Below are 40,974 nucleotides of genomic sequence, written 5' to 3' on the forward strand. Positions count from 1 at the left end.
GCTTGCCTTGCGATAGCCGGGTTCAAGCCGATCAGCCAAGCAAGATCCTGTGTCTAGAATTTTGTATACACTTATAGAAAACGCACCAAATAATTTCATAAAAACGACATTGCGCCCTGTTCCAGTGCGATTGGTTCTTGGTACATTCGGGAAAAAACCAAAAACAATCCCTCTTGGTGAGATGTCTACCATGATCGAATCTGTCGACGATTTCCTGGCCCGCCTGCAACAGCGCGACCCGGCTCAGCCCGAGTTCCACCAGGCCGTGGAAGAAGTGTTACGCAGCCTGTGGCCGTTCCTCGAACAAAACCCTCACTACCTCAAGGCCGGCATCCTCGAGCGCATGGTCGAGCCCGAGCGCGCGGTGCTGTTCCGCGTGTCATGGGTCGATGACCAAGGCAAGGTGCAGGTCAACCGCGGCTACCGCATCCAGATGAGCAGCGCCATCGGCCCGTACAAGGGCGGCCTGCGCTTCCACCCGTCGGTGAACCTGGGCGTGCTCAAGTTCCTGGCCTTCGAGCAGGTGTTCAAGAACTCGCTGACCTCGCTGCCCATGGGCGGTGGCAAGGGCGGTTCGGACTTCGACCCCAAGGGCAAGAGCGACGCCGAGGTGATGCGTTTCTGCCAGGCGTTCATGAGCGAGCTGTACCGTCATATCGGTGCCGACCTTGATGTACCGGCCGGTGATATCGGCGTCGGCGCCCGTGAGATCGGCTTCCTGTTCGGCCAGTACAAGCGCCTGGCCAACCAGTTCACCTCGGTGCTGACCGGTAAGGGCATGACCTACGGCGGCAGCCTGATTCGCCCGGAGGCCACCGGCTACGGTTGCGTGTACTTCGCCGAAGAGATGCTCAAGCGTCAGGACAAACGCATCGACGGTCGCCGCGTGGCGATCTCAGGCTCCGGCAACGTCGCCCAGTACGCTGCGCGCAAGGTCATGGACCTGGGCGGCAAGGTGATCTCGCTGTCCGACTCCGAAGGCACCCTGTTCTGCGAAGCCGGCCTGAACGACGCGCAATGGGATGCGCTGATGGAACTGAAGAACGTCAAGCGCGGCCGCCTCAGCGAGCTGGCCGGTTCGTTCGGCCTGGAGTTCCGCAAGGGCCAGACGCCGTGGTCCCTGCCGTGCGACATCGCCCTGCCGTGCGCCACCCAGAACGAACTGAACGCCGAGGACGCCCGTACCCTGCTGCGCAACGGCTGTATCTGTGTGGCCGAGGGCGCCAACATGCCGACCACCCTGGAGGCTGTGGATATCTTCATCGAGGCCGGCATCCTCTATGCGCCGGGCAAGGCTTCCAATGCCGGTGGCGTGGCCGTGTCGGGCCTGGAGATGTCGCAGAATGCCATGCGCCTGTTGTGGACCGCGGGCGAGGTGGACAGCAAGCTGCACCACATCATGCAGTCGATCCACCATGCGTGCGTGCACTATGGCGAAGAGGCCAATGGCAGCATCAACTACGTCAAGGGCGCCAACATTGCTGGCTTCGTCAAGGTCGCTGATGCGATGTTGGCGCAGGGCGTGGTTTGATTCGAGGTCATGGGGGCTGAAGTCTTGGCAAGACCGCTCCGCAGTCGCTTGTGCTAATGACTTAGTACTAATACTTGCGTCACCAGGCTTCGTCTACAGGATGAAATCAGCTTGATTTCATAGGTTTGCGCAGCGCCCGCCGTCCTCTACCACAGGTACTAACACCAAGTTGTGAACTACCTGTTTCGCTCTCCTCGGCTTTCACTGCTGGTTGTGAGTACAACAACCAGCAGCGGGAGTCTTCCCATGAACACTCAAGCGTGGATCAGGGCCGCAACGGCGCTGACGATGGTCATGTCCCTGGGCCTCACCGGTTGCAGCAGTGGCGGAGGTGGGCATCACAGTGAGGTCGATGGTTCCTCGGCCGACGGCGGTACGGGCGCAGGCACCGGTGCGGGTGCTGGAGACTCGGGCGGCGGGGCCGGTGGCGGTGGCACGGGCACCGGTGGTGGCAGCACCCCGGGCGATGGCAGCGCAGGCACGGGTGGGGGCAGCGGCGGCTCCGGCGGCGGCACCACGCCCGGCGGCGGCGATGGCGGCACGGGCGGTGGCACGACCCCTACCGCCCTGGTCACCGGCCAGGTGGTCGATCAACTGGGCAACACCGTCTCCGGTGTCGGTGACGGCGTGAGCAACCTGGGCCAGGTGATCGGCTCGCTGCCCATCGCCGGCGATACCTCGCTGACCGGCGGTGTGGGCGCGCTGGTCTCGTCCGCCGGCAACGCGGTGGACAGTGTCGGCAGCGGCTTGAGCGACGGCCTGGGGCAACTGGGCACTGGCAACAATGCCGTGGGTACCACGGTCGGCGTGGTCGGCGCGGCAACCGCCGACCTGGGCACGGGGGTCTCTGGCCTTGGCCAGGGCGTGACCGGACTGGCCAGCAACGGGCCGGTCGAGCAAGTGCCGGTGGTCAACCAGCTGGTCGCCGGGGCCGGGCAGGGTGTCGACCGGGTCGGCCAGGCGGTGACCATGCTTGGCAACACGCTCTCGCCGGTCGGCACCAGCGGTCCGCTGGCCGGTGCGACCCAAGGCGCGAGTGATGCCCTGGTGCCGGTGGTCTCGCTGGTGGAAAACACCACGGCCAACGTCACCCGGCAGACCGGGCTCGCCGGCCCGCTCAACCAGGCGTTGAATCAAACCGGCACGGTCCTGAACCAGGCCGGCCAGCAACTGGCGGGTTCGGGCAATCCACTGGGCACCACGCTTGGGCAGGCAGTCGCCAATACCGGCACCACCGTGAGCACCGCCAGCGGGCTGGCGCCGGTCACCGGCGGCGCGCGTACCGGGCTGCTGGAAACCGCTGGTGGGGTGGTGGCAGGTGCCGGTAGTGGCTTGGCCGCGAGTATTGGCAGCCCGACGGTTGGCGGTATCGGCGGCAACGTGGTGCAGGCGGGCAACAGCGTTGCCAGCCTGGGCCCGGTGCTCGGCGGCAACGGCGTGACCAACACGGCGGCAGGTGCTCCTGCCGCGGCACTCACCCAGCAGGTGGGCAGCGGACTCAGTCCGGTGGTCGCCGGTGTGTCCAGCGTGACCCAGCAGATCGGTGCCAGCACGGGCGCGGGAGCGCCGGTGGCCGGGTTGCTGAACCAGGTGGGTGGCGCGGTGGGTACCGTCGGCACGCAATTGACCGGCGCCACGGCCAACCCGACGGTCAGCCAGCTGGGCGCGACAGTGACGGCGGTGGGCGCAACGGTCGGCCAGGCCGGCACCCTGGTCAACGCCAATGGCGCACAGGGCAGCGGTCTCGGCGGCGCCCTGGGTGGCTTGACCGGCGCCCTGGCAGGCGGGCAGCGCTGACGCGACGGGCTACGCTAAAGGTGAGTGAGGCCGACCGGTGCGCCGTGCGTCGGTCGATCACCCTGTCACCCTTGGATCATGGAGTGTCCGAATGCGCCGATTGCTGGTGACGATGCTGGCGCTGTCCGTGGCCAGCCTGGCCCGGGCCGAACCCCTGCCGAGTTTTCTCAACAGCAACGAGACCGAGCGCCGCCTGCCCACGCCGAATTTGCCGGTGGATGCCTATCGCCCCGGCCCCGCCGGCCTGCACGTGCCCACCGTGGACAGCGCGCGCCAATCGCCGCTGTTGATGAGCACGCAGGTGGCGGTGCGCAAGGTGCGCTTCGAAGGCGGCACCGTCTATCCATTGAGCGACCTGCGCGAGCATTTCCAGCCGTTGATTGGCCGTGAGGTGACACTCGCCGAGCTGATCGAGGTCACCCGTCGCCTGACCCAACGCTACCAGCAAGACGGGTACTTGCTTTCGTACGCCTACCTGCCGCCCCAGGACTTCGCCGATGGTCGGGTGCGGGTGGTTTTGGTGGAAGGCTACATCCGCGACTATCAGGTACAGGGCGATATCGGCGCGGCGCGCGCCTACCTGGACCAGTTGATGGACCGCCTCAAGGCCGAGCGTCCGCTGACCCGTGAGAGCTTCGAGCGCTACACCAGCCTGGCCGGGCGCATCCCCGGGGTGACCTTCCAGGCCCAGGTACCGCCCCCGGCCACCACCGATGGCGCGACCCGGCTCCTGGCCCAGGTCTCGCGCAAACCGATCACGACCACCCTGAGCCTCAACGACGGCAGCCGCGACGACCTGCAGGCGCTGATCGGCGCCAGCAGCAACGCGCAAACGCGTTTCGCCGAGCAACTGAGCGCCAGCGTGCTGGTGCCGCCCGGCGAAGACAAGGAGCATTACTACCGCCTCGACTACAGCCAGTTCCTCGATGCCGAGGGCTCGAAGCTGCTGTTGTCGGCCTCGCGCTACCGCAGCGATCCCAAGGCGCGCATCCGCCTGGACAACGGCATCGACCTGACCCAGCACCGCGAGAACGATCGCTACTCGATGGGCATCAGCCAGACATTGATCGCCTCGCCCAGCGAATGGTTGGAGGTGGTCGGGCGCTTCTACGTGGTCAACGACCGCATCGACTACCAGGTGGTGGGCTTTCCGTTGCGCCTGGACAGCCAGACCGATATTCGTGCGCTGTCCTTCGAAGGGGACTGGCGCAAGGCCGAGGCACGGCGCCTGCGCATCCTCAGTGCCGGTGTCTACCAGGGCCTTGACCGCCTGGGGGCCAGCACCAATGCCGACTACGACCTGGACTTCCTGCGCCTGCGGGTATCGGGGGTGCAGAGCGACAACTTCACCGACAACTGGCAGGGTGTGGCCTCGGCGGCAGCCTACTGGAGCAACGACAGCCTGCCCGACAGCGAACGGGCGGTGTTCGGCGGGCAGAACTTCGGGCGGGGTTATCCCAGCGACCAGGGCTCGGGCGACAAGGGCTGGGGGTTGGCCTACGAGCTCAACTACAGCTTCCGGCGTGACGGCGCCTGGCTCAAGGTCGTGCAGCCGTATGTGGCACTCGACACGGCGCGGGCCTGGTTCAACGCGCTGGACGTGAAGGACACGAAGATGTCATCGGCGGCGCTGGGGCTGCGGTTCGGCGATATGCGCTACTACAACATCGCGGTCGAGGTGGCCAAGCCGATGTCGGACATCGCCCTGGACAGCTTCAACCGGCGGCCACGGCTGAACCTCAGTTTCAGTTATCAGCTGTAGGAGCGCGCAAGCTATTTGACGGCCTGCATCAATGGCTTGGGAAACAGGTTCTCCAGCGTCTCGAGTAGCCGTGCGTGGTAGATCGGCTTGCGGAACAGGTCGAGCACCTGCAGCCGCAGCAGGTCGCTGACATCGTCCATGTCGGCATGCCCGGACATCACGATCACCGGCAGGTGCTGGCGCGCGGTGTGCTCACGCAGGCGCTGCACCAGGCCCAGGCCGCTTTCCTCGGGCATGCGCAGGTCGGTGATTACCAGGGCGACATCGGGGTGGCGGGTCAATTGCTGCAGGGCGCAGCGCACCGAGGTGGCGGTGTGGCAACAGAAGCCCTCGTTCTCCAGCAGCTCGGCCAGTTCCAGAAGGGCCTCTTCCTCGTCGTCCACCAGCAGGATCTGTTGACGCAAGGAAGAGGTCGGCATGGTCGGCTCCAGGCAGTGGGACTACACGTCATGCAGGTGCTGCGGTCACTGGGTGATCGCGGTCTTGATGGTGGTCATGATGGCCGATACCTCGGTCGAGATCGGCGTGACGAAGCCGGCCAGCACCACCGCCACCATGGCCGCGATCACGGCGTATTCGATACCGGAGGCGCCGTCCTTGCGCTGGAGGAAAGCCCTTACATGGATGAGGATCTGTTGCAGCAGCATGGCACTACTCCTTGCGCTCGATGGGCGCCGGTCGGCGGGGCTTGATAAGTGATACCCCTTTGCCATCAGAGCATTGCCAAGCTGTGGCGACCTGCAAATGTAAGAAGGCATTAATCCAAAAGTATTGGTTGTAATTGGCGATGCTAAGTTTTTGTTTTGCCGACGCGTCAATTTCATGGCTCTAAAAATGCGGTGCAGGTAATGGCGAAAGATTGCGGCTCAGCTACCGTCCAATAGCGAAATAGTTACCTTTTGCCATCATTGGTCCCAGGCGTGGGGGGAGAGCGCAGATGAGCAGTCGCCTGACCATGATCCTCGCCGGCCTGTTCCTGATCGCGGCCTTGCTCGCCGGGTACTGGGGCCTGCGTTTGAGCCGCCCGGCCGAGCCCGCGCCAGCGCCATTGGCGCCTCCGAGCGAAGCGGCGATCCCCGCCGCGCCCGTCCCCGTCGCCCCTCCCGAGCCGCCGCGCTCGCCCATCGTGGTGTTGCGCAGGGCGGTGCCGGCCAATACCCCCTTGAGCGAGGACGATGTGCTGGTCGAACGCCTGCAGGTGGTGCCGGCCGGCGCCTTCCAGCAACTCGACCAGGTGCTTGGGCGCCGCAGCACCCGGCCCCTGGCGGCAGGCAGTTGGCTGGAGGAGTCGAGCTTCCAGGCCGGCGGACCGCTGGCGCGGATGATCCGCCCCCACGAGCGCGCCGTGGCGGTGGCCGTCGACGATGTGATCGGCGCCGCCGGGCAGTTGCGCCCGGGTGACTTCGTCGACGTGCTGCTGTTTCTGCGCGAGGAGAACAACAACCCGCAGTCCTCCGCCCAGGTGGTGCTGCCGGCCCTGCGCGTGCTCAGCGTCGACCAGCAGACCGGCCTGGCCAACGACGGGCGTCCGGCGCAGACGGCCGAAGAGCAGAAGGCCCGTCGCGACCAGCAATCGCTGAACAGCAACACCACCCGCACCGTGGGCCTGGCCGTGCCAGAAGCCCTGGCCAGCCGGCTGATGCTGGCGGCCCAGGCCGGGACCTTGCGCCTGGCGGTGCGCAGCGCCGAGGAGCCACTGCTGGCGGCCTACTGGTCCGGCCAGGACGCCAGCCCGCAGTTGCAGAGTGCCAACCGCGACCTCTATCGCTTCAGCCAGCTGTCCCAGGTGCCCCTGGCCAGCCAGACGGCCGCTGCCGCGGCCGGCGCCCCAGCGATGCAGATCATTCGCGGCGCCCAGAACGGCGATAACAACAAGACTCCCTGAACCGGCAAGGATGCGATCCATGCGTAGTTCTTTGCGTGTTACTCCACGAGGCGGATGGCTGGTCCCGGCGCTGCTGGTCCTGGCCCTCCTGGCGCCGACTGCGCAGGCGGCGGCCAAGGGTTGCGCCGCGTTCGGCCAGTTGCCGTCGGTGATCGAGATGGACCAGGGCCTGCAGCAGGAACTGCGCCTGCCGGTGGCCATCACCCGGGCGGCGGTGGGCGAGCCCAAGGTGGCCGATGTGCAGCCCAGCGGCGAGCGCGCCGTGCTGCTGACGGCGGTGGGGCAGGGCACCACCAGCCTGATGCTGTGGACCGACTGCACCGCGCAGCCGCACCGGGCCATGTTGTTTGTCAAGGGCCGGGCCAGCGCCGACATGACGGAAACCGCGCAACTGCCCTCCGCCCAGGAGGACCTGCCGGTGCAGGTGCAGGCTGATATCCGCTTCGTCGAAGTGCGCCGCCTCAAGTACAAGGAGGCCGGGGCGCGGTTGTTCTTCAAGGGCTCGAACAACAGCCTGATCGGCTCGCCCGGCACCGTGCCCGACACGGTGGTGCGCCCGGGCTACGTGCCGAGTACCACCACTGCTCCGGGCTCGACCAACTACGCCGACGCGCGCCCCGGCATTCCCCTCGACAACAGCGTCTTCAACATCGTCTGGGGCGGTGGCAGCAGCCGCTTCCTGGCAATGATCAACGCCCTGGAGAACAGTGGCTTCGCCTACACCCTGGCGCGTCCCAGCCTCACCGTGCTGAGCGGCCTGACCGCAAGTTTCCTGGCCGGTGGCGAGATCCCCATCCCGGTGCCCAGCAGCGGCAGCGACAACGTGTCGATCGAGTACAAGGAGTTCGGCGTGCGCCTGGCGCTGACCCCCACGGTGGTCAGCCGCAACCGCATCACCCTGAAGGTCGCCCCCGAGGTCAGCGAGCTGGACTTCAACAATTCGGTGGTCATCGCCGGCACCCGGGTGCCGGGGCTCAGCGTGCGGCGTACCGATACCAGCATTTCCCTGGCCGATGGCGAGAGCTTCATCATCAGTGGCCTGATCAGCAGCAACGTGCGTTCGAACGTGGACAAGATGCCGGGCCTGGGCAACCTGCCGATCATCGGTGCGTTCTTCCGCCAGTCGGCGCTCAATCGCGAGGAGACCGAGCTGTTGATGATCGTCACCCCGCACCTGGTCCAGCCGCTGGCCGCCAATGCGCGCCTGCCGGAACTGCCGGGCGAGGCGTTGCGCACCTACGACCCCAGCTGGGGCCGCCTGTTCTTCATGGAAAACGGCAACTTCGAAGGCCGTGGCGGGTTGTCCCAATGAACGAAAGCCTGAACCAGACCTACCTGGCCCTGACCCGCACCGACGAGGACCTGCACTGGCTGCAGGGCGCGCTGGCGCCGCTGGGGCAGGTGATCGGCGCCAGCAGCCCGAACCTCGACGAGCTGCTGGCGCTGGTCGACATGACCTTCAGCAACCTGGTGTTCATCGGCCTGGACCGCGAGCAGTTGATCGGCCAGTGCGCGCTGATCGAGGGCATGCTCGAAGCCAAGCCGATGCTGGCCATCGTCGCCCTCGGCGACGGCATGGACAACCAGCTGGTGCTGCACGCCATGCGCGCCGGCGCCCGCGACTTCGTCGCCTATGGTTCGCGGGCCAGCGAGGTGGCGGGGTTGGTGCGGCGCCTGGGCAAGCGCCTGCCGACGGCCACCAGCAACCCCAGCCTGGGCGGCCTGACCGTGCTCTTCGGCACCCAGCGCGGCGCCGACGGCGCGCTGCTCACCACGCACCTGGCGCGGGTGGTGCAGGAGAGCGGCCAGCAGACCCTGTTGCTCGACCTCGGCCTGCCTCGGGGCGACAGCCTGGCCCTGTTGGGCCTGGAGGCCTCGTTTCATTTCGGCGACGCCCTGCGTCACCTGCGTCGGCTCGACGCGACCCTGATCGACAGCGCCTTCACCCGCGACAAGGGCGGCTTGCGCATCCTGGCCTATGCCGACAACGACGAAGCCCTGGCACAGTCCAGCGCCGCCGAGCTGTACATGCTGCTCAGCGCCTTGCGCCAGCACTTCCAGCACATCGTCGTGAACCTCACCGGCCAGGCCGACAGCGAGGCCCTGCGCACCATCGTCAGCCACTGCGACAAGCTGATCGTCTACACCGACCAGAACATCATCGACTGCCGGCGCAACCTGGACGTGCTCGAACAGTGGCGCGACCGCGGCATCAAGCTCGAACACGCCAGCCTGCTGGTTGACCGCTACCTGCGCCATGTGGCGCCGGATGCCGACGCCCTGGCCAAACGCTACGGGCTGGCCTTGCTCAAGGTCATGCCCTACAGCCCGGAGGTGCGCCTGAACGCTAAGAACCAGGGCTTGAGCCTGTTCGAGCTGGCTCCGCGCGAAGGCCTGACCCAGGCCCTGCGCGGCCTGGGCGAGCGCCTGGCGCAGCGCTCGGAAAACCTGGCGCCGGCAGGCCAGGGCTGGCTCAACCGGCTGTGGGGCAACCGATGAGCAATGAAGAACCCTTTGGCGGGCCGCGCCATGCGGCCAGCGATCCGCAGGTGCTCAAGCGCGCCCTGCACCGGCACGTCATTGACGCCATCGAGGACAGCGGTCGCAACCTGCTCGAAGGGGCGCGCCCGGTGCTGGCGCAGTTCGTCCTGGAACAGGTGGGCGACTATGTGGCGCGCCTGCGCCTGGCCCTGTCGCGCTACGAGATGGAGCGCCTGGCCGAGGAGATCGTCGACGAGCTGACCGGCTACGGCCCGCTGGAGGTGCTGCTGCGCGATCCGAGCGTCACCGAGATCCTGGTCAACGGCCCGTACCGGGTGTTTGTCGAGCGGGCGGGGCTGTTGCAACAAACCGACTTGCGCTTCATCGACGCGCATCATGTCGAGCGGGTGATGCAGCGCATCCTTGCGCCCCTCGGGCGGCGCCTGGACGAGTCGTCGCCGATGGTCGACGCGCGCATGCCCGACGGCAGCCGGGTCAACGCGATCATCCCGCCGGTGGCCCTGGACGGGCCATGCCTGTCGATCCGCAAGTTCCGCCAGGACATGCTCAAGAGCGCCGACCTGCTGGCCACCCGGGCCATCGACCAGCCGATCTACGACTTCCTCGAACGCGCCGTGGGCCGACGTTGCAACATCCTGGTCAGCGGCGGCACCGGCACCGGCAAGACCACCTTGCTCAACATCCTCAGCCAGATGATCGCGCCCCAGGAACGTCTGGTGACCATTGAGGATGTGGCCGAGCTGCAACTGCATCACCCGCATGTGGTACGCCTGGAGACCCGCCCGCCAAATGCCGAGGGCCATGGCGAGATCAAGGCCAGCGAGCTGATCCGCAACGCCCTGCGCATGCGCCCCGACCGCATCATCCTCGGCGAGATCCGCGGCGCCGAGGTGCTCGATGTGATGACCGCGATGAACACCGGCCACGACGGTTCGATGAGCACGGTGCACGCCAACACTGCCCAGGACGCGCTGCTGCGCCTGGAGACCCTGGTCGGCCTGACCGGCCGGCAGGTGGCCGAGAAAACCCTGCGGCAGATGATCTGCGCGGCGCTGGACGTGGTGATCCAGCTGACCCGACTGGCCGATGGCCGGCGCTGTGTCAGCGAGGTGCTGGAAGTGGTCGGCGTGCGCGATGATGTGTATGTGACGAACACCCTGTTCCGCCTCGACCGGCGCAGCGGCGACGGTTTCTTGCGCGAGGCGCCGAACCCCGCGGGAAACAAGCTGCGCCACGAGGGCGTGCTGTGATGGGCCCGCTGCTGCTGGCACTGTCGCCCTTGTGCCTGGGCATGGCGCTGCTGCTGTTGCGCCTGGGCCTGTACAAGCGTGGCGAGGAGCGCATCCTCGAACGCCTGGGCCGGGCCTACCGCGCCGTGCGCAGCGGCAATGCCCGGCGCGACTGGCTCGACCCGTTGCTGCAGCGGGCGGGCCTGGCCCATGCCGAATTTTCCCCCAGGCCGTGGCTGTTCGCCTGGTTGGCGCTGACCGTGCTCGCCGGCCTTGTGGCTGGCTGGGTGGTGGCGTCGATGGTGCTGTTCGGCCTGCCGCTGCTCGGCCATTTCTTCCTGGCCTGGCGCTGCCGGCGGCGCCTGCAGCAGATCGTCCAGCAACTGCCTGGCCTGCTCGACTACAGCGTGCGCAGCCTCAAGGCCGGTCGCACCCTGAACGAGGCGGTGCTCGGCGGCGTCGACAGTACTCGCGAGCCGCTGCGCTCGGCGATGCTGAGGGTACGGCGCAACGTGCAGCTGGGTGTGCCGCTGGAGGATGCGGTCAATGAATTCGCCGAACTCTATGGCCAGGCCGAACTGCGCATGTTCGCCCTCGGGCTGCGCATCAACCAGCGTCACGGGGGCAATGCCAGCGAGCTGATGGAGAACCTGATCAAGCTGATCCGCGAGCACGAGCAGGGCGACCGGCAACTGCGCGCCATGACCGGCGAAACACGCATTACCGCGTGGATCCTCGGCGCGCTGCCGTTGGCCATGGTCGGCTACTTCCTGTTCGCCAACCCCACCTACCTGCTGGCCATGTGGCACGACCGCAGTGGGCAACTGATGCTGCTGTTCGCCTTCGCCCTGCAGGCCGTCGGCTGCCTGGTGCTGTGGCGCATGATGAGGAGCCTGTAAGCATGGCCTTGTTGCTCTGTGCGCTGTTCCTGTTTGCCGCGTTCGTGCTGCTGGCCTTGCAGGTCGGCCAGCAATGGCGGGCCCGGCAGCGGGTGGCGCGACGCCTGCAGGGACGGCTGGTCCGTGACGAGCGGCTCGGCGACTGGCTGCAGTGGCTGGGCAGCAGCCCGCTGGGACGGCGCCTGCAACGGCTGGATGGCGAGACCCAGGCGCTGCTCGATCGCCTGGGCTGGCGGCGCAGCCGGCAACGGGCGTTGTTCGCCGCCGTGCAGTTGGGCTTGCCGCTGCTGGCGGTGGGCGTGGCGCTGCTGCTAGGCCATGGCTTGCCCGGGGAAAACCGCGGGCACTGGGGCGTGCTGGTGCTCTGCGCGATGGGTGGGGGCTACCTGCTGCCCAAGCGCTTGCTGGTGTTGGCGGCGGCGCGGCGCCAGCGGCAGATCGCCCAAGAGGTGAGCCTGCTGATCCCGCTGCTGCGCATCCTCTTTGAAACCGGGCTGGCGGTGGAGCAGGCCCTGCGGGTGCTGGCCCATGAAGGCCGCAGCCTGGTACCGAACATCAGTGACGAATTGCGCCTGGTCCTGCAGCGAGTCGACTCAGGCCTGGCCCTGGGACCGGAGCTGGAAAAGACCGCGCGCCTGCTGGCGGTGGACGAGTTGATCGACACCTGCGTCATTCTCCAGCAACTGCTGGTGCAGGGCAGTGGCTCGATGAAGTCGCTGCTGGCGCTCAAGGAGTTGCTTGACGACCGGCGCCTGACCGGCCTGCAGGAACGGGTGTCGAAGATGTCGGCGAAGATGTCGGCGGTGATGATGGTGTTCCTGTTCCCGGCGTTGCTGATCGTCCTGGCCGGGCCAGGTTTTTCCGCGCTGGCGCGGGCCTTGGGCTCATGAGGGGATAAATGGATATGAAAGCGATCCTGACGTTGATCGGCCTGTTGCTGCTCACCGGTTGCGCCGGCCAGCCCCCCGAAGGCCTGGCCCGTCTGCTCGGCGGTGGCACCTGTGGCAAGCCCGATGCCGACCAGCAACTGAGCCTGGACATGGCCGACCAGATGATCAGCGAAGGCCGCCCGCACGCGGGCCTGGCCCACCTGGAACAGCTGCCTGACACCCTCGACCAGGTCCGCCTGCGCAAGGCCAAGGTACTGCGCCAGCTCGGGCGCGGCGAGGCCGAGCCGCTTTACCGCAGCCTGCTCGGCGGCTGCCTGGCCGCCGAGGGCGAGCACGGCCTGGGCCAGCTGGCTTCGGCCCGTGGCGATGACGTCCAGGCCTTGCGCAACCTGCTGCGGGCGGTACGCCTGGCACCCACCGACGAGAAGGTGCGCAACGACCTGGGCGTGGTGCAGATGAACCTGGGCAACCACGAACAGGCGCGCTTCGAGTTCCTCACCGCCATCGAGCTCAAGGACGACAACCCGCTGCCAGCGGTGAACCTGGTGACCCTGTCGCTGGTGCAGGACAACTGGCGGCAGGCGGAAGATTTGGTCAATCGCCTGCGCCTGAAGCCCGAGCAATTCGCCGAGGCCCAGGCCCGGGCCCAGCGCATCAGGTCCAACGGGCGCGGCCCACTGGCGGCGACCGAGTCTTCGGCCGCGGCCATCAACTGATCGGGAGGTGATCATGTTCAAGCCCTGGATTGTCCTGGCCTGCCTGGCCGCACCGCTGCTGGCGCAGGCCGAAGAACCTGTGCGCCAGCCACGCCCACAGACCGCCACCGAGGCCCTGCTGCAGGTACAGGCGAGCAATCGCCAGGCCTCCAGCGTGCGCCAGGAACAGACCGACAAGGAACGCGACCAGGCCATGCAGCGTTGGCTGGACAGCTACAAGTACGCGATTCCGGATTTCTACCGCTGGACCAAGATCAGTTCGTCGAACAATTGAGCACTTGAAGCTGTGGCACGATCGTGTAGGAGCGGTATTCACAAGGTCAGTGCGTGGTAAACCGCTGATGCACCGGCGACGAACGCGGAGTCAACGCCAGCGCCAACTGCGTGCGGTTGTGCATGTGGGTCAGGCGCAGCACCTGCGACACGTACAGCTTCACTGTGTTCTCGGTGATGCCCAGCTCGCAGGCGATCTGGTAGTTGGTCTTGCCCTTGCTTACCAGCCGGGCCACTTCAAGCTGGCGCGGTGACAGCTTCTCGAAGGCGGCGGGCAGCTCCGCCTCGCCGTCCTCGGCATCGCTGGCGCGACGGTGGGTGCCCTGGCCACGGGCTTTTTCCAGGTCCTGGTAGAGATCATCGATGGACTCGGCCAACTCCTGCAGACGCTGGTTGAGGCTGCCCAGCTCGCGGAAGTTGCGGCGCCGTTCGAGCAGCGCCGCTTCCTGGCGGCGCACGCCTTCGAGCAGTTCGTCGAGGTCCATGGGCTTCTGGTAGTAGTCGGCGAAGCCCTCGCGCAGGGCGCGGATCACGTCCTGCTTGTCGGCGCGGCCGGTCAGCATGATCGCCTCGAACATGCGCTGCGGCCCTGCGTTTTGCTTGAGGGTGCGGACCAGCTCGATGCCATCGCGCTCGGGCATGTGCAGGTCGCACAGGATCAGGCCGATGGTCTCGTCGGCCTTGAAGCAGTCGATGGCCTGGCCGGTGGAATGGGCGGGGACGCAACGGTAGCCCTCGCTTTCGAGAAATTCGCACAACTCTTCGACGATCACTGGCTGGTCGTCGACTACCAGCACTTTCACCTCACTGACGGACTTGTTCACGATCAACTCCCTGTTGTATCGGCTCTGCTCCCGGGCCAGAGGCTCTGGCAGGTAGAAAAGTAGTCGCACTTTGCAATTATGTACATGCATCTAGCTCATGGAAGCGACCCAGCGGTCGGTTATTGGATCCAGACGGCCGTCAACAGGAAGCCGGCCAGCACATACGGGGCAAAGGGCTGCTTGTCGCCGACCTGTTCGGCCAGCGCCTGCAGGCGCTTTTTCACCTTGGGATTGAGCAGGGTCCACAGACGCCGCCGGCCGAACATCCAGGCGAGCACGGTGACCCCGGCGCCGATGAAGGTGCCGAGCACGTATTGCGGGCTGGTGGCCAGGGCCAGGGCGCCCATCAGCTTGACGTCGCCGGCGCCGAAGCGGCCGAGCATGTAGCCGGGCAGGGTGAGCAGCATGACGATGGCCAGGGCCCAGCCGGCTTCGCTTGCGTCGGCGCCGATCCAGCTGCGTCCGGTGGCGAACAGCCAGGCCAGGGCGCACGCCGCGACCCCGAGGGTCAGGGCGTTGGAGATTTGCCGTTCACGGACATCTTGTTCGGTGCACAAGGCAAGCCACATCAGGAGAACAATGCTTTGCATTGGCAAATTGCCATCCCTATTCGTTGAACGGTTCTATGCTTTCAGACAGGTCTCACAGTCAGGGTAGACGCGATCATGAAAGCAAGCCCGGCGGGACAGCAAAAAGGCGCGGCAGCCATCGAGTTTGTCGCGGTATTCATGGTGTTTTTCGCGGTGTTCTACGGGCTGGTCAGCTACGCCTTGCCGATGCTGATGCTGCAGTCGTTCAACCAGGCCAGCAGCGAGGCGGTGCGTCGCTGCGTGGCCGTGGACCCCGCCAGCCAGACCTACGAGCTGGACGTGCAGGGGCTGGCCCGCCAGGTGATCGGCCAGCAGTTGGCGTGGATGCCCAGCGCGCTGGGATTCAACGTGCTCACTGACACCCGGGTCACCGTCGGTGTGGACAAGGTGCTCACGGTGGTGATCGACTACCCGCGCTCGCGCCTGACGCGGGTGCTGCCGACCCTGGTGCTGCCGGTGGTCGGTGACGTACCGAAGCTGCCCGCGCGGCTGCAGGCCCAGGCGAGCCTGCAACTGTGAGTGGTGGCCTGTTCGATCGCTGGTTCGCCGCGCCGGTCCCGGCCCAGACGTCCGAGGTGACGCCGGCCATCGGTCTGCAGCTGTGGCTCGACGACCAGGCGCGGGTGTTGCGTCTGGCCGGTCCGCTGCGCAGCCTGCTGGCACTTCCCGCTCAGGCGGGCGCGCGGGTGCACGATTATCTGGAGCGTCACAGCTGGCTGGTGCTCGAAGGGCAGCCCGCCGACTGGCAGGGCCAGCCCCTGGACCTGGATTTTCACACCGTCATGGGCCATGCGCTGCACACCCGTGGCTGGCTGCAGCGCCACGAACAGGGCTGGATGCTGCAGCTTTTCGACATCGGTGACCTGCTGCGCGAGCAGCGCTGGGACCGCCAGCGCCCCTTGCTCGGCGAGATCGGACACGCCCTGCGCGAATGTGGCAGCGAGCGCCTGCTACAGACGGCCCGCGAACAGTTGCACAGCCTGGCCGAGCACTGGCAGGCGGCCGCGTTGCGGCTGATGCTGCGCGAACCAGGAGGCTGGCGCCACTACGCCAGCAGCGACGAGACCTGGCCCTGGCCCGACGATCGCAGGCTGCGTGAGCGCCTGGACCGCTGGCCGGCCCATACCCTGGTCGAGGTCGATGACGACCCCGAGCTGCTTGCCCTGTGCGGTGCTGCGTCGTTGTTCCTGGTGCCCTATCGTCAGGGCCTGGAGGCCGAGGCCTGGGTGCTGTGCGCCGGGGCGCGGCAGGCGCCTGCGGTCGACATGGCCCTGGCGCTCGTACGGACCTTGACCGAGCCGCTGCTGGTGCGCCATCGCCGCCAGCAACTGCAGCACCAGGCCCATCACCTCGATGACCTGCAGCGCCAACTGGGCGCGGGATGGTGGGAGTGGCCGGCGCACGGCGAGCTGCAGCTGGACCCGGCCCTGGCCGCGACCCTCGGGCTGGCGAATCGGGTCAGCCTTGGCCAATGGCTCGCCCGCCTGCACCCGGCGGACCGCGAGCCGGCGCAACTGGCCCTGGACCAGGCCCGTGACGGGCAGGCGCTGAGCCTCAGCGTGCGCCTGCCGGGTCACGATCCCCAGGCGCCGCCGCGCTGGTTCCATTGGGCCGGCCAGGGCCAGGCCGGCCAACTGCGCGGCTTCCTGCTCGATATCAGCGCCCTCAAGGCCCAGGAGCAGCAGGCCGGCGCGGCCCGTGCGCGGCTGGAGAACCTCATCGCCCGCTCGCCCGCGGTGATCTACGTGCAGCGCTATGCCGAAGGCGCGCTGCACAGCGACTTCTACAGCGCCAGCCTGGCGCCGTTGCTCGGCTGGGCGGCCGATAGCGAGCAGGCGCGCCAGCCGGGCCTGGCGGTGCATCCGGACGACCGTCCGCTGTGGCTGGAGCGCACCCGCGGTCTGTTGCGCGATGGCCAGGTACGCTGCCGCTATCGCCTGCGCGATCACCTTGGCGGCTATCACTGGATGCTTGACGAAGCCCGCCTGCTGCGTGACGACCTCGGCCAGCCGCTGGAGGTGGTCGGCCTGTGGCTGGACGTCAGCGAGGCCACGGAAGCTGCCGAGCGCATGCGCCAGAGCGAGGAGCGCTACCGCGTGCTGGTGGAAGACTCGCCGGCGATGATCTGCCGTTATCGCCCGGACCTGACCGTGCTGTTCGGCAATCGGCCCTTGGCCGACTACCTGGGCTGCACGCCCGGGCAGTTGCAGGGCGCGGACCTCGGGCAATGGTTGTCCGCCGGCCAGCGCGAGGCCTTCCTCCTGCGCCTGCGGGCGCTGACGCCGGAGCAGCCGGTGAGCAGCGCGGAGATCTGCCTGCAACTGCCCGGCCGCGAGCATGCCTGGTGGGTCTGGGCCGACCGTGGGTTGTTCGATGCCGAGGGCAACCTGCTGGAGGTCCAGGCCGTGGGCCGCGACAACACCGAAGTGCGGCGCAGCCAGCAGCAACTGCTGCAGGGCGCGAAGATGGCGACCCTGGGCGAGCTGGCCACCGGTTTGTTGCACGAGATCAACCAGCCGCTCAACGTCATGCGCATGGCGGTGGTCAACACCCTCAAGCGTCTGGAGAACGGCGCTGCCGATCCTGTTTATCTGGAAGACAAGCTGCGCCGTATCGAGGCCCAGGTCGAGCGCGCCGCCCGGCTGGTCGACCATATGCGGGTGTATGGCCGGCGCTCGGCGGTCGAGCGCGAGCGCTTCGCCGCCTGGGCCGCGGTGCAAGGCGCCCAGGCGTTGCTTGAAGAAGGCCTGCGCGGCAAGGGCGTGACACTGCGCCTGGAACCGCCCGAGGCCTTGGCCCAGGTGCTCGGGCATCAGGATCAGCTGGAACAGGTGCTGATCAACCTGATGGTCAATGCCCGTGACGCCTTGCTGGAAAAGCAGGTGGCGCAGCCGTGGATCCGGGTACGCCAGACGCTGCATGGCGGGTGCCTGTGGTTGCTGGTGGAGGACAACGCCGGCGGGATCGATCCGCAGCTGCACGAGCGGATCTTCGAACCCTTCTTCACCACCAAGCCGGCCGGGGTCGGCACCGGGCTGGGCTTGTCGGTCAGCCATGGCATCGTCAGCCAGATGGGCGGCCGCCTGAGCGTGGACAACGGCGTCGAGGGCGCGTGCTTGCGGGTCGAACTGCCCCTTCACAGCACCAGTTGAGCGTGGCCGCTGGCGCAGCTGAGGTTGGTGCCGACCTGGGCGTCGAGCAGGTCGATACCCAGCACCTTTAGCAAGCCGTTGACCAGGGGATCGAGCAGGGGGCTGAGCAGGTTCTTGATGACCGGCTCGAGGATGTTCTTCACCCCGTCCAGCAGCCCGGCGGTGAGCACCAGCACCTGGCCGAGGCCGCCATTGCCGGTGGGCTTGTAGGCTTCCAGGTGGATGCCCGCCAGGGTGTCGGACAGACTCGCCACCACCTGCGCCTGGTCGCTGTCCATGGGTTGGTAGGCCGGTTCCTGGCCGATTTCGGTCGGGGCATGGGCACCGCTGAACAGCAGGGGCTTTTCCACTGGGCCACTGCCCAGCAGCTTGCTGTCCACCCGCAGGCCGATGCCACCGCCGGCGTAGGGCACCCGCGTGCCGCAGGACGGCGGCAGGATCAGCAGGCGGCTGCAGACATTGGTGCCGATATCGATGACTGGCAAGGCCTTTACCACGGTGGTGCCGTTGCTGAGGAAGTCCGCCGGTGAATCGAACCTGCCGATGGCGATTTTCGCCGCCGAGCGCTGGGTGAGGGTGGTCAGGCTCTTCGGGCTACAGGTGTAGTTGTCGGGCGGTGCCGGGCGCAGGCGGCTGCTGCCTTCGGCGACTTCGATGCCGATATCGATATGCACCTGGCCGTCCAGCAGCTTGATGTCGCTGACCTTGCACGGAATGCCCAGGGCGCAGGTCAACGATTGCACGGTGCCCAGCAGGTTCAGGCTGAGCAGGTTGTTGAGCACGTTGGTCAAGGGTGCCGCGAGGTCCAGCACCGCATTGAGCAGCCCGGCGATGCCGCTTAGCAGGGGCAAATCGAGGGAGACCAAAGCGCGGATCTGGGCGGTATGAACGCGCAACTCGTCCGTGCGCGGGTCACCCACCGCCGAGATCTGCGGGGGCTCGATCACCCGCAGTTGCACGCGGCCATTGACCAGCCCGAGCACATTGATCGGCAGGTCGGCGTTGACGGCGTTCTCGCTGGCCGCGAGTTGGATCACCCCTTGCACCAGTTGCAGCAGCTGGATGCTGGCGTCCAGGCCAGCCTGGGCCGTGCCGTTCTGCAGGTCGAGCAGCTCGCCCAGTTGCAGGCCGCCCACCGGCAGGTCCGCCGCCAGCTTGCCCAGGTTGGTGATCACGTCGACGGCGGCGGCGCTTTGCTGCAACACCTTGACCGCGGCCTGCAGCAGGACGGTGGCGCTGGTGTCGGCGTTGAGCAATTGCTGGTAGTCGCCGATATCCAGGTGCAGGTCCACCGCCAGTTGGTCGAGGTACTTCAGCAGGTTTAGCTGGGTGTTGGCGATGCCCTGCCAGCCCAGCACATCGAGCTGCGCCGAGCCGCCCAGGGCCTTGAGCAGGGCGTTGAGCACCGAGCCCTGGGTCGAGTTGACGGTGGCCAGGGTAGTGCGGATGCTCAGCCGCGCCTGGGGCGTCCCGGGGGTGGCTGCCACCGCGCTGGCACGCAGGGTGGTGGTGCGGGCGATGGCGCCACCCTGGACCAGCGCGTACACCCCGCCAGCGACGCTGGTGACCACCACGTTGCTGACCTCGACCCTGATCGCCTCGTGACGCACGTTGTCGGCGGTGAACGTGCGCAGGTTGTCGAGGCCTGTGCGCAGGTAGCCGCAGTTGGCAATCAGGGGGTTGAGAGGCGAGTGGCCGTTGCGGGTGGCCGCGGTGCGGGCCAGGGTGGAGGCCTGCGGGCCGCTGCCGCTGCAGACGCCGCCGTGCTCGGCGGCTTCCAGGGCGGCCATGTCGGCGATGCGCTGCAGCTTGCGTTGTTCGAGGTAGAGGCGGCCGCTGTCAACGGTCAGGAGCATGAACACCAGGGCCAGGCCCATGGTCAGCGCGGCCATCAGGCCGATCGCGCCGCGTTGGCGCACAGCGGAACGGGGAACCACGGGCACTCCTTTGCCGGCCTGTGGCCCGGCAGCGCGGCGGCGGTGCAAGGAGTGTAGTCAAGGTGATGGCAAGTTGCCTTGTCTGCTGCACGCGATCTCTGTGGGAGCGGCGCGCAGGCTTCAGTGCGGCGGATAGTTGCTCAGCACCTGGGTCACGGTCTTCTGGATCGCCGCATTGCGCTCCTGCGGGCTGGGCGGATAGTTGTTCATGATCTGCTCGGCGCTGCCGCGCCATACCAGCTTGCCGTCGCGGCCATCGAACAGGTCGACCTGAATGGTCGCCACCTTGTAGTCGACGCTGCGCGTCTCGTTGTACATCGGCCCGCCCCAGTAACCGCCCCAATAACCACCCCAGGCACCGCCGTAGTTGGTGGTGACCTGCTGCTGGCGGTCCTCGACGATCAGGTAGGCGCGCACCTTCACATCCGCCCGGGCATTGCCCTGGACCGGGCGCAGGCCGCGCTGGTCGAGCTGGTTGGAGACCGCCTGGCGAATGCGTTGCTCGGTCAGGTCGCTCTTGATCCGCGGATCGTCCGGGCGATATTGCAGGCCCGGTTCCTGCCAGGCCCAGCTGCGATAGGCGGCGAAGTCGCGGCTGGCATCGAAGTCGTGCTGCACGTTGTTGCTCGAGCAGGCGGCCAGCAGCAGGGCGAAGGACAGTAGAACGAGACGGCGCAACATGGTGGTTCTCCGTTGAACGTTAGCTGGGAGGATAGCCGCTCATCGCCTTGCTCACTGACTCGCGCAGGGCGCTTTCGCGCTCACGCGGCGAGTCCTTGTCGCTGCCGCTTTCGGCGCTGGCGCTCCACACCGGCTGGCCGTTGCGGGCATCGAACAGGTCGATGCGCACCACCATCACCTCGACTTCGTAGGTGCGCACGATCGGCACGCTTGCGTAGCCGCCATAGCCGTTGCGATAGCCGCCGTAGCCGACGCCGCCGTAAGGGTAGGGGCCGTAGTAGGGATCGTAGTCGTAGTCGCGCACCTGGCGCAGGCGCCGCTCCAGACGCACGTCGGCGCTCACCAGCAGGTCGGCGGGCGCATTGCGTGCCGGGCGCAGGCCGTGCTGGTCGAGGGCACCGCTCACCGCGTCGGCCAGTTGGCCCGGCGTCGCGTTGGCCAGGCCCCCGGGTGGCTGGTTGTTGCGCCAGCTCCAGCTGCGGTAACGGCCGTAGTCGCGTGTCGGCGCGGGGTAGGCGCTGGCATCGAAGGTACTGGCGGCCTGGGGCGGCGCCGGCGGCAGCGGCTTGCCGCTGGCGACATAGGGGTTGCTGCCCTGGCAGGCGGACAGGGCGAGGGGGAGCAGGGCCAGGCAGAGCAGACGATACGGCATGGATCCTCCTGGCGAGCGGGTCAGTGGGGGCGGCACATCCAGTGCAGGTAGCGGCCCAGGCCGGCGAAGCTGGGGTGACGGCGGTGCGCCAGTTCCATCTCCAGCAGGTCGAGCAGCTCGGCCTTGTCCTGGAACTCCTTGGGCATGTAGTCGTGGAACACCCGTACGCCGCTCTCGCTTTCGACCTGCCACAGAGCTTCAAGTTGCGCCTTGAGCTGGCGTGGATCAAGTGGTTTCTGTGGTGTGAGGCTCTGCTTTTCGCCGGCCAGCCGATTGTGCCGCAACTTGCGGAAATGGCCCTTGAGCAGGTTGCGGTAGACCAGCGCGTCGCGGTTGTAGAAGGCCAGCGACAGCCAGCCACCCGGCGCGGTCAGCTGGTGCAGCACCGGCAGGATGCTCTCGGGCTCGGCCAGCCATTCGAGCACGGCGTGGCACAGCACCAGGTCGTAGGGTTCGGTGAGTTGACCGAGCAGGTCCTGCCACGGCGCCTGGATGAAGGTCGCCTGCTGGCCGGCCTCGGCGAAGCGCGCACGGGCGCCGTCGAGCATCGGCGCGGCGGGTTCGGCAAGGGTCACCTGGTGGCCGCGCTGGGCCAGCCACAGGGCCATGTGGCCGAGGCCCGCGCCGATATCGAGCACCCGCAGGGGGCGGTCGGGCAGGGCCTCGGCCAGGTCGGCCTGGAGCACCGCCAGGCGGATGGCGCCCTTGGCGCCGCCGTAGATCTTCTCGGCGAAGCGGCTGGCCAGCTCATCGAAATGACGGTCGTTCATTTGCCGAAGCGCCTCTCGCTGTCGGCGAGCTTGGCCCGCACCACCTCGTTCATGTCCAGTCCCAGCTCACTGCACAGCAGCAACAGGTAGAGGACGATATCGCCGACTTCCTGGCCGGCGTGGGCGAGCTTGTCGGCGGGCAGCCGGCGGGACTCGTCCTCGGTCAGCCACTGGAAGATCTCCACCAACTCGGCCATTTCGACGCTGGCGGCCATGGCCAGGTTCTTCGGGCTGTGAAACACCCGCCAGTCGTTGGTGTCGCGGATGCGGTGCAGGCGTTCGGTCAGTTCTTGCAGGTTCATCGGGGTCTCCTCGTGGCGCATAGCTTCCGGCGAGGTGCCTTGCAAAGCAAGCCCGATCAGAGCGTGCGCCAACTGCCGAGCATATGCAGCAGGCCGCCGTGGCCATCCAGGCGCAGCTCGCCGCTCGGCCCCGCCTGGCTGGCGCTCAATATCACCTCCGAAGGCAGGCGCACCGGTTTGTGGAAGTCCACCGCGAAGGCATATCCGGCCTTGGGCAGGTGCCCCTGCAAGGCCGCCAGCGCCATGGCCTTGCTCCACATGCCGTGGGCGATGGCCCTGGGGAAGCCGAACAGGCGTGCCGTGAGGCTGCTCAGGTGGATCGGGTTGTAGTCGCCGCAGACCCTGGCGTAGCGCCGGCCGATATCGCCGTCGGCATACCAGCGGGTGGCTTCGGGCAACGTGGCGGACGTTGTGTCGGCGAGTTCCGCGGCCGGTGCGTCGAGCTTGAGGCCGCGCACCAGCATGCGGCTGGTTTCGCGCCAGAGCAGGCCGAGGCCATCCTCGGCCTCGGTCACCAGGTCGAAGGTGCCGCCTTTTTCATGGGGCTGCAGGTTGTCGGCATACACCGCGAAGCGCAGCCCGTCGATGCCGCCCAGGGGACGCAGCACCTGCAGGCTGTTGTGCAGGTGCACCAGCCCCAGCAACGGGAAGGGAAAGTCCTCGGCGGTGAGCAGTTGCAGTTGCAGGCTGAAGGCCATGACGTGCGGGTAGGTGCCCGGCAGGCGGCCATCGTCGGTGAAGTGGCAGAGCCGGCGGTAGGCCGCCAGGTTGGCGGGGTCGACCCGCAGGAAGCAGCGCAGGCCCTGCTCCGGCAACTGGCTGCCACGGATCTTGCGTTTGCCGAGGGCGCGCAGGTACAGGCTCGGTCGTGATTCGGGGCTGTGCAGGTCGTGCCAGGGTCGGGTCATGGTCAGGCTCCCATCAAGGCCTGGCCGCAGACCCGCAGGGCCTGGCCATTGACCGCGCCCGAGCCCGGCTGGCTGAGCCAGGCGATGGCTTCGGCGACGTCCTGCGGCAAGCCGCCCTGTCCCAGCGAACTCAGGCGTCGGCCGGCCTCGCGCAGGCCCATGGGCATGGCCGCGGTCATGTGCGTTTCGATAAAGCCTGGCGCCACCGCGTTGATGCTGGCGCCCTGTTCGGCCAGGCGTGGCGCCCAGGCCTGGGCGAAGCCGATCAGCCCGGCCTTGCTGGCCGCGTAGTTGGACTGGCCGCGGTTGCCGGCGATGCCGCTGACCGAGGCGAGCAGGGTGATGCGCGCATCCGCGTGCAGCTTGCCGCCTTCGAACAGCGCCTCGGTCAGCACCTGGGGCGCCTTGAGGTTGACCGCCAGCACTGCGTCCCAGTACTCCGGGGTCATGTTGGCGAGGGTCTTGTCGCGGGTGATGCCGGCGTTGTGCACGACGATATCCAGGCCCTGGGGCAGGGCTTCGAGCAGTTGCGCGGCGGCATCGGCGGCGCAGATGTCCAGCGCCAGGGCACGACCGCCCAGGCGCGCGGCGAGGGCGTCGAGGTCGCGCTGGGCCTGGGGCACGTCGAGCAGCGTCACCTCGGCGCCGTCTCGGGCCAGGGTTTCGGCAATCGCCGCGCCGATGCCCCGGGCGGCGCCAGTGACCAGGGCGTGGCGGCCGGCCAGCGGCCGGGTCCAGTCCTGCACCTGGGCGGCGCAGGGCGTCAGGCGCAGGACTTGGCCGGAAACGAACGCGCTCTTGGGCGAAAGGAAGAAGCGCAGCGCGCCCTCGAGCTGGCTTTCGGCGCCTTCGGCGACATACAGCAGGTTGGCCGTGGCGCCATTGCGCAGTTCCTTGGCCAGCGAGCGGCTGAAGCCTTCCAGGGCCCGCTGGGCAACGCTGGCCTGCGCATCGGCGACGCCTTCTGGCGCACGCCCCAGGATCACCACGTGGGCGCTGGAGGCCAGGCTGCGCAGCAGGGGTTGGAAAAATTCGCGCAACTGCTTGAGGTCATCGCTGTCGGACAGGTGACTGGCATCGAACACCACCGCCTTGAGCTTCGGCCCCAGGCCCGCGACCCAGGCCGGGACCTCGAGCGCGTCGCTGGCGAAGCCGTAGCAGTCGGCGGTCAGGCGTGGAGCGATCGCCGCCACCTGGGCTGCCAGCGGCCCGCCGCCCAGCACCAGCGCGCCCTCGATGGGGCGCAGGCGCCCGGCCTGCCAGCGCTCCAGTGGCACCGGGCGGGGCAGGCCGAGGGCGTCGACCAGTTTTCGTCCGAGGGTGGAGTTGGCAAAGCCCAGATAGCGGTCGCTCATGTACGGTTCTCCCTGAAGGCAAGCATGCAAGTGTGGACCAAGTTTGTGGCAGGGTCGTTCGAATGCGCGAAAAGAACCTAGGCTTAAGGATCAAATTGTTTCAGGAGGAATACAGGCATGCAGTCAATTCGCCGGGTCGCGATCCTGGGGGGCAACCGGATTCCCTTCGCCCGCTCCAACGGCGCCTACGCCAAGGCCAGCAACCAGGCGATGCTCACGGCGGCCCTCGAGGGCCTGGTGGAGCGTTACCGCCTGCACGGCCTGCGTCTGGGCGAAGTGGCGGCCGGCGCGGTGCTCAAGCATTCGCGTGACATGAACCTGACCCGCGAGTGCGTGCTGGGCTCGAGGCTGTCGCCGCAGACGCCGGCCTACGACATCCAGCAGGCCTGTGGCACCGGCCTGGAAGCGGCGTTGCTGGTGGCCAACAAGATCGCCCTGGGGCAGATCGACAGCGGCATCGCCGGGGGCGTCGACACCACCTCGGACGCGCCCATCGCCGTGAGCGAAGGGCTGCGGCAGATCCTGCTGCAGGCCAACCGCGGCAAGACCCTCGGCGAACGTCTCAAGCCCTTCCTGAAACTGCGCCCGGGCCTGCTCAAGCCCGAGTTGCCGCGTAATGGCGAGCCGCGCACCGGGCTGTCGATGGGCGAGCACTGCGAACGCATGGCGCAGACCTGGCAGATCGGCCGCGAGGAGCAGGATGAACTGGCCCTGCTCAGCCATCAGCACCTGGCGGCGTCCTACCGCGAGGGCTGGCACGACGACCTGCTCACGCCCTACCTTGGCCTGACCCGGGACAACAACCTGCGCGCCGACCTGAGCCTGGAGCAGTTGGCCAAGCTCAAGCCGGTGTTCGAGCGCAGCGGCCTGGGCACGCTCACGCCGGGCAATTCCACGCCGCTGACCGATGGCGCCTCGCTGGTGTTGCTCGGCAGCGAGGCCTGGGCCGAGACGCAGGGCCTGAAGGTACAGGCCTACCTGGTGGACGGTGAGACGGCCGCAGTCGATTTCGTCCATGGCCAGGAAGGCCTGCTGATGGCACCGGTGTACGCGGTGCCGCGGCTGCTGGCGCGCAATGGCCTGACCTTGCAGGATTTCGACTTCTACGAGATCCACGAAGCCTTCGCCGCCCAGGTGCTCTGTACCCTCAAGGCTTGGGAGGATGCCGACTACTGCCGCACGCGCCTGGGGCTCGAAGGGCCGTTGGGGTCGATCGATCGCGCCAAGCTGAATGTGAAGGGCAGCTCGCTGGCCGCCGGGCATCCGTTCGCGGCGACGGGAGGGCGGATACTGGCGAACATGGCCAAGCTGCTGGGCGAGCGTGGCAAGGGGCGTGGCCTGATCTCGATCTGCGCGGCGGGTGGGCAGGGGGTAACGGCGATCGTCGAACGCTAGGCGGCGATGGCTGGTACCCTTGTCCGACCCGAGACACCAGGCCTTAGCATGTCGATCACCGGACCACGTCCCATCCCCGCCCTGGACCAGCTGCCCAGGCCGCTATACGCCCGCGCCGAGAGCCTGGGCGCCGGGTCCTGGACCACCCGTCACCAGCATGACTGGGTGCAATTTTCCTATGCCATCAGCGGCGTGCTTGGCGTGTACACCAGTGACGGCAGCTACTTCGCCCCGCCGCAGTGGGGCGTGTGGATCCCGGCCGGCACCGAGCATGAAGTGCTGACCTCGATGCAGGCCGAGATGCGCAGCCTGTATGTGCGCCGCGACGCCTGTCCCTGGGCACCGGGCGAATGCCGGGTGCTGGAGGTCACGCCGCTGGCGCGGGAGCTGATCAAGCAGTTCTGCACCTTCGCGGTGAACTACCCGGAAGGCGACAGTGCCGAGGCGCGGTTGGTGGCCGTGTTGCTGGACCAGCTGCGCACCCTGCCGCAGGTGGGGTTCTCGCTGCCGCTGCCGCGCCACCCGGGCTTGCTGGCGTTGTGCAACGGCTTGATCGCCGCCCCCGACCGGCCCCAGACCCTGCAGCAGTGGGCGGTGCAACTCGGGGTATCGGAAAAGACCCTGATGCGCCTGTTCCAGCGCGAGACGGGGCTGAGCTTTCGCAACTGGCGCCAGCGCATGCGCCTGCTGTCGTCGCTGGCGCTGCTGGAGGCCGGAGAGAGCGTCACCCAGGCCGCGCTGGGCTGCGGGTATGACTCGACTTCGGCCTACATCGCCGCCTTTCGCCAGCTGTTCGGCGCCACGCCAGGGGAACTGCGCCTGTAGTAGCGGCTGCTGTTTCGGTCAGTGACAGCACCCGCTGCCATTGGCCAGGTCCTTGAGGATCGGACAGTCCGGCCGGTCGTCGCCCTGGCAGTGGGCCACCAGCTCGCCGAGGGTGTCGCGCAGGCTCACCAACTCCTCGATGCGCTTGTTCAACGCCTCGATATGCTGCATGGCCAGGGCCTTCACGTCGGCGCTGGCGCGCTGGCGGTCCTGCCACAGGGTCAGCAGCTTGGCGACTTCTTCCAGGGAAAAGCCCAGATCACGTGATCGCTTGATGAACGCCAGGCTGTGCAGGTCCTCCTGCTGGTACAGCCGGTAGCCGCTTTCGCTTCGCGTGGCGGGGCGCAGCAGGCCGATGGACTCGTAGTAGCGGATCATCTTGGCGCTCAGCCCGCTGCGGCGGGCGGCCTGGCCGATGTTCATGGGGCCTCCTGGTCGATGGCGGTGGGTTTCCAGGTCTTCAGCCACAGGGCATTGCTCACCACGCTGACGCTGGACAACGCCATGGCGGCGCCGGCCAGCACCGGATTGAGGTAGCCCAGCGCGGCCAGGGGGATGCCGATCAGGTTGTAGATGAATGCCCAGAACAGGTTCTGGCGGATCTTCGCGTAGGTCTTGCGGCTGATCTCCAGTGCCGCGGGTACCAGGCGCGGATCGCCGCGCATCAGGGTGATGCCGGCCGCCTGCATGGCCACGTCGGTGCCGCCGCCCATGGCGATGCCGATGTCGGCGGCCGCCAGCGCCGGGGCGTCGTTGATGCCGTCGCCGACCATCGCCACCACGCCCTGTTGCTTGAGCGCGGCCACCGTGGCGGCCTTGTCCGCCGGCAGCACTTCGGCGTGCACGTCGTCGATGCCGAGCGCCTCGGCCACCACCTTGGCGCTGCCGCGGTTGTCGCCGGTCAGCAGGTGGCTGCTGATGTGGCGCGCATGCAAGGCGGCGATGGCCTGGCCGGCGCCGGGTTTGAGACTGTCGCCGAAGGCGAACAGGCCCAGCACGCGGGGGTGGCTGCCGAGTTCGATCAGCCAGGACAGGGTGCGGCCCTCGGCCTCCCAGGCTTGGGCGCTGGCGGCCAGCTCGCCCGGTACCAGCCGGCTCTCGTCGAGCAGGCGGCGGTTGCCCAGGGCCAGCTCGCGGCCCTCCACCTGGCCGGCGATGCCACGGCCGGTGAGGGACTGGCTGTCGGCCACTTGCGGTACGTCAAGATCGCGTTCGGCGCAGGCATCGAGCACCGCCTTGGCCAAGGGGTGCTCGCTGCCACGCTGCAGGGCGCCGGCCAGGCGCAGCAGTTGGTTATCGTCACCGCTGCTGGCCTGCTGGTGGACGATGCGCGGACTGCCGGAGGTAAGGGTGCCGGTCTTGTCGAATACCACGCGGTTGACCGCATGGGCGCGCTCCAGCGCTTCGGCGTCCTTGATCAGGATGCCGTGGCGGGCGGCGACACCGGTGCCGGCCATGATCGCCGCGGGCGTGGCCAGGCCCAAGGCGCAGGGGCAGGCGATCACCAGCACGGCGACGGCGTTGATCAGCGCGGTTTCCAGCGGTGCGCCGGCCAGCCACCAGCCGACCAAGGTCACCAGGGCCAGCACCAGCACGGCGGGGACGAATACCTGGCTGACCCGGTCGACCAGCTTCTGGATCGGCGCCTTGGCCGCCTGGGCGTCCTCGACCAGGCGGATGATGCGGGCGAGCACGGTCTCGGTGCCCAGCGCCAGGGTCTTCACCAGCAGGCGGCCTTCGCCGTTGATGGCGCCACCGGTCACCGCGTCGCCGGGCTGCTTGGGCACCGGCAGGCTTTCACCGCTGATCAGGGCTTCGTCGGCGTGGCTGCTGCCTTCGAGCACCTGGCCATCGACCGGGAAGCGCTCGCCGGGCTTGACCAGCACCACATCGTCGAGGCGCAGCTGGCTGATGGCGACGTCTTCCTCGCGCCCCTCGACCACCCGCACGGCGCGTTCCGGGCGCAGGGCCTCCAGTGCCCGGATGGCGCTGGCGGTCTGGCGCTTGGCGCGGCTTTCCAGGTACTTGCCCAGCAGCACCAGGGCGATCACCACCGCCGAGGCTTCGAAGTACAGGTGCGGCGTCATGCCGGCGTGGGCGTTGGCCCATTGGTACAGGCTCAGGCCGTAGCCGGCGCTGGTGCCCAGGGCGACCAGCAGGTCCATGTTGCCGGCACCTGCGCGCACGGCCTTCCAGGCGGCGACGTAGAAGCGTGCGCCAAGGATGAACTGCACCGGGGTGGCCAGCAGGAACTGCGCCCAGGCCGGCAGCATCCAGTGCAGGCCGAACGGTTGCACCAGCATCGGCAGCACCAGCGGCAGGGCCAGCAGCAGGGCCGCGGCGACCGCCAGGCGTTCGTTGCGCAGGCGGCGTCGGGCCTGTGCCTGGTCATCGTGGCTGGCCAGCGGCAGGGTGGCGCTGTAGCCGGCCTTCTCGACCGCGGCGATCAGCGCGCCGTCGTCGACGCCCTCAAGCACTTCAAGGTGGGCGCGTTCGTTGGCCAGGTTGACGCTGACCTTTTCGACCCCCGGCAGTTTGCCGAGGGCGCGCTCGACCCGGCCGGCGCAACTGGCACAGGTCATGCCGCCGATCTGCAGTTCGAGGGTACGGGTGGGGACGCTGTAGCCGGCGTCGCGCACCGCGTCGACCAGCGCCGGCAGGCTGTCGGCCGGGGCCTGGACCCGGGCCTGCTCGGTGGCGAGGTTGACGCTGACGTGTTCGGTACCGGTGACCTTGCGCAGGGCGCGTTCGACCCGACCTGCGCAGCTGGCGCAGGTCATGCCACCGATCGGCAGGTCGAAGGTGGTGGATGCGGGCATGGCTCTCTCCTCCGTGGACAGGCCTCCAGCATCAACCTTGCCATGCGGGCAAGGTCAATAGCCCAGGCCGGCTCTCTTGAGCACCAGGCCATTGTGCCCCATGGCGATCCGGTATTTGTTGATCTGGCCCGCCTGCAAGGTCAGGCGCGTGCTGCGCTGGTCCTCGACGCCGGGCGCGCAGCCGGGCACCTGCCCGGGCAACAGGCGCAGGCGCACATCGACGGGGCCCGGCGGCAGGTTGAATGAGGTTGACTGCTCCTGGAACAGGCGGCCGGACAGCTGGTCGTTGAGGTAGATGCCGATCTCGCAGCTGGTGGCCACCTCCAGGCGTTCCCGGGAAATGATCAGCACGCTGTAGTCCGAATTGCCCTCGGCGCTGGCCGGTGGCACGACGGCCAGCGCGCCCAGCAATCCGACGAGGCCCAATGCTGCCCTGATCATGAAAAATCTCCTGCTTGCCAAAATCGTCAAAGGCGCAGCTTGGCCGAGGCGCGCGCGGATTTCCAGCCCGGCCGTTTTCTGCGGAACTTGACCTTGCCCCGATGGCAAGGCTGAGACTGGGCAAAACCCACAAGGAGGCAACCTCGATGCAAGTGTTCAATGTACAAGGCATGACCTGTGGCCATTGTGTGAAGGGCGTGACCCGGGCGGTGCAGGAGCAGGATGCGGCGGCACGCGTGGAAGTGGACCTGGCGGCGCGCCAGGTGCGGGTGGAAAGTGCCCTGGCGGCGGATCAGATCCTGGCGGCGATTCGTGAAGAGGGGTATCAGGCCGAGGTCGCCTGAGTTATCGCGGTGTGCATGGCGATAGTCTTGCGGCGCCGATGAGATCGCGCGCCGCGCAGGCGGCGCGCGATCTGACTGACGGTGCACGGTTTCCGTGGTGCACCTACAAAATCAATACAAAGGTTTTCAGGTAGACTAGCGGACTTGCTTAGCCTGCTATGGATTTTCCATGAACCTTCGAACCTTGCTGATTCTCGGCGCCCTCAGTGCGTTCGGGCCTCTGGCGATCGACTTTTATCTGCCGGCCTTCCCGGCCATGGCGCATGCCTTCGGCACCGACGAAAAGCATGTGCAGACCACCCTGGCCGCCTATTTCCTCGGCTTGTCCCTGGGCCAGCTCGCTTACGGGCCGGTGGCCGACCGTTTCGGCCGGCGTCTGCCGCTGCTGTTCGGGGTTGGCCTGTTTACCGTGGCGTCACTGGCCTGCGCCTATGCCCCAAATCTCGACAGCCTGATCCTGGCGCGTTTCGTCCAGGCCTTGGGTGGCTGCGCCGGCATGGTGCTGTCGCGGGCGATCGTCAGCGACAAGTGTGACGCGGTGGCCTCGGCCAAGGTGTTTTCGCAACTGATGCTGGTGATGGGCCTGGCGCCGATCCTCGCGCCGATGCTCGGTGGCGTGCTGGTCAACGTGGCAGGCTGGCAGTCGATCTTCCTGGCCTTGGGCCTGTTCAGTGCGGCATGCCTGCTCGCCGTCGGCCTGGGCCTGCCGGAGAGCCTGCCGGCCCATGTACCGCGCCAGCCGCTGTCGGGCGCGCTGCGCCAGTACCTGAGCCTGTTCGGCGACCGGGTGTTCGTCGGACATGCGCTGACCGGCGGCATCGCCATCGCTGGGATGTTCGCCTACATCGCCGGTTCGCCGTTCGTGTTCATCAAGCTCTACGGCGTGCCGCCCGAGCACTACGGCTGGCTGTTCGGCACCAACGCCGCCGGCTTCATCCTGATGGCCCAGGTCAATGCGCGGCTGCTGGCCAAGCGCGGTCCGGCATTCCTGCTGGCGCGAGCGGTGTGGTTGTACCTGGTGGCGGCGCTGGCGCTGCTGGTGGTGGCGGCGTTGCGCCCGGCACAGCTCTGGCCATTATTGGTGCCGCTGTTCGTGTGTATCGCCAGCCTCGGTTGCATCATCCCCAACGCTTCGGCCTGCGCCATGAGCGGGCAAGGAACGCGGGCTGGCAGTGCCTCGGCCCTGATGGGCTGCCTGCAGTTCAGCGTCGCCGCAGGCGCGGCGGCGCTGGTCGGAGTGCTGCACGACGGCAGCGCGGTGCCCATGGCGCTGGTGATCAGCTTGTGCGGCGCGCTGGTGGTCAGTGTCGCAATGCTGACCCGGCGCCTGCAGGCCAGCCGGCCCGCGTGAGCGGGTGGGGCGCGTTGAGACGCGCCTCCAGCAGGGCGACGAACGATCGCGCCTCGGCCTCGCTGCGGAAACTCACCACATGCTGGTCGAGCTGGACCTGCCAGGGGCAGGTGGGGTTCCGGTTCGACGTACTGACGACAATCTTCATCGCGATCCACCTCAAGTGAGCGGGAGCGGATCTAGTGTAGCGCTGCCCCCGGCTCGCGCCATGACCGCGATCAGTACCCAGACTGACGGTCATGACGGTCTGACGCTGGGAGACGTTCTGTTTTGCAGGGCGGAAATTTTCCCTCTTCCCGTCGGACATATCGACCCCCTGGTTCGTTGCTGTCAGCTGCGTTCCCGCTAGAGCCACGGTAGTACGGGGGATGGGCAGAGTCAGTCGTCAGCCACTCTGACAGACGCATCTTTAAGAACGATTTTGGGAAGGCGTATACCGACCCATCTGGGGCATGCCTCCCTCACGGCGAGTGCCCTCCAGCGGCTTATACTGCCCCCTGGCGGCCAGCGAAGGGTGAGCGTTTCCCTGGGCTGGCGACCACCATCCGGCACACGAACCATCCCGCGCTTGCCCACACCGGAGGCAGGGCATCTGCGGCGTTCGCCAGCAGGCGGGATTCATCAGGGAGCTTCAGGTTCATGAACGCAGTCCGCAGCATCAGTCAGGTCGCCAACCTGATGGCCGATCCCAAGCGCAGCGCCATGTTGTGGGCGTTGATCGATGGTACCCCGCGTGCGGCGGACGAGCTTGCCGTGCTCACTGGGCTGAGCACGTCGTCGGCCTGTGCGCACCTGTCGCTGTTGTGCAGTGCCGGGCTGCTCAGGCACGAGGCGCGTGGGCGCAAGCGCTTCTTTCGCCTGGCCACGCCGGAGGTCGGCACTGCGGTGGAAGCCTTGGCCAGCGTGCAACTGGCGACGCGCTCACCTGGGGAGCAGGGCACGACACTGCAGATTCCCCTGTCGATGCGCAAGGCACGCCTGTGTGGTGATCACCTGGGCGGCGAAGTGGCCGCCGCGCTGCTCCACCGCCTGCAGGTGGCCGGTTGGCTGGAGGGCAGCGAGCAGTACCTGTCGGTGAGCCAGGAGGGCAAGGAGCACCTGGAGGCTCTGGGGGTATTCATTGACGCGATGGCCGCCGGTGACCGGCGCGGCTGCGTGATATGCCACTGCAGTAAATGGAACGATCAGGGCCCGCACCTGGGCGGTTGCCTGGGCAAGGCCTTGCTCCGCTTGTTCACCCAGTCGGGTTGGGTGCGTGAGCAGGAGGGCAGCCGGGCGGTGCAACTCACACCGCTCGGCCAGCAGCAGATCAACGCGATCGCCTGCCTCCCGGCCCGGCAGGTCGGCTAGCGGACCAGTCGCGCATCCAGGCTGTTCTGCGCCAGGCGGCGTGCCTGGTCCTGGGTCATGCCCAGATGCTGATGCAGGGCGTGGAAGTTCTCGGTGACGTAGCCACCGAAGTAGGCTGGATCATCGGAGTTGACCGTAACTTTCACCCCACGCTCGAGCATGTCGAGGATGTTGTGCTGGCCCATGTGTTCGAACACGCACAGCTTGGTGTTGGACAGCGGGCAGACGGTCAGCGGGATCTGCTCGTCGATGATGCGCTGCATCAGGCGCTCGTCCTCGATGGCGCGCACGCCGTGATCGATCCGCTGGATCTTCAGCAAGTCGAGGGCTTCCCAGATGTACTCGGGCGGGCCTTCCTCGCCGGCATGGGCCACGGTCAGGAAGCCTTCGCTGCGGGCGCGATCGAAGACGCGCTGGAACTTGCTCGGCGGATGGCCTTTTTCCGAGCTGTCCAGGCCCACGGCGACGAAGGCATCGCGGAAGGGCAGGGCCTGGTCCAGGGTCTTCTGTGCCTCGTCTTCACTCAGGTGGCGCAGAAAGCTGAGAATCAGGCCGCTGCTGATGCCCAGCTGCTCGCGACCATCCTTCAAGGCCCGGTTGATGCCATCGAGCACCACCTCGAACGGGATGCCCCGGTCGGTGTGGGTCTGCGGGTCGAAGAACGGCTCGGTGTGGATGACGTTCTGCGCCTTGCAGCGCTGCAGGTAGGCCCAGGTCAGGTCGTAGAAGTCCTGCTCGGTGCGCAGGACATCCGCGCCCTGGTAGTAGAGGTCGAGGAATTCCTGCAGGTTGTTGAAGGCATAGGCGCTGCGCAGGGTCTCGACGTCCGCCCAGGGCAGGGCGATCTTGTTGCGTTCGGCCAGGGCGAACAGCAGTTCAGGCTCCAGCGAGCCCTCCAGGTGCATGTGCAGTTCCGCCTTGGGCAAGGCGTTCAGCCATTCATACATGTGTGCAATCTCGATCAGGTACGGTTGGCCGCCATTCTACAGGGCCTGGCCGGGCAATGCGCCCACCCAGGCCGCAACGCCCGGGTTTACCAGATGAGCGCTTCACCTTTGTAGTTGATGAAGCGCAGGCCGCCATTGCCGCTCTGGGCCTTGACTTGCTCGAGCATGCCCCGGGTGCTGGTCAGCACGTCGATCTCGGCGTTCTCGCCGCCCATGTCGGTCTTCACCCAGCCCGGGTGCATGGCCAGCACGGCCAGGTCGGGGCGCTGCAGCTCGACCACGAAGCTGTTGATCATCGAGTTGAGCGCGGCCTTGCTGGCCTTGTACAGGCAGACTTCGCCACCGTCGGGGATGGCCACACTGCCCAGGATCGAGCTCATGAACGCCAGCACGCCGCTGCCTTCGCGCACCTGGCCGGCCAGGCGACGGGCCACACGGATCGGCGCCACGGCGTTGGTCATGAACAGCTCGCCGACCTGCTGTACCTGCACGCTTTCCAGGTCCTGCGGCAGCGGGCCCATCACCCCGGCGTTGACGAACAGCAGGTCGAATACTTCGTCTTGCAGGCGCTGCTTGAGCCCGTCGAGCTGGGCCGTGTCGTTCATCTCCAGGCGCTCGATGCGCACCCCGGGGACTTCGCCCAGCGCACCCGGCTGTTGCGGGTCGCGCACGGTGGCGACGACGTTCCACCCATCTTCGCGCAGGCGTTGTACCAAGCCCAGGCCGAGGCCTCGGGAGGCGCCGATGATGAGGGCGGTCTTGTTGGCGTTCATAGCGATACTCCATATCAAGGGCGCGGCGAGCGGTGCTGTGCACAGGTTCGCTTGTCGCGCGGCAACGTGGCGGTTGCCCTCCACTGGGAGGGCCTGGGTGACGAGCATAAACCAGGAAGAGGTCGGCTGCCCTGTCGCGGCTGGTCAAAAAATGATCGAAGGTCTGAAAGGCCTGTGGAGACGGGGTCTGACAGGGTGGTTCACGGGTTATCCACAGGCTGCTCCACAGTAATTGTGTGCAAGCGCGACAGCCTGAAAATGCCCGTTTCAGGGAACGCAGTCGCTGCTGACTGGGGATAACTCACACGCTTTCAGTGACTTGGGTTAATGTCACACAAATGTGATCAAAATATGCTCAATACGCTGCAGGCCTTGCGGAACAAGGCCTGCAGCGGAGTGCCCCAAGCTTATCCACAGGCAGGCCCACAGCAGTTGTGGGCAACGCTCAGGCTCGTTCCAGCAGGATGCGCCCGCGGCTCAGGTCGGCGAGCTGCTGCTGCAGCACCTCGAGGTGGCTGTCACCCAGGGCGATGCGCAGGTCGACGCCGTTGGCGGTGAACTGCTCGTCCAGCACCAGGCCGTCGACTTCGCCCAGGCGCAACTTGACCAGCGCCAGTTCGCTGAAGGTGCAGCTGCAGGCGAACTCGCTGCGCTGTACCAGCAAGCGCTTGGGCGCCTGCTGCAGGCATTTGTTGGCGCCGCCGCCGTAGGCCCGGGCCAGGCCGCCGGTGCCCAGTTGGATGCCGCCGTACCAGCGGATCACCAGAACCACCACCTGGTCACAGTCCTGGGCCTCGATGGCGGCAAGGATCGGGCGCCCGGCCGTGCCGCCGGGCTCGCCGTCGTCGCTGCTGCGGTATTGGCCGCCGAGCTTCCAGGCCCAGCAATTGTGGGTGGCCGCCAGGTCGCTGTGGCGTTCGATGAAGGCCATGGCCTCGGCCGGGCTACTGATCGGGCCGGCGAGGGTGATGAAGCGGCTCTTGCGGATGTCCTCGCGGAACTCGCAGAGCTCGAGCAGGGTAGAAGGCATAAGTCCGGGTCAGGCGGGCGTGCTGATGCCGCAGCCTTTGAGAATGATGTGGATAAGGTTGTTGCTGGCGTCTTCCATGTCCTGCTTGGTCAGCCGGCTGCGGCCGGTCACCTGACAGATCTGGGTGGCGAAGTCGGCGTAGTGCTGGGTGCTGCCCCAGAGCAGGAAGATCAGGTGCACAGGGTCGACCCGGTCCATCTTGCCGGCGTCCATCCAGGCTTGGAACACCGCGGCACGGCCGCGGAACCATTCGCGGTAGTCGGCGCTGAAGTACTCGCTCAGGCATTCGCCGCCGCTGATCACTTCCATGGCGAATATTCGCGAGGCCTGCGGGTTGCGTCGGGAAAACTCCATCTTGGTGCGGATGTAGTGGCTGAGCGCCACGGCCGGGTCGTCTTCCACGCTCAGGGCATTGAAGGTGCTGTCCCACAGCTCGATGATGTTGCTAAGCACCGCGATGTACAGGCCCAGCTTGTTGGTGAAGTAGTAGTGCAGGTTGGCCTTGGGCAGCCCGGCCTTGAGCGCGATGGTGTTCATGCTCGTGCCCTTGTATCCGTGGCGGGCGAATTCGTCTTCGGCGGCCTGGATGATGGCCTGCTCGTTCTTCTGGCGGATGCGGCCGGCGGGCTTTCCCGAGGCGGGGGAGCGATGCGCAGGGACTTCTAGGGTCATGGACGATTCCGGGCGGGTCGTTACAGATGTCCGACAGATTACCTGCCTGTGCCGAAGTGACAAGCATTAGCGGTAGAGATACGTATCAACGTGTCGCAGCCAGGCTCTCGAGGAAGCTTTCCAGCACCAGGTTCGGCCGACGGCCCTTGCGCGTCACCCAGCTCAGGCTCAGGTCATAGAAGCGCTGGGCGGGTTTGAGCGCACGCAGGCGCCCCTGCTGCACCCAGAGCATCGCGTAATGGTCGGGCAGGTAGCCGATGTAACGTCCGGTGAGGATGAGGAAGGCCATGCCTTCGCGGTCCGAGGCACTGGCGGTGCAGCGCAAGGCCTGGTAATGGGCCTGGATGTCGGCCGGCAGGCGGAAAGTTGGGGCGATCGCATCCTGGTCATTGAGGCGGTCGTCGTCGATCTGCTGGTCATCGGCATAGAACAGCGGATGGCCGACCGCGCAGTAGAGCAGTGAGCGCTCGCTGTACAGCGGCTGGTACTCAAGCCCCGACAGTGGGCTGGTCTGAGGCACCACGCCGACATGCAGGCTGCCATCGAGCACACCCTGCTCGACCTGGCTTGGCGCGATCATGCGGATCTGGATGCGCACGTCCGGGCCGCGGTCCTTCAGTTCGGCCAGGGCATGGGTGATGCGCATGTGCGGCAAAGTCACCAGGTTGTCGGTGAGGCCGATGTTCAGTTCGCCGCGCAGGTGCTGGTGCAGGCCGTTCACCTCGGTGCGAAAGGTCTCCAGGGCGCTGAGCAACTGCAACGCCGAGTGGTAGACCTCGCGGCCTTCCTCGGTGAGCGAAAACCCGGCGCGCCCCCGTTGGCACAGACGCAGACCCAGGCGTTGCTCGAGGTCGTTCATCTGCTGGCTGATCGCCGAGCGGCCGATCCCCAGCACGTTCTCCGCCGCCGAGAAACCGCCGCATTCGACGACGCTGCGGTAGATTTTCAGCAGGCGGATGTCGAAATCGCTGACTTGGGCGAGGGGATCGGGACGTCGGCTCATTAGTTTAGTTATCCGCTGACTGAAGATTAGAAATGCTGGGTTTTTCGAACTTTATCGCCATGACAATTTAGCTGCAACAACACCCATCGTTGCCTAATCGTCTTCCGAGGAATCGCCCGATGAACATGCCCGAAACCGTCCAGGTCGGTCTGGCCAGCCAGCTCAAGCTGGACGCCCACTGGATGCCGTACACCGCCAACCGCAACTTCCAGCGCGACCCGCGCCTGATCGTGGCGGCCGAAGGCAACTACCTGGTCGACGACAAGGGCCGCAAGGTGTTCGACGCCCTCTCGGGCCTGTGGACCTGCGGTGCCGGGCATACCCGCAAGGAGATCAGCGAGGCGGTGGCCCGTCAGGTCGCCACCCTCGATTATTCGCCGGCCTTCCAGTTCGGCCACCCGCTGTCGTTCCAGCTGGCCGAGAAGATCGTCGACCTGGTGCCGGGCGACCTGAACCATGTGTTCTTCACCAACTCCGGCTCCGAGTGCGCCGACACCGCGTTGAAAATGGTCCGCGCCTACTGGCGCCTGAAGGGCCAGGCCACCAAGACCAAGATCATCGGCCGTGCCCGTGGTTACCACGGCGTGAACATTGCCGGCACCAGCCTGGGCGGGGTCAACGGCAACCGCAAGCTGTTTGGTCAATTGCTGGACGTCGATCACCTGCCTCACACCGTGCTGCCGGCCAACGTGTTCAGCAAGGGCATGCCGGAAGAGGGCGGCATCGCCCTGGCCGACGAGATGCTCAAACTGATCGAGCTGCATGACGCCTCTAACATCGCCGCAGTGATCGTCGAGCCGCTGGCCGGTTCCGCCGGTGTGCTGCCGCCGCCGAAGGGCTACCTCAAGCGCCTGCGCGAGATCTGCAGCCAGCACAACATCCTGCTGATCTTCGACGAAGTGATCACCGGTTTCGGCCGCATGGGCGCGATGACCGGCGCCGAAGCCTTCGGCGTCACTCCGGACCTGATGTGCATCGCCAAGCAGGTCACCAACGGCGCCATCCCGATGGGGGCGGTGATCGCCACCAGCGAGATCTATCAGACTTTCATGAACCAGCCGACCCCCGAGTACGCCGTGGAATTCCCCCACGGCTACACCTACTCGGCACACCCGGTCGCCTGCGCCGCCGGTATCGCCGCGCTGGACCTGCTGCAGAAGGAAAGCCTGGTGCAGTCCGCCGCCGAGCTGGCGCCACACTTCGAGAAGCTGCTGCACGGCATCAAGGGGACGAAGAACGTCGTCGACATCCGCAACTACGGCCTGGCCGGCGCCATCCAGATCGCCGCGCGCGACGGTGATGCCATCGTCCGTCCGTACGAGGCGGCCATGAAGCTCTGGCAAGCCGGCTTCTATGTACGCTTCGGTGGCGACACCCTGCAGTTCGGGCCAACCTTCAACACCCAGCCGCAGGAACTGGATCGCCTGTTCGACGCGGTGGGCGAAGCCTTGAACAAGGTCGACTGACTTTTCTGATTTTGACGTCGGGCGCGTGAGTACCACGCGCCTGTCTCTACCTTCTTTATCTGGAGTTCTGCATGAGCATTGTTCAGCACCTGATCCATGGCGAGCTGGTCACCAAGGGCGAGCGCACCGCCGATGTCTTCAACCCGTCCACCGGCCAGGCCGTGCGCAAGGTCGAACTGGCCAGCCGCGCCACCATCCAGCAGGCCATCGATTCGGCCAAGGCCGCCTTCCCGGCCTGGCGCAACACCCCGCCGGCCAAGCGTGCCCAGGTGATGTTCCGCTTCAAGCAGCTGCTGGAGCAGAACGAGGCGAAGATCTCGCAGATGATCAGCGAGGAGCACGGCAAGACCCTGGAAGACGCGGCGGGTGAGCTCAAGCGTGGCATCGAGAACGTCGAGTTCGCCTGCGCCGCCCCTGAGCTGCTCAAGGGTGAGTACAGCCGCAACGTCGGCCCGAACATCGATGCCTGGTCCGACTTCCAGCCGCTGGGCATCGTCGCCGGCATCACCCCGTTCAACTTCCCGGCCATGGTGCCGCTGTGGATGTACCCGCTGGCCATCGCCTGCGGCAACGCCTTCATCCTCAAGCCGTCCGAGCGCGATCCGAGCTCGACCCTGTACATCGCCCAGCTGCTGCTGGAAGCCGGCCTGCCGAAGGGCATCCTCAACGTCGTGCATGGCGACAAGGAAGCGGTCGATGCGCTGATCGAGGCGCCGGAGGTCAAGGCCCTGAGCTTCGTCGGTTCGACCCCGATCGCTGAGTACATTTATGCCGAGGGCACCAAGCGCGGCAAGCGCGTCCAGGCCCTGGGCGGCGCGAAGAACCATGCGGTGCTGATGCCTGACGCCGACCTGGACAACGCCGTCAGCGCGCTGATGGGCGCGGCCTACGGTTCCTGCGGCGAACGCTGCATGGCCATTTCGGTGGCGGTGTGTGTCGGCGACCAGGTGGCTGATGCGCTGATCGCCAAGCTGGAGCCGCAGATCAAGGCGCTGAAGATCGGTGCCGGCACTGCCTGTGGCCTGGACATGGGCCCGCTGGTGACCGCCGCCGCGCGTGACAAGGTGGTGGGCTACATCGATGACGGCGTTGCCGCTGGTGCCAAGCTGGTGGTCGATGGTCGCGGCTACCGTGTGGCCGGTAACGAGGATGGCTATTTCGTTGGCGGTACCCTGTTCGACAAGGTCACCCCCGAGATGCGTATTTATAAGGAAGAGATCTTCGGCCCGGTGCTGTGCGTGGTGCGGGTGAACAGCCTGGAACAGGCCATGCAGCTGATCAACGAGCACGAGTACGGTAACGGAACCTGCATCTTCACCCGTGACGGTGAAGCGGCGCGGCTGTTCTGCGACGAGATCGAAGTGGGCATGGTGGGTGTCAACGTACCGCTGCCGGTGCCGGTGGCGTACCACAGCTTTGGTGGCTGGAAGCGTTCGCTGTTCGGCGACCTGCATGCCTATGGTCCGGACGGTGTGCGCTTCTATACCCGTCGCAAGGCGATCACCCAGCGCTGGCCACAGCGGGCCAGCCATGAGGCTTCGCAGTTTGCGTTCCCGAGCCTGTAAGGCGCAGGGATGAAAGCGGGGCGGCCGACAGGCCGCCCCGCTTTGTTTTTTGGCTGCTTATATAGGTGCTAGGGCTGTGATGGGCAGCTGGCAGCCCTGACGCGGTGTTTTCCCCCGATATTTCACTTTAATGAAATTAACGGTTGACGCCCTCTCAGATCCCCTTATAATGCGCCCCACTTCCGACGTAGTCGAAACGAAAAACCTCTTATTAATCAATAGGTTGAATGTTTCAGGTGGTATCGGAGGTGCTTCGATCATCTGATCGGCAGCGGTGAAAAAGGCAGTTGACAGCAGGTTGTAACGCTGTATGATTCGCCTCCCGCTACGAGAGATCG

40 protein-coding genes are annotated in these 40,974 nt (G+C 66.8%); 20 read left to right on the forward strand and 20 right to left on the reverse strand.

The features are described 5' to 3' along the window. Positions 1–190: 190 nt before the first annotated feature. From gdhA to AC25M7_RS23275, 3 genes are all read left to right on the forward strand, one after another. Positions 191–1,531, forward strand: coding sequence for an NADP-specific glutamate dehydrogenase (gdhA, locus tag AC25M7_RS23265; RefSeq protein WP_028691354.1), 1,341 nt, complete (start codon positions 191–193; stop codon positions 1,529–1,531). 246 nt (positions 1,532–1,777) lie between these two features. Further along, complete coding sequence (locus tag AC25M7_RS23270; protein ID WP_288518933.1) at positions 1,778–3,328, forward strand: collagen-like triple helix repeat-containing protein; 1,551 nt, start codon at positions 1,778–1,780, stop codon at positions 3,326–3,328. Positions 3,329–3,419: 91 nt separating this feature from the next. After that, positions 3,420–5,090 carry a ShlB/FhaC/HecB family hemolysin secretion/activation protein gene (locus AC25M7_RS23275; protein WP_486971512.1) on the forward strand — a complete coding sequence of 557 codons (1,671 nt, stop codon included), beginning with the start codon at positions 3,420–3,422 and terminating at the stop codon, positions 5,088–5,090. Positions 5,091–5,101: 11 nt separating this feature from the next. On the opposite strand, the gene AC25M7_RS23280 is transcribed toward AC25M7_RS23275, so the two are convergent. Together AC25M7_RS23280 and AC25M7_RS23285 are read right to left on the reverse strand one after the other, a co-directional pair. Next, positions 5,102–5,509 carry a response regulator gene (locus tag AC25M7_RS23280; RefSeq protein WP_028691357.1) on the reverse strand — a complete coding sequence of 136 codons (408 nt, stop codon included), beginning with the start codon at positions 5,507–5,509 and terminating at the stop codon, positions 5,102–5,104. Between the two features lie 45 nt (positions 5,510–5,554). Beyond that, entirely contained in the window at positions 5,555–5,737 is a 183-nt protein-coding gene (locus AC25M7_RS23285; protein ID WP_028691358.1) for a Flp family type IVb pilin, read from the reverse strand. 290 nt (positions 5,738–6,027) lie between these two features. Here AC25M7_RS23285 and cpaB point away from each other — a divergent pair, with 290 nt between their 5' ends. Genes cpaB through AC25M7_RS23325 form a run of 8 tightly spaced genes read left to right on the forward strand, consistent with a single transcriptional unit; the run spans position 6,028 to position 13,485 of the window. Continuing rightward, positions 6,028–6,975: a Flp pilus assembly protein CpaB gene (gene cpaB / locus AC25M7_RS23290; protein ID WP_186597269.1), complete on the forward strand. Its 948-nt coding sequence runs from the start codon at positions 6,028–6,030 to the stop codon at positions 6,973–6,975. A 19-nt stretch (positions 6,976–6,994) separates the two neighbouring features. Beyond that, the gene (locus tag AC25M7_RS23295) at positions 6,995–8,287 is read left to right on the forward strand and encodes a type II and III secretion system protein family protein (protein ID WP_069017044.1); all 1,293 of its coding nucleotides are present in this window, start codon (positions 6,995–6,997) and stop codon (positions 8,285–8,287) included. Beyond that, positions 8,284–9,474: a CpaE/TadZ family protein gene (locus AC25M7_RS23300; protein ID WP_028691361.1), complete on the forward strand. Its 1,191-nt coding sequence runs from the start codon at positions 8,284–8,286 to the stop codon at positions 9,472–9,474. Before AC25M7_RS23295 ends, AC25M7_RS23300 begins: the two co-directional genes overlap by 4 nt. Then, positions 9,471–10,727 (forward strand): TadA family conjugal transfer-associated ATPase, encoded by a 1,257-nt coding sequence (locus AC25M7_RS23305; RefSeq protein ID WP_028691362.1) that lies wholly within the window; start codon positions 9,471–9,473, stop codon positions 10,725–10,727. The genes AC25M7_RS23300 and AC25M7_RS23305 overlap by 4 nt, the downstream gene beginning before the upstream one ends. Then, a complete protein-coding gene (locus tag AC25M7_RS23310; protein WP_028691363.1) occupies positions 10,724–11,605 on the forward strand; it encodes a type II secretion system F family protein in 882 nt (293 codons plus the stop codon). Before AC25M7_RS23305 ends, AC25M7_RS23310 begins: the two co-directional genes overlap by 4 nt. 2 nt (positions 11,606–11,607) lie before the next feature. Continuing rightward, on the forward strand, positions 11,608–12,495 hold the full coding sequence (locus AC25M7_RS23315; protein WP_062362079.1) for a type II secretion system F family protein: 888 nt from the start codon (positions 11,608–11,610) through the stop codon (positions 12,493–12,495). Positions 12,496–12,509: 14 nt separating this feature from the next. Continuing rightward, positions 12,510–13,211 (forward strand): tetratricopeptide repeat protein, encoded by a 702-nt coding sequence (locus AC25M7_RS23320; RefSeq protein WP_028691365.1) that lies wholly within the window; start codon positions 12,510–12,512, stop codon positions 13,209–13,211. A gap of 13 nt (positions 13,212–13,224) precedes the next feature. Further along, the gene (locus AC25M7_RS23325) at positions 13,225–13,485 is read left to right on the forward strand and encodes a DUF3613 domain-containing protein (RefSeq protein WP_028691366.1); all 261 of its coding nucleotides are present in this window, start codon (positions 13,225–13,227) and stop codon (positions 13,483–13,485) included. Between the two features lie 46 nt (positions 13,486–13,531). Here AC25M7_RS23325 and AC25M7_RS23330 read toward each other — a convergent pair whose 3' ends face one another. After that, on the reverse strand, positions 13,532–14,314 hold the full coding sequence (locus AC25M7_RS23330) for a response regulator (protein ID WP_189660374.1): 783 nt from the start codon (positions 14,312–14,314) through the stop codon (positions 13,532–13,534). A gap of 113 nt (positions 14,315–14,427) precedes the next feature. Then, positions 14,428–14,898, reverse strand: coding sequence for an A24 family peptidase (locus AC25M7_RS23335; protein WP_028691368.1), 471 nt, complete (start codon positions 14,896–14,898; stop codon positions 14,428–14,430). 75 nt (positions 14,899–14,973) lie between these two features. Here AC25M7_RS23335 and AC25M7_RS23340 point away from each other — a divergent pair, with 75 nt between their 5' ends. Both AC25M7_RS23340 and AC25M7_RS23345 read left to right on the forward strand, forming a co-directional pair. Then, the gene (locus AC25M7_RS23340; RefSeq protein ID WP_028691369.1) at positions 14,974–15,417 is read left to right on the forward strand and encodes a TadE family protein; all 444 of its coding nucleotides are present in this window, start codon (positions 14,974–14,976) and stop codon (positions 15,415–15,417) included. Next, positions 15,414–18,050 carry a PAS domain-containing sensor histidine kinase gene (locus tag AC25M7_RS23345; RefSeq protein WP_308280963.1) on the forward strand — a complete coding sequence of 879 codons (2,637 nt, stop codon included), beginning with the start codon at positions 15,414–15,416 and terminating at the stop codon, positions 18,048–18,050. Before AC25M7_RS23340 ends, AC25M7_RS23345 begins: the two co-directional genes overlap by 4 nt. On the opposite strand, the gene AC25M7_RS23350 is transcribed toward AC25M7_RS23345, so the two are convergent. The 7 genes from AC25M7_RS23350 to AC25M7_RS23380 all read right to left on the reverse strand — a co-directional run bounded on the left by AC25M7_RS23350 (position 18,035) and on the right by AC25M7_RS23380 (position 24,655). Next, positions 18,035–19,987: a pilus assembly protein TadG-related protein gene (locus AC25M7_RS23350; protein ID WP_486971513.1), complete on the reverse strand. Its 1,953-nt coding sequence runs from the start codon at positions 19,985–19,987 to the stop codon at positions 18,035–18,037. The genes AC25M7_RS23345 and AC25M7_RS23350 overlap by 16 nt on opposite strands. A gap of 120 nt (positions 19,988–20,107) precedes the next feature. Further along, the gene (locus tag AC25M7_RS23355) at positions 20,108–20,668 is read right to left on the reverse strand and encodes a DUF4136 domain-containing protein (RefSeq protein ID WP_028691372.1); all 561 of its coding nucleotides are present in this window, start codon (positions 20,666–20,668) and stop codon (positions 20,108–20,110) included. Positions 20,669–20,687: 19 nt separating this feature from the next. Then, the gene (locus AC25M7_RS23360; protein WP_486971514.1) at positions 20,688–21,320 is read right to left on the reverse strand and encodes a DUF4136 domain-containing protein; all 633 of its coding nucleotides are present in this window, start codon (positions 21,318–21,320) and stop codon (positions 20,688–20,690) included. Between the two features lie 20 nt (positions 21,321–21,340). Next, entirely contained in the window at positions 21,341–22,090 is a 750-nt protein-coding gene (locus AC25M7_RS23365; protein WP_062362070.1) for a methyltransferase domain-containing protein, read from the reverse strand. Continuing rightward, the gene (locus AC25M7_RS23370) at positions 22,087–22,392 is read right to left on the reverse strand and encodes a MazG-like family protein (RefSeq protein ID WP_028691375.1); all 306 of its coding nucleotides are present in this window, start codon (positions 22,390–22,392) and stop codon (positions 22,087–22,089) included. Before AC25M7_RS23370 ends, AC25M7_RS23365 begins: the two co-directional genes overlap by 4 nt. A gap of 56 nt (positions 22,393–22,448) precedes the next feature. After that, positions 22,449–23,300 carry a MaoC family dehydratase gene (locus AC25M7_RS23375; RefSeq protein ID WP_069017041.1) on the reverse strand — a complete coding sequence of 284 codons (852 nt, stop codon included), beginning with the start codon at positions 23,298–23,300 and terminating at the stop codon, positions 22,449–22,451. A gap of 2 nt (positions 23,301–23,302) precedes the next feature. Then, positions 23,303–24,655 carry a 3-oxoacyl-ACP reductase gene (locus tag AC25M7_RS23380; RefSeq protein WP_182324524.1) on the reverse strand — a complete coding sequence of 451 codons (1,353 nt, stop codon included), beginning with the start codon at positions 24,653–24,655 and terminating at the stop codon, positions 23,303–23,305. Between the two features lie 117 nt (positions 24,656–24,772). On the opposite strand from AC25M7_RS23380, the gene AC25M7_RS23385 reads away from it, so the two are divergent. Beyond that, positions 24,773–26,050 (forward strand): acetyl-CoA C-acetyltransferase, encoded by a 1,278-nt coding sequence (locus AC25M7_RS23385; RefSeq protein WP_186597263.1) that lies wholly within the window; start codon positions 24,773–24,775, stop codon positions 26,048–26,050. Between the two features lie 48 nt (positions 26,051–26,098). Beyond that, a complete protein-coding gene (locus AC25M7_RS23390; protein WP_028691379.1) occupies positions 26,099–26,875 on the forward strand; it encodes an AraC family transcriptional regulator in 777 nt (258 codons plus the stop codon). An 18-nt stretch (positions 26,876–26,893) separates the two neighbouring features. Here the strand turns inward: AC25M7_RS23390 and cueR are convergent, their stop codons facing one another. From cueR to AC25M7_RS23405, 3 genes are read right to left on the reverse strand one after another with little or no spacing between them, the layout of a single operon-like run. Beyond that, positions 26,894–27,298 (reverse strand): Cu(I)-responsive transcriptional regulator, encoded by a 405-nt coding sequence (gene cueR, locus AC25M7_RS23395; protein ID WP_028691380.1) that lies wholly within the window; start codon positions 27,296–27,298, stop codon positions 26,894–26,896. Then, a complete protein-coding gene (locus AC25M7_RS23400; protein WP_486971515.1) occupies positions 27,295–29,694 on the reverse strand; it encodes a heavy metal translocating P-type ATPase in 2,400 nt (799 codons plus the stop codon). The genes cueR and AC25M7_RS23400 overlap by 4 nt, the downstream gene beginning before the upstream one ends. A gap of 54 nt (positions 29,695–29,748) precedes the next feature. Continuing rightward, positions 29,749–30,135, reverse strand: coding sequence for a hypothetical protein (locus AC25M7_RS23405; protein ID WP_028691382.1), 387 nt, complete (start codon positions 30,133–30,135; stop codon positions 29,749–29,751). A gap of 146 nt (positions 30,136–30,281) precedes the next feature. Between AC25M7_RS23405 and AC25M7_RS23410 the strand changes: the two genes are divergently transcribed. Next, complete coding sequence (locus AC25M7_RS23410) at positions 30,282–30,479, forward strand: heavy-metal-associated domain-containing protein (protein WP_028691383.1); 198 nt, start codon at positions 30,282–30,284, stop codon at positions 30,477–30,479. Between the two features lie 169 nt (positions 30,480–30,648). Further along, entirely contained in the window at positions 30,649–31,830 is a 1,182-nt protein-coding gene (locus tag AC25M7_RS23415) for a multidrug effflux MFS transporter (RefSeq protein ID WP_028691384.1), read from the forward strand. On the opposite strand, the gene AC25M7_RS23420 is transcribed toward AC25M7_RS23415, so the two are convergent. Continuing rightward, positions 31,781–31,978 (reverse strand): hypothetical protein, encoded by a 198-nt coding sequence (locus AC25M7_RS23420; protein WP_486971516.1) that lies wholly within the window; start codon positions 31,976–31,978, stop codon positions 31,781–31,783. The genes AC25M7_RS23415 and AC25M7_RS23420 overlap by 50 nt on opposite strands. Positions 31,979–32,469: 491 nt before the next feature. Between AC25M7_RS23420 and AC25M7_RS23425 the strand changes: the two genes are divergently transcribed. Beyond that, positions 32,470–33,180, forward strand: coding sequence for an ArsR/SmtB family transcription factor (locus AC25M7_RS23425; protein WP_062362044.1), 711 nt, complete (start codon positions 32,470–32,472; stop codon positions 33,178–33,180). Here the strand turns inward: AC25M7_RS23425 and AC25M7_RS23430 are convergent. The 5 genes from AC25M7_RS23430 to AC25M7_RS23450 form a co-directional block, all read right to left on the reverse strand. Continuing rightward, entirely contained in the window at positions 33,177–34,127 is a 951-nt protein-coding gene (locus tag AC25M7_RS23430; protein ID WP_028691386.1) for an adenosine deaminase, read from the reverse strand. The two genes, AC25M7_RS23425 and AC25M7_RS23430, sit on opposite strands and share 4 nt — an antisense overlap. An 86-nt stretch (positions 34,128–34,213) precedes the next feature. Beyond that, entirely contained in the window at positions 34,214–34,900 is a 687-nt protein-coding gene (locus AC25M7_RS23435; RefSeq protein ID WP_028691387.1) for an SDR family oxidoreductase, read from the reverse strand. 445 nt (positions 34,901–35,345) lie between these two features. After that, positions 35,346–35,930, reverse strand: a complete 585-nt coding sequence (locus AC25M7_RS23440) for an IMPACT family protein (RefSeq protein ID WP_028691388.1) — start codon at positions 35,928–35,930, stop codon at positions 35,346–35,348. A 9-nt stretch (positions 35,931–35,939) separates the two neighbouring features. After that, a complete protein-coding gene (locus tag AC25M7_RS23445) occupies positions 35,940–36,602 on the reverse strand; it encodes a TetR/AcrR family transcriptional regulator (protein ID WP_028691389.1) in 663 nt (220 codons plus the stop codon). Between the two features lie 85 nt (positions 36,603–36,687). Continuing rightward, the gene (locus AC25M7_RS23450; protein ID WP_028691390.1) at positions 36,688–37,605 is read right to left on the reverse strand and encodes a LysR family transcriptional regulator; all 918 of its coding nucleotides are present in this window, start codon (positions 37,603–37,605) and stop codon (positions 36,688–36,690) included. A gap of 119 nt (positions 37,606–37,724) precedes the next feature. On the opposite strand from AC25M7_RS23450, the gene aptA reads away from it, so the two are divergent. Further along, complete coding sequence (gene aptA / locus AC25M7_RS23455) at positions 37,725–39,071, forward strand: omega-aminotransferase AptA (protein ID WP_028691391.1); 1,347 nt, start codon at positions 37,725–37,727, stop codon at positions 39,069–39,071. 71 nt (positions 39,072–39,142) lie between these two features. Next, positions 39,143–40,636, forward strand: coding sequence for a CoA-acylating methylmalonate-semialdehyde dehydrogenase (locus tag AC25M7_RS23460; RefSeq protein ID WP_028691392.1), 1,494 nt, complete (start codon positions 39,143–39,145; stop codon positions 40,634–40,636). Positions 40,637–40,974: the final 338 nt, after the last annotated feature.

The organism is Pseudomonas sp. P106(2024) (assembly GCF_057480815.1).

Coding starts and splice junctions, on each gene's coding strand:
- gdhA (WP_028691354.1), top strand. CDS start 191: ATGATCGAATCTGTCGACGATTTCCTGGCCCGCCTGCAACAGCGCGAC.
- AC25M7_RS23270 (WP_288518933.1), top strand. CDS start 1,778: ATGAACACTCAAGCGTGGATCAGGGCCGCAACGGCGCTGACGATGGTC.
- AC25M7_RS23275 (WP_486971512.1), top strand. CDS start 3,420: ATGCGCCGATTGCTGGTGACGATGCTGGCGCTGTCCGTGGCCAGCCTG.
- AC25M7_RS23280 (WP_028691357.1), bottom strand. CDS start 5,509: ATGCCGACCTCTTCCTTGCGTCAACAGATCCTGCTGGTGGACGACGAG.
- AC25M7_RS23285 (WP_028691358.1), bottom strand. CDS start 5,737: ATGCTGCTGCAACAGATCCTCATCCATGTAAGGGCTTTCCTCCAGCGC.
- cpaB (WP_186597269.1), top strand. CDS start 6,028: ATGAGCAGTCGCCTGACCATGATCCTCGCCGGCCTGTTCCTGATCGCG.
- AC25M7_RS23295 (WP_069017044.1), top strand. CDS start 6,995: ATGCGTAGTTCTTTGCGTGTTACTCCACGAGGCGGATGGCTGGTCCCG.
- AC25M7_RS23300 (WP_028691361.1), top strand. CDS start 8,284: ATGAACGAAAGCCTGAACCAGACCTACCTGGCCCTGACCCGCACCGAC.
- AC25M7_RS23305 (WP_028691362.1), top strand. CDS start 9,471: ATGAGCAATGAAGAACCCTTTGGCGGGCCGCGCCATGCGGCCAGCGAT.
- AC25M7_RS23315 (WP_062362079.1), top strand. CDS start 11,608: ATGGCCTTGTTGCTCTGTGCGCTGTTCCTGTTTGCCGCGTTCGTGCTG.
- AC25M7_RS23320 (WP_028691365.1), top strand. CDS start 12,510: ATGAAAGCGATCCTGACGTTGATCGGCCTGTTGCTGCTCACCGGTTGC.
- AC25M7_RS23325 (WP_028691366.1), top strand. CDS start 13,225: ATGTTCAAGCCCTGGATTGTCCTGGCCTGCCTGGCCGCACCGCTGCTG.
- AC25M7_RS23335 (WP_028691368.1), bottom strand. CDS start 14,898: ATGCAAAGCATTGTTCTCCTGATGTGGCTTGCCTTGTGCACCGAACAA.
- AC25M7_RS23340 (WP_028691369.1), top strand. CDS start 14,974: ATGAAAGCAAGCCCGGCGGGACAGCAAAAAGGCGCGGCAGCCATCGAG.
- AC25M7_RS23355 (WP_028691372.1), bottom strand. CDS start 20,668: ATGTTGCGCCGTCTCGTTCTACTGTCCTTCGCCCTGCTGCTGGCCGCC.
- AC25M7_RS23360 (WP_486971514.1), bottom strand. CDS start 21,320: ATGCCGTATCGTCTGCTCTGCCTGGCCCTGCTCCCCCTCGCCCTGTCC.
- AC25M7_RS23365 (WP_062362070.1), bottom strand. CDS start 22,090: ATGAACGACCGTCATTTCGATGAGCTGGCCAGCCGCTTCGCCGAGAAG.
- AC25M7_RS23370 (WP_028691375.1), bottom strand. CDS start 22,392: ATGAACCTGCAAGAACTGACCGAACGCCTGCACCGCATCCGCGACACC.
- AC25M7_RS23375 (WP_069017041.1), bottom strand. CDS start 23,300: ATGACCCGACCCTGGCACGACCTGCACAGCCCCGAATCACGACCGAGC.
- AC25M7_RS23380 (WP_182324524.1), bottom strand. CDS start 24,655: ATGAGCGACCGCTATCTGGGCTTTGCCAACTCCACCCTCGGACGAAAA.
- AC25M7_RS23385 (WP_186597263.1), top strand. CDS start 24,773: ATGCAGTCAATTCGCCGGGTCGCGATCCTGGGGGGCAACCGGATTCCC.
- AC25M7_RS23390 (WP_028691379.1), top strand. CDS start 26,099: ATGTCGATCACCGGACCACGTCCCATCCCCGCCCTGGACCAGCTGCCC.
- cueR (WP_028691380.1), bottom strand. CDS start 27,298: ATGAACATCGGCCAGGCCGCCCGCCGCAGCGGGCTGAGCGCCAAGATG.
- AC25M7_RS23400 (WP_486971515.1), bottom strand. CDS start 29,694: ATGCCCGCATCCACCACCTTCGACCTGCCGATCGGTGGCATGACCTGC.
- AC25M7_RS23405 (WP_028691382.1), bottom strand. CDS start 30,135: ATGATCAGGGCAGCATTGGGCCTCGTCGGATTGCTGGGCGCGCTGGCC.
- AC25M7_RS23410 (WP_028691383.1), top strand. CDS start 30,282: ATGCAAGTGTTCAATGTACAAGGCATGACCTGTGGCCATTGTGTGAAG.
- AC25M7_RS23415 (WP_028691384.1), top strand. CDS start 30,649: ATGAACCTTCGAACCTTGCTGATTCTCGGCGCCCTCAGTGCGTTCGGG.
- AC25M7_RS23420 (WP_486971516.1), bottom strand. CDS start 31,978: ATGAAGATTGTCGTCAGTACGTCGAACCGGAACCCCACCTGCCCCTGG.
- AC25M7_RS23425 (WP_062362044.1), top strand. CDS start 32,470: ATGAACGCAGTCCGCAGCATCAGTCAGGTCGCCAACCTGATGGCCGAT.
- AC25M7_RS23430 (WP_028691386.1), bottom strand. CDS start 34,127: ATGTATGAATGGCTGAACGCCTTGCCCAAGGCGGAACTGCACATGCAC.
- AC25M7_RS23435 (WP_028691387.1), bottom strand. CDS start 34,900: ATGAACGCCAACAAGACCGCCCTCATCATCGGCGCCTCCCGAGGCCTC.
- AC25M7_RS23440 (WP_028691388.1), bottom strand. CDS start 35,930: ATGCCTTCTACCCTGCTCGAGCTCTGCGAGTTCCGCGAGGACATCCGC.
- AC25M7_RS23445 (WP_028691389.1), bottom strand. CDS start 36,602: ATGACCCTAGAAGTCCCTGCGCATCGCTCCCCCGCCTCGGGAAAGCCC.
- AC25M7_RS23450 (WP_028691390.1), bottom strand. CDS start 37,605: ATGAGCCGACGTCCCGATCCCCTCGCCCAAGTCAGCGATTTCGACATC.
- aptA (WP_028691391.1), top strand. CDS start 37,725: ATGAACATGCCCGAAACCGTCCAGGTCGGTCTGGCCAGCCAGCTCAAG.
- AC25M7_RS23460 (WP_028691392.1), top strand. CDS start 39,143: ATGAGCATTGTTCAGCACCTGATCCATGGCGAGCTGGTCACCAAGGGC.